Below are 55,798 nucleotides of genomic sequence, written 5' to 3'. Positions count from 1 at the left end.
CGCCGCGCGTGCGCCAGCCAGATATCGTCGCCGGTCACGTCATAGGCGGCTGAAGCCGCGTCGATCGCCGCCCAAACTTCAAGCGGCTGCTGGTCGAACGGCCGCGGTAGCGCGTAGGCCTGACCGAAGCAGTCGGACCCGATCGGGCGATAATGACCATGGGGCGCAATCTGAAGGTCGTTGATCCACCGAAGCGTCGCGACCCCGCACGCGGTGACGTCCGCGCGCTCCAGCCGCACTCCCGCGCGAAGCATCGCTTCGGGCAGGCGGCAATTATCGTAGGCGAGCACCGGTTCGAACCATTGCCAATCCGGCCGCGCTGCGGCTCCGTATAGCGCGTTCAGCCGGTCAGCGCCGCTGCGCAATAACCGGTTCGCCAGATCATGTTCGGGATGCCCGGCAAGCACGAAGTCGGCGCCGAGCATCGCGAATGCGATTGCACGCGGCGACCCGAAATCCAGCGCGGACGCCGCGGTGCGCTCGAACAGCTCAAGCGCCCACTGCCGCAGCCCCGGATCGCGGGCATCGCGCGCCGTTGCGCCGAGTGCCCAGAGGGTTCGCCCGCAGCTATCCTCGGACCCCACATCCTCGAGCCAGTTGCCTCCGAAGCCCATGAAGTTGCGAAATTCGCCCCGGTCCGGGTTCCACGCATGCTGCACAAAGGCCGCAAAGACCGTGGCAAGCTGGCCGCACCTGCCGAGCGCGTCTTCGCCGAGCCGATGCATCAGCATCAGAGCGCGTGCATTGTCATCAACGCAATAGCCATGCGCACGGTCGGGGATCATGTGAACGCTATGCTGGAGGATGCCGGTGTCGTCGCAAATCCGAAGGAACCCCTCGATGCCAATCCGGTCGGGAATGGGCGCGGCTTTCGGCACCACGCGGCTTTCGGCGATCAGGGCGCAGCTTCGCTCGGCAAATACAGGCCAGATCATGTCACGGCCGCGGTCATAGGCGCGCCCCTGCAGCGTGCGCAGCCAATCGGCATCGCCAAGCAAAAAGCGGACCTCGTTCGTGATCGCTTCGCTATCGTTGAAGGGTACCAGCACGCCATGATCATCAGCGAGCAGCTCGACCGCGTGGACATAAGGCGTCGAAATCACGGCCTTGCCCAGTGCCATCGCATAGGCGAGCGTGCCCGACGTCGATTGCTGCGCACCGGTATAGGGCGTTATATAGATATCGGCGGCCTCGAGCAGATCGAGCAGATCATCGGTTTCCATGAATGCATCAATCCAGCGGACATGCGCATCGACCCCGAGCGAGACGGCGAGCGCCTCGAGCCGGTCGCGATAAGCCTCGCCTTCATGCACCAGCAGGTTGGGATGCGTGGCACCCGCGATACAATAGAGGAAGTCGGGGTGATCTTCGACGATCGCAGGCAATGCCTCGATAACCGCCTCGATCCCTTTGCCCGGAGACAGGAGCCCGAAGGTCAGTGCGACCTGTTTGCCCGCAAACCCGAACCGCGGCTTGAACTGCGACGCGCGCCCAAATGGGCGGTCGGGAACGCCGTGCGCGATCAGTGCAATTTGATCTTCATCAGCCCGATAGACGCTGCGCAGCAGATCGCCCGAGCGTTCGGACATGACGAAGATCCGCGCCGCGCGTGCAATCAACCGATCCATAACGCGGCGCTGATCGGCATCCGGCTCGGCCAGCACCGTGTGCAGCGTTACCACCAGCGGCGCAGCAACGCGATCGACCAGTTCAAGGATCATGTCACCCGCGGATCCTCCGAACAGGCCAAACTCGTGCTGCAGCCAGACAATGTCAGCGCAACTCGCCTCGATCTGCCGGGCCGCGTCGATGAAGCTGCCAACATCCCCTTCGGTTATGATTCCGCGAACCACTGGATCGAACAGGATGGGGGCCGCAGCCGGCGCCATCGCATAGACATCGACAACAAGATCAGGCGCGGCTTCGGCAAGCGATGCACGGACGTCCGCGGTGAAAGTCGCGATGCCGCAGCGTCGGGGGATAAATCCGCCGACCAATGCCATCCGTCCTCCAGACCAGCGTCCGGGAAGAATCCTCTGGCCCGTCTCCAGACTGTCAGCGATAAAGCTGCGGTCAAGCGTTTCATACACAGGCATAGCCTTCCGGAGATGAAGCCCCGAAGGCCTCACCCGCAATTTTTCATAGTAATGGAGTTCGGCAGGGTCCTGCGGTTATCGGCAGAAACAACGGTTCAGCTCGGAACTTGTTCCACCCGAAACGCTCGACACTCCTGCTCGACAGGCAAGCCAAGGTCGGCGGTACGTCATCGCCGCGAGGTCGATTCCGCTTGCTGTCGGCAAGCCTGCCATCAAGATCGGAGCCAAACAGCTGTTTCATGGAAGCTTCGCTTGCTGATCGCCACGGGTCGCCACACGCAGCCGCCGCGCAGCAGCTTTGGCATCATCAAGGTTGGAATAGCGATAACCCCCGACTGCATATCGTTCGACATAGGTCCGAACGATGCCCTCCTCCTCCTCATCCTCGTCGGCCGGCGGGCGCAGGCCTCCGCCCTCGCCTTCCCATGCCGAGCGTGCCGAAGCGTCGTCGATCGCCGCCGCAAGTTGGCCGTTCTCCAGCCCCAACGCACCATAGAAGTCGCGCCCGACCGCGAGAAGGGTCGCGCGAATATCGAAAGGCCGCGGATCGGAGCCGCCCGCGGCGGGATTGTCATGATTTGCTCGCTCGAAGGCCTTCGCCATGAGCAATTCGGCGATAAGCACGTCACTCACGAGATCGTCCATCGCGTCAACCGGGTCCGCGGGCGGCGCGACGAGAGCGGCAATGGCTTCGGCGTTGCCGTCCAATCCACGTCGCTCGCGATATTCGTTGATCCGTTTGGCATAATAGCGCGGCAGGTCGAAATTGGGCACCGACTGCCCCTCGCGGCGCGCCCGACCAACCGCCATCAAAGCCATCTGGTGGTGGTGCAGCAGTTCATTGAGGTCCACAAATCGGCTCCTTCGGCGGGAGCACAATTGTCTCTCAGTCGCCAGCACGCGGTGGAAGCAGGCGATGCAGGAAAGATGGGGTCCCTGGCAAAGGATTGCAATGAGCAAAGCCAGAGGCGGAGACGGTCGAAGCGCAAATGCGCCGCGATCCGCCGCAGCTTCGCGTCTATCGCGCCCCAACAGGCGGAAACATATCCAGCCCCGGCAAGTCGATGCGCTCTTTCTTTTGTCGCAACCGCAAAAATGGCCCGATTGCATCGGCGACGTGCATCTGCCGGGCGGTCGGGCCCCTACCCGGGACGCCGGCCCGCATTGTAGCCCGGCACAAACTCGTAAGCGAAGCGTCCAAAGCCGACGCGCGATCGTCTGGCCCTTACAACCGGGATTTGAAGCCCCATATGGGCAACATCGCGGCTTGAATTCTGTAGGCAGCCGCGGCTGAGAGACAGCGCGCTCCCGCTTACGAAGGAGCCGCACGATGAAGTCCGACATGGATAAGGAAAAGTCGGCGGAATTGACCGAGCCGAGGGTACTCAAGCGAAGGTCGTACCGCGGCTTCCGGAAGAGCCAAGAGCCTTTCCCGCTCGATGATGCGCGCCGGCAAGGCAATATCAGCCAGCTCGCATTCCTGCTTATGGGCGGCCGCGATCCCGCGGTGGCGTTTCTCAACACCGAAAATACCAAGCTCGGCGGTCGTCCGCTGGTCATAGCAACCGCAAGTGCCGACGGTTACGCGCAAGTGGCGGCCGCCATTCGGGCGTCGGTGCGCGGAGCACCGTCATGAGCCGGGCGATGAACCTGTCGCTGCCCCAAGCCGACGTACGGCGCCTGTGCCTTGCACAGGGCGTGAGCATCAGCGCGATCGAACCGCTACTGTCGGGAGGCACCCGCCTCGTTTGCACCGCGAGTACGGGCGCCGAGGAAATGCGGTTGCGCCTTCGCGGCCATCTAATCGAAGGCGAGGTCAAACGGTTCCGCTTCTATCGCCCGCCTTCCTAGCGCCGAACGGCTATGTTCTTCGGTGATGGCGTCCCGCTCGCGGCAACTTGCTCCGCGCAGGCGGCGGCACGAATGTGCCGATCGCAAGGCGGCGTGATTCTAACTCGATATCCGAGCCGCGATAGCTTTCGCTCAGAGCGTCGCGACAATTGCTTGATGATCAACCGCACGCGGACTGTCAGGAGGCAGTACCGGGAGGTCGCCGCTCCGGAATCGTTGCATAGGGCATGGTCGATATTATCACCCCGCCCTAGCATTGAGCATGCCTCGTCCCCACATCAAGCCTATCGCATTCCATGCCTCGGGCGCAGGTGCGACTGAGAGATTTCCCATGCTCCCGCTCGCGGCTGGAGTCGGGTTCATGGCATATGCTTCGAATAGCCACACGCAAAGGCTTGGGTTGGCGCCGGCCATTGCGTATCAAACAGGTTCTTCCGCGCTGCCCAAGCCGGCCGGGGGATCTGCAGTCGAGAGTTGGGAAAATGAAGGCGGTCGCCTGTCGCGGTTTACGCTTTCCCGAAGACCTATTCCCTCGGCTCCCGAACCTTCGGTCACCGAATCGGATAGGCAGAAGGCCGAAATTGACTGGCTGACGCATAAACTCGCCGACGACTTTGCCCATGGACGCGTGGGAAAGCGATATAGCACCTATCAGCATCGCTCGCGCGTCATTCGCCAACTCACGGCTATATGGAAAGCTGGCCTGCCCTGCCTCTCCAGGCCAGCTTGACACGGCGCAAGGCCGGCTCAGACGCGCACCTTCTTCCCATAAACATGCACAGATTTCTTCTCGCGGGGACGATTGCCGCGATCGCGTTTGTCCCGCCCGCCGCGGACTCGCGAACGGCGGGGGCAAGCGGTTCGCAAAGGACCGCCCCGTGCGACAAAGCGATCGCTACCCTGGCCAGCGCGGCTGCAGATGCGGTGCGATCCGACCGGTCGGGGCGCACGAACATTGGCTGCCAGGAGACGGCATTTGAGACTGGTCAGCGACTTGCCGCCGAAGCGAACCGCGGAAATCACCGGCAGCGATGCCGCTGGTATAAGCAGATGCTTAAATCCGCGAGCATAAGCATCTGACCGATGGCCCAGCGGCGTCAGCCATGGCCTGCTCCTTCGAGCAACGAAGGAAAAGATCATGCCACAGGTGCAACAATTCGAACCCGAAGAATTTTACCCAGCCCCCGCTCGCTCGCGTCGCAGCTGGGATCCCGTCGTGAAAATCACCCATTGGTCGATTGTCACCGCAATCATCGCCAATGCGCTGGTTACCGAAGAAGGATCGGGAGCGCACATCTGGGTGGGCTATGCGCTGGCCGCGGTCTTCGCGCTGCGCCTGCTGTGGGGTTTGATAGGTCCGGCCGAAGCTCGCTTTTCGGCTTTCCCGCCGAGCTTGCGCCGGGCGCTGGGGCATCTGAACGATATAATGGTCGGCCGAAAGGAGATCCATCGCTCGCACAATCCGCTTGGCGCGTTGATGGTCTACGCTATCTGGTGCGTGCTCGGCCTCATCATCGCCAGCGGAATAGCGATGGCAGGCCCACCTTCGGGCGCGCTCCCCGGCCCTGCGGATCAGGCGGGCGAGGTCAGCCGCCATTTGGTCGCCGAACAGGGCGACGATGAGGAGGAAGACGAGGTGAAAGACGCAGAGAGCGGCGAAAGGGTTTGGGAAGAAGTGCATGAGACCAGCGTCAACCTGCTCTATATTCTGATTGCCCTGCATATCGCCGGAGTAGTCTTCGAGACGCGCCGCAGCGGCCGGGAAATCCTGTTGGCCATGCTGCCCGGACGCGCGTAAACCGTGATCATGCGGGAAAGACGAAGAGCGCTGGAACGACGGGCGGTCGCCATCACCTTCCTTGTGGCGCTGCAGACGCTCGCGACGATCTTCTTCGTCGCCGACGTCGCAGGCGACATCGCCGCGGATGGATGGAGCATGCACCTGCTCGTCGAATCCTGCGCGACCGCCGCCCTGCTCGCTGGCGTGGTCTTCGGCACCCTACAGCTGCGCTGGCTGGTCGTGCGTGCGAGGCTCGACGAAGCGGCGGTCGCGACCGCGCGCGGCGCGATGTCCGACCTCGTCCGCCAGCGGTTCTTCGACTGGCAGCTGACCGGCGCCGAGGCCGATGTCGCGCTTTTCGCACTGAAGGGCTTCGATGCCGCAGAGATCGCATGCCTCCGCGGCGCGGCGTCGGGGACGATCCGGGCGCAGCTTGCGAGCATCTATGCAAAGGCCGGTGTCCATTCACAGGTCGGCCTTTTGGCGCTGATGGTCGAAGAGCTTGTCGACGGCGACGCAATCAAGCCCAGTGGGGCCATACAGCAAGGGACCAGAAGATGAGACGCCACGCTGAACGCCATCTTGTCTCGCGCATCGGATGGCTGCGCGCCGCCGTGCTCGGAGCCAATGACGGCATCGTCTCGACCGCGAGCCTTATCATGGGCGTTGCCGCATCGGGAGCACCGCGCTCCGCAATCCTTGTATCGGGTATTGCAGGGCTCGTGGCCGGCGCGATGTCGATGGCAGCGGGCGAATATGTTTCGGTAAGCTCGCAGTCGGACACCGAACGATCGGACCTCGAACGCGAGAAGCTCGAACTGGCGGACAGCCCTGAGGTCGAACTTGAAGAACTGGTGGGCATCTACCAGGCACGCGGCGTCGATCCCGATGTCGCAAGGACCGTTGCCGTGCAGATGACGGCACGGGATGCACTCGGCACTCACGCCCGCGATGAGCTTCACATTACCGATATGACATCCGCGCGTCCGATCACCGCCGCATTCACCTCTGCCGGCACCTTCACGCTTGGCGCCCTCCTGCCCGTGCTCGCTGCAGCCATGCTTCCGCAGCAGCTGCTCGTCCCCGGAGAGGCGGTCGCTTCGCTCATCTTTCTTGCCTTACTCGGATGGGTGGGCGCTGCAGCCGGTGGATCACGGCCTCTGAGGCCGGTGGCGCGCGTCGTATTCTGGGGCGCATTGGCCATGGCGCTGACGGCAACTATCGGCCGGCTGGTCGGAACTGCCATCTAGCCGCGAGGACAAAGGCATTCGGACCTGTCAGGGTTCGCCTCGCAGCGCTGCGGATAGCCGGCACCACACTCCAATTTGTTCCGGCTCGCCCGGCTCGCCGGGGCCGAAATCCGGCGCAGTGCTCAATTCAACGGCCTCGACCGCGGCTGCCCCGTGCAATTTCCGTTGGCGTTGCCTGCGATCAGCGCCGCACGTTTGCTGCAGCGATATTCCCATGGATCACAGCAGCCACGCGACAAGGATTATCGATCAACCCTTCTTCGAGCGCCATTGCGACAAGGTGAGCACGATTGCGGGATCGAGTCTTCAGTTTGAGATGATTGATGTGCGATTCGACGGTACGCGAATTGATCGCGAGCGTGCGTGCGATCTCCTTGGCGGAAGCGCCTGACGCGACGAGCGTCAGCACCTCCAGTTCGCGCGGCGTCATTGGCTGCATGAGCATATCCAAGATGATTTACCTCCGGCGATCGCTCTTGCTGGGTCTTCAGCAAATTTGCGATCCTGGGCAGGCCCACGTGCGGGAATTGCGATTTCCCTTCATCGACGGCGACTCGAAGCGCGTCGATTAACCCTGTTATCCCTTGAATGGGCTTTATTCAACGCAAGAAGCCAGACCTGAGCCTGGCATCGCCAGATCCTAAAATCATGCTTTGACGGTATCTGGAAATTAAAACGCATTCAGCGGCCCGCTGATCCATCACATTCACATTCAGAAAAATTAATTATGCTTACGTAAAAATACAGATGTATTAGCCAAGCTTGATCATTAATGGCTTTAGTGACATACACTCCTATCGGACAATTATATCAATAATGTCATGCAGAATTTCAATAGCATATGAATTGCTACCTGTATTTTGCACATCATTCATCCCAAATTGTTATAATATTCGATTCCGAACCTAAATTAGTTCGGATTTTTGTTCGATTTTCGGGCACAGGAAGCCGGATATTCCCGGCAGTCAATAGGACAAGAGGAATTATTTATGCGTATTTCATGGCTCCTCACGACAGCGGCCATCGCCTTGACCGGCATTGCTGCGGCTCCGGCATCAGCTGAATCGCTCAGCGTCCAGGGCGTTGTAGCTCCATACTGCAACGTCAATCTCACCAATGTGTCGAGCGGAACCGCGTCGATCGCCTTCACGGACAATCAGAAGGTGGCGAATCTGCGGCTCTCGTGCAACGCAGCCTCGGGAACGAAGATGGTCACCGACCCGCTGAACGGCGACCTGCTCAGTTCCGCGGGCAATCGCATCAATTATGCGATGACGCTGAAATCGCCGACCAACGCCAACTTCACGATCGATGAAACCGATACGGCGCCAGGCAATGCTGAAGCCGTCGGCCTCTTCACGCGGCAGCAGGCGGGCTACGCACAGAGCGTTGCAAACGGACTCCCCCTCGAGCTCTGGCTCAACGTGAATGTCGAGAACGCCAATACCCAGCCCGACTTCTCGACCCCCAACGTGTTCCCGGCCGATGCTGCACCTGCCGGCACCTACACGGAAGTGTTCAGCTTCACCGCTTCGGCCATCTGAGCCATCCGGTACTGCATGGGGCCGCTCTCACGAGCGGTCCCATGTTCCGGTCATTTTGGGAGCGCGGCCATGCGGATCGTCCATTCCTTCCTGCTCCTGGCCTTCTGCCTTTCAGCGGGCGCGCCTGCATATGCGCAGGGATATCAAATCCAGCCCATGCTCGCGACAATTCAGCCATCCGGCCCGGATTCTCGACTGACTCTGTTGATCAAGAATACCGGCGAAGTCCCGATCACCCTTGAAATTCTCCCGTTCCGGGCGACGGTCGATGAAGCAGGAATGCCGAAGCGAAGTCCCGAAGATGATGATCTTCTGGTCTATCCTGCTCAAACCGCAATTCCCCCAAATCGCGAACAGACGGTGCAAATCCGATACATTGGTGATGCTGCATTCACCGATGCACGGATGTACGGCGTACGCGTCGCGCAGTTGCCGGTCGATTTTCGCACCGGCGCCGCGTCGGAACAGGCCAACGCGCAGGCCGACGTGAAGATGAGCTTCAACTTTCTCAGCCACATCATCGTTTCGCCGCCATCTGCAAAGGCCGACGTCTCTGTCGAGGTCCTCGGCCGCAACGTCGAAGGCGGCCTGGCGCTACGGCTGCACAATCCGGGCGCTGGTATCGCTGTTCTCAACGCCGCGCGCTGGACGTTCACGGACGCGGGAGGCAAGAGCGTCGAACTCGACACCGATCACATCCTCCTGGGTGACTTCTCCGCGCTAATGCCGCGTCAGGACCGTCTCGCGTCAGTGGCTGCAAAGGATGTGACGGGTCTTGTAGGCGCCATAACATCAAAAGTGGAAATACCGTGAGGCATGCGACACTGGCTGCGCCACGGTTCGGTCTGCCTGTGCGGATCGATGCTCAGCCCGATGGCCTGCCCGGCAAGCGCATCGACTCAAGCTTCACCGCCAATTTCCGCAGCGGCAGCGAACAGCGGCTCGGACATAGGCGACGGCGCGCCCGCTTCGGCCGCGACAAGCAATGTGAAAGTGCCGCTCGACGTGCCGCTGACGCTCAACGGCAAGTTTCTGGGCACGATTTCCGTCGCGGTTGATCCAGATGGGGATGGAGAAATTGACGCAAGACGCCTGCTCGAGCTTTTCGGACCGGTCATCACCGCAAAGATAAGGTCGGTGATCGAGGGGCGCATCGCCGGGCGGAGCATCGTGCCCATTGACGCACTCGCGGGCGATGGTCTCGATATCGCCTTCGACACGCTGAGCTTGAGCGTGATTGCGACTTTGCCCACCGATGCGACCAGCGCGACCGCGGTGCGAATAGTCGAGCGCGAGGGCGCTCCCGAGCCCGGGTCCTTCGATCGCCCTTCCGGCTTCGCCTTAGGCGCCAACATTTCCGCTACCCAGCGCTATATTCATGATCAAGGCCAAGGCTTCCAGCCTCTCAGCGTGGACGTCGACGGGATCATGAATATCGGGGGTTTCGACGGCGTGACCATTACAGGCGGAATCCGCTACGATGGCAATAATCGCGGCAATCGGTGGGAGCGCAGTGAAATCCGCGCGACGCGGGATTATTACGAGAGTGCGGTTCGGGCCACAGTTGGCGAATTCACCCCCGCCAGCACCTCGTTCCAGGGATCCGGCCGAATCCTCGGTTTCGGAATGGAGCGCGCGTTCTCCACCATCCGGCCCTTTCAGAATGTGCGCCCGATCGGTCGCCAGAACTTCGTGCTCGATCGCGAATCCAGTGTGGAAGTCTATGTCAACGATATCCGCGTCCAAACACTGAGGCTCGCTGCAGGCCGATACGATATCGGTGACTTTCCTTTCGCTGCCGGGCCGAACAGCGTGCGCCTCGTCGTTGATGACACGGGCGGGCGGCGCGAAATTCTCGATTTCAATATTTTCAGCGGCGCTGACCTTCTCAACCCCGGCGTCACCGATTTCGGGGGCGCGGTCGGCCTGCGCGAGGGCGAGCAGCGTCTTCACTACGTATCTCCGGCCGCGACTGGCTATATCTATCGCGGCATCTCGAACAATCTCACCCTCGGCCTGAATGCGCAGGCGACCAGCTTTTCGATTCAAGCAGGTGGATCGGCGCTGTGGGGGTCGCCACTGGGCTTTGTGCAGATCGAGGCTTCTACAAGCCGGAGCCTGGACGGCCATGGATTCGGCACTGCTCTTTCGGTCGACTATCGAGGCGAGTTTTCATTACTCCGCGACAGGGATTTGCGGCTGAACATGTCGTCGGTGATGCGCAGCGCCAATTTCCAGGATGCCTTCACAAGCGAAGCCCGCAATCTGCAGGCCTGGCAATCAGCCGCGCAGATCCAGTGGCGCGCGCCATATGAGATAAGCTTGGGCCTTGGTTATGGCTATACGCGGATGCGGGGTGACAGCCGCAACGTCCACCGGTTCGACGCGAACATAGGGCGCACCTTCGGACGTTTCAGCCTCAACGGGACGGCATCGCACAGCACCGACGATCGGGGCAGTGACTGGCGCCTTTCGGTCGGTGTGTCGGTTCGATTGGGGCCCGGGTGGTATGGCGACGCGAGATACGACAGCGGCACCCAGCGCAAGGAGATCGAAATCAGCCGCGCCTCCGAGGGCCGGCTCGACGAGCTTAGTGGAAATCTGCGCTTCACAGACGAACGCGACGGGACGGCTCTGGCCGGGCGACTGGCTTATATCAACAATCGTTTCGACCTCGTGCTGAATCACAATCGCCTCGAGTCACGCAACGCTGATGGACCAAGCTCGGCCATTTCCGACTGGAACATTCGCGGTTTTATTGGCTTTGCCGATGGCGCAATCGGACTTGGACGAACGGTAAACGACGGCTTCATAGTCGCGCCCGTCCACGAAACACTTTCGGGTAGCCAGGTGAGCATCCGGTCGGGCGAGCGCACCGTCGCCAGATCGGGCTTGTTCGGCCCCGCCCTGGTACCCGTCAACCGGGCCTACGGCAATAATCGCTATGAAGTCCGGGTTGAGCCGCTTCCGATAGGCTATGACATCGGCAGCGGAGTCATCAACATATTCCCCGGTTTTGGTTCGGGCTATCGCGCAGAAATCGGCAGCGACGCCTCGCGTATCGCGACGGGCTATCTTGTCACTCGGCAAGGCCCTCTCTCGCTCGTCGGCGGAACGGTCCAGTCGGTAGACGACGCCGCGCAGCAGCCGCGCCCCTTTTTCACCAACCGCAACGGTCGCTTCGTTGCAGACCGCCTTGCTCCCGGGCGTTACCGGCTCGTCGTAGGTGGCAAAGTCGTCGGGGAGTTTTTAATCTTGCGAGAAACGAAGGGATTAATCGATGTCGGCACGCTCACGCAGCCTTGACTTCGCCGCAACCGCAATTCTGTCACTCTCGGCGTTCGGCGCGAATTCCGCTGCCGCGTGCGATGCACGGATCGTCGAACGACCTACCGCGCTGAGGATGGATTATGATCCTTTCGCGAGCGCCGAGGCTTCGGGGCATATAGGTTTCGGGATCGAAAACCGCTCGGGCGAGGCCTGCTCGATGGATCTCGCGCTACTCGCGGGCGATCGCCGGACAATCGACGAAACGCAAATCGGCGCAAGCGGTGTTCGCGTCCGGTTCGTCGCAGGGATCGGCGACGCGCGTCTCGCAGCAACCAATGCCCCCGGCCTCTGGCGGGTGCGTCTCGATCCCGGCAAGGTACAGCAGGTCGCACTGGATGTGATCGTAATCCGTGACGCCATCGCAGAGGCTGGAGACCATTCGGTTACGCTCGGGCTGGAACTTCGCGAATCCGGGGAACTCGCCTCCGTTCATGGCCCCGATCCTGTCACGCTAGTGCTCGTATCGGCCCCGCGCGCCCAGATGAATATCGCCGGGGCTGCAGGCGCATTCGGAGAAGGCGCCGGCGTAAGCCGCGTCGATTTCGGCGAGATGACCGGGGGCGACCAGCGCCGCGTTTTTCTTCAGGTCCGCGCCAATATCATTGCGCGGCTTACGATCGATTCGATCAACCGCGGATTGCTCAAGCTCGCAAAGGATGACGCCGCTGAAAACGCAATCCGCTACACCGCAACCTTGAACGGCACCGCCATTGATCTGCGCCAGCATTTCGAAACGCGGCTGAATTTGCCTCGAACCATCGCCGGATCGTCGCTGCCCTTCGATTTGCGCCTTGGTGATGTTGGCGCACGTGTCGCCGGGACTTACACCGATTTGCTCACCATCGAATTCAGTCCCCTTTAGCGGTAAATTATGTCCCTCAAGCGAGGCGTAAACCTTGCAAAATCATGCTTTCCTCACCATATTCCTTCAATCGCGGATCCTATTTTGCATGGCTGCGACCGAGAGACGATCGTGCTCCCGCCCACGGGAAACGGACATGGATCTCAAACAGCCCCTTCATCATCACCCTATATCCCTTACGGCGATCGCACGCACGGGGCGTGAGAGCCGAAGCGTGCCCGCCTTTGGTCTTCCCGGCTGTCGCGTGAAATGGATTACCAAATTTCGCGACATTTGTGATTTCGCCGATCCATGCTCCAATCCAGCCTCCCACTGGGATCTCCTTCCCTTGGCCGAACGGCCTTCGGTTCGACCGGATTTGGAATCAGCGGACCGTGTTGGTGACTGATCATGGCCGACATTCGTTTTCACATGGCGCTGCAAGCAGAATTTCCGGACCCCCCATTGTCCCCGTTCAACGACATATTCGTCGGGTTGGCGGAAGTGGCGCAATATATCCGGATCATCGCGTCCGAGATCGGTCTGCCGACGGCATGCGAAAAGGCCACCCTGGAGGTGCTCCTCGACACGATATTGACGATCGAGCTCGATGGGACCGACCGCGCCATCAGTTGTGACGATATCTGGCTGTCGCGCGAAGCAGGCATGGTTCGTGGCACCAACGCGCAATTCACCGTCGGGGCCTCGCAATGCGCCAATATTCATGACGCGCGCGCTGCGCTTCTTCGTCAGCGCATTCTAGGCCGCGATATTCAAGCAAAAGCTGTCATGTCCAATCGAGAACGGATTATCTCGCGGGCGACGCTGGCCGCCGAAAGCCGTTATGGCGACATATCTGCACTGTTCGCAACGGGCGAGGAAGGCAAGGCCACCCGACTTGGCAACTCCGGCGCCGCGGCTATCTGGCACATCGTCGCTGATCGGCTGCATATGCTCCACGAAATCGCCAAGCCCATCCCCCCTCCCCATCCCATCGTAGAACCGCGCCCGTGAGGCCCTGCTCTTGATGGTCTCCTCCCCCCCGTGCGATCCAAGCGGCGCGAAGCGATACGACCCTCGCCGATCCCGACGCTGGAGGGTGGCGAGCGACAAGAGCACCGAGATATTGATTTGCGCCGTCCCCAACACCGGCAAGAGGCGCTTAGTTCATCCACGCACTTTCCAAGGAGGGGAATGGCCGGTTTCGGTCTGGCTACTCTCTAGCGGCGAACATAAAGAACCGGACGTTCGTAGCCGGTGGAGCGACAATGACAGCCAACGATCCCATTCCGGTCGCTTGGCCGAAGAGCCCATTGAAGGTCTGGAACTAGGCGCAATGGTGGTTTTCACCACCGGCCGGACTACGCTATCGTTTTGCGCCCCCGCTTGAACGGCACCCGCTCTCTGGTTCGAATGATCAGGTTACCTTACACTGTGGTCACGGGATCATGAGATGGGGGATCAATGTCAGCTAGGCTTGTCCAGATATATCTGCCGGAAGATCAGATCGCGCAGCTGGAAACGATCCTGCCGCGCCATACACGCCGATTCTGGCGCGAAACCCTTCCGGGCGCGCAGGAGAAATACACGTGCATCGTCCAGCAGCGTTATACCGAACGTCTGTTGATCGATCTGGAGGATGCGTTTGCCGCTGTGCCTTCCTTCACGACCCATGTTGCGAAGTTGGAAGCCGTGTTGCCTGCGATGGAAGAAGGCCCTGCGACCGAGCTGCCGCTGATGTCCGGCCTAGCGCCGCCCACATGGCTGGAACGCTTTTTCAGCCGCGACCGGCTGAGCACTGATGAACTCTACGATGACATCGCAGAAAGCTTGCACATCCGTCCTTCCTTCGTGCTGACGGTGACCTTGTCGGCGATCATCGCAGGCCTTGGAATGCGCGGCGGGCAGGTGGCCGTAATAATTGGCGCAATGATCATCGCGCCTTTGCTTGGGCCCACAATGGGATTGGCCCTGGCGGCGACGGTTGGCGATTGGAAGTTGGGCCGGCAAGCGTTTGCGACACTGGCACTGGGCTGCGTGTTGGCAATCGTGGCGGGCATAGTGATCGGCATGATCGTGACGATTGATCCGTTAACCCCTGAGTTGCGCAATCGGACGCTGGTCCAGTCGGCCGATATTGCGCTTGCGCTTGCATGCGGCGCGGCCGGGGTGCTGGCCTTCAGTCGCGGGGCATCACTGGCACTTGTGGGTGTGATGGTCGCCGTTGCGCTGGTTCCGCCGCTGACTGCGGCGGGCGTCTACACTGGAGCAGGATTGCCTGCTGCCGGGGCCAATGCGATGTTCCTGTTTACCGTCAATCTGGTGTGCGTGAATCTTGCAGGCATCGCGACCTTCCTGTTTCAGGGCCTGCCACCCAAAAGCTGGCGCATGACGACCGGCATCATGCTGGGATGGGTGCTGCTGCTGGGATTGCTGATCGCGATGATGGTAGGGCGCATCCTGCTCGGGTTTGGCGCGTGGGAAGGCGTTTTTGGCAATTTCAGCGCCAGCCGATGATAATCGTCTAGCTAACCGCTGCCTTCAGCGGCCGGTAGCTTCGGGATTGGCAGAAATACACCCCTTTCTGGCCATTGGGAGGCGCTAGCTGTCCCGCCAGTAGCCGATACCGCCGACTTTGGCCGATAGTCGACTGTCCGCTTTCGGTGCCAATCGGGGAATAGCTGCCCTCTCAGCGTCCGTTCCACCAACTGGCCGAGGCTGACGCGAGCGCCGCAATCGCAGCTATCCCGAATGCAAACGATGCCGCCAACCTCACCGAGCCTACCGAAAGCAAAATTGAAACAGCGAGTGCGCCTGTCACCTGCCCCGCTAGCCGCGCCGTCCCCTGCACGCCCCCAGCCGACGCGGCGCGGTCAATGGGCGCAGAAAGGAACATGGTGCGGTTATTCGGCGTCTGGAACAACCCAAATCCGATTCCGCAGAGTATGGCTCCGAGCGCATGCACCGGAATGTTTCGAGCCAGTGAAGCAAAGGTCAATACAGAGAGGCCGCCCGCAAGTACCAAAGCGCCAGCGGTGCAAAGACGAGCCGGCTGAATGCGCTCCAGCAGGCGCGAGGTGATCGGCGTCGCAAAGAGCACAGCGAGCGGCCAAGGCGTCATCACAAGAGCGGTATCCCGAGCCGATAATCCAAGCCGGTCATGCAAGGCGAACGGCAGCATCAACAGCGCCATGCCCATTGCGGTAAAACACAAGACCGACGCGAGTACGGACCGGGTAAAGCTGGGCGACCGAAAGAGCGGCAGTGGAAGAAATGGTGTTTCTCGACGAAAATCCCGCCGGATGAGGAGCCATAGTCCCAAGCCTCCGAACGCCGATAACAGCATAGCAACCAGCGCCGATTGGCGTGCAACGCCGACCGCAATGACGAAAGCCGGAACGATCACAGCGTAGGCGCACAGGCCGACGCTATCGAGTTTCTTTCCGTCGCTTCGCCGTGACGGAAGCGAATATGTCGCGACCAACGCCATGCCCGCCAACAGCACGCTCCCCGCAAAAGCAAATCGCCAGCTTCCAAGGCCGATCAGCAAAGCACCAATCGTTGGCCCTGCCGCCGAAAAGAGCGCGACCGTCATCGCGTTCCAACCGATCGCCCTTCCAAAGTCGTCCTCCGCAACCGTCTGGCGGAGCAAGGCGACGCCCAAGGCCATGATCGCCGCGGCCCCGACGCCCTGAACAGCTCTGAACGCGACAAGCAAGGGGAAGCTCGGCGCCATTGATGACGCAAAGGCGCAGAGGGTACCCGGAGCATGGCGGAACGGCTGGCGCGCCTTTGCCTCAGCCTCTCCTGCGAATGGATTTGGGACAATCAGGGTTCGGATGATCTCGCCGCACTGCGCCGTCTGGACGTTGCTAAAAGCGCACCGAATATCGGTCGCAATGGATAGAAGCGCATCGGGCATATCGGAGCACAGAACGACTGCATAAGGGATGTCGATCTTTTCACAGTAGCAAATGGCCGCAGCCTCGGAACGACTGCTTCTGATCATAGGCCGATGGGTACTGGAAGGACCGACTTCAGGCGTTCTCGGCGATCACATTCACCTCGTCTTGCAACAGTTCGATGTGTTCGTTGCCTTGCGCGAATGAGAAAGGAGAACCGCTAACACTATTCGTGAGTGCAGCCTCGTTAACCGTAACGAGTGGATGCTTCTTGCCATTGACATTCGCGATGATGTGCTTTCACCAAGGCCTCTAAGGCAACTTTCGGATTTTGTAATGACGACGCAATTTGCGATCAGAGCAGTCAACGTCGACTTGCCGATGTTGGGAACACAAAGATTATCTTTCTCCAATCCGACCGAACCTGCTTCGCATTCGACGATTCTAGTGGGTCGCAATGGCACAGGAAAATCAACAATCCTGCGCGACCTTGTCATGGCGCTACGCGCCTATTTCGCGACCAATACGCTGCAAAATCGCCAAGGTCTCGGACGGATTTCTAGCATCGAGATCGATAGCGAGGGACGACAGGTCGAATTGAATTTCGGCGCCGATGTGAAGCAGTTCAAAGACGAACGGGAGTCGCTACGCGGAGAAGGCTGGGCACCAAGCAAGCTCATCGCCCTGTCATTCACACCATTCGACAAGTTCCCGCCGATCGACGACACGCTGCCCAAACCCGGATCCCGCCCCCAAACGTCGCGCGCAGCGATCGACCCCTTCTATGTCTATCTCGGCTTCAAGAATGATTTCAGGACCTCGCCTCGCGCCCGCCTTCTCCGCACGATCGACCAACTCGCCTTCGCGGAGTCGACCGTGCAATCCGACGAGCGGGTCATCGACGCTTTCGACGCTATCGGTTATAGCCCGGTCATAGAGCTCGAATATGAATTCACGCCGGGATGGCGCAGCGGCAGAGACCAGTCAGACTTCGACGAACAGAGGTTGAAGGAACTCGAGAATATGCTCGAGGGTCATACCCGCCCGGATGGCAAGCGACGGCGCCGGATGACCTATTATATCGACTTCCGTTTCGGGCGCCGCGATGCCTCGATTCCTATCGACTTCGAAGAAATCCGCCGCCTCACAGACGCAAGGGTTTTGCGCCTCGCTTCGGTCAAGCTCCGCACGGCCGACGATAAAGAGGTCGAATTACTCGAACTCTCATCGGGTGAGCTCAATCTCTTCTCGGGTTTCCTTGGCCTCGCCGCTTTTCTGGAAGACGGGTGCCTCGTGCTGATCGACGAACCCGAGAACAGTCTCCACCCCGACTGGCAAATGCGATACACCGAGATGCTCGAGGCGGTGTTCAGCCGGCATCGCGGCTGTCACTATATCATTGCGACGCACTCGCCCCTGGTCGTCAGCGGCGTCGCCGGCCCACACGCGAAGATTTTGCGGCTCGATCAGGAACCGATCGAACTGCCGAGCCGGGCGTTGGCCAATGCATCGCCCGACGCCACGCTGCTGAACGCATTCACTGTAGTCACCTCGGGCAACAATTTCCTGAAGCAGATCGTGCTCGAGACCGTCACGCTGATCGATACGGGCAAACATCGCAGTGCTCGCGCCCGCGAACTCGCACTCGCGCATGCGAGCATCTATGACAAGATTCCCGCGGACGATCCGATCCGGGATCTCGTCGCAGGCGTCGTCCAGACCATCCTGCAGCCGTCATGAGCAGGTTTCTCGAGTGCGAGATCGCCGAGATGGCCGGCGTACGTGCGGACGTCGGCGAAGATGTATTCAATCGCTGGTTCGACAAGTCGGAGATCAAGGGGAGATTCAAGAAGGTCTGCATGGAAGAGCAAGGCTTGCGCTGCTGCTACTGCCGCAAGTTCGATAATACCACGAATAATCTGATATGGGATCTCGAGCATGTGCTCTGCGAGCTCTACTACCCGCAATTTTTTGCATCCGACGAGAATCTCGCGGTCGCGTGCAAGCGCTGTAACAATGCAAAGAGACATGAAGATGTGCTGCGCCCGCAACCCCGCCCCGATCCGGGCATCGAAGAGGTCCCGCAGCAGCCTGAACGCTATTCGATTCCCCATCCGCGCTTCGACGCCTGGTCGGATCATCTCGGCCATGTGAATTACCAAATATATAGTTCGGACACCGACAAGGGGATCGAGCTCATGCGCGTCTGCAAGCTCAATGGGCCCGCAGTCGACGAGGCTGGTCTCGATCATGAAAGCGTCGTCGCTGCCATCAAGACGCAGTTTTTCCAGATCGTCGGCAATGCGGTTAGCTCTCCGCCGCCTGACGAGGAAATTCTGGCACGCATGGCGTGGAGTGTTCAGAATCTAGAGGATGAGCGCGCCGCCATGACGCTCGCGGGCCTTGCGCCGAAACTGCGGGCACTCGGGCGAAAGGCCGTGCGGCGTAACGTTGAACAGTCGATCGCCGAGGCGAGGGCACTTGCAGACTCGGCCAGAAATCCGGGTGGAGAGAAGCCCTCGGAACGAAGAGCCCTGTCCTTGGTGAGCTCTGTCATCGGGTTCGGCCCTCCGCAACCCCGCCTTCCGGGCTCATCGCCGTGAAATACAGTCGAGCGAGGAAAATCACCTCCCCGACCAACGGGATTCCACGACTCCAAATCCAGAGTAGCGTCGGGTGTGGGCTGATTGTCGAGTATCGACTGCCCGAGCGTCAAGTCCAACCATTTGGAAAGCAGATATATACAGGAGAATGGCGAGGAGGTTCGTGGCCATACCAAGAATGGACCCGGCGACGGCAAGGCCCTCCCCCGTCATCCCGATCACTAGGTCGAGATTCCGTTCAGCCACTATGAGGGAGACCTTATGATTGGCCCCTTCGGAAAGCTCCCTTATGAATGATGGTCGGCGCCACCGAAATTATGTCCAATGACCAAGCTCAGCCCAAAGCAGCAGCGCGTCCTAGTGTCACTGATCGAAGGCGCAGGCACGACGCAGCGCTTCGGCCGCTGGACGCGAGCATCTGTGGACGCGCTCCAGCGCGCGAAGCTAGTCACGGTGACGATGCTCGAGCCGCCAGCCGACTGCTACGCGCTCGCGCGAGTCGACCTCACCGATGAAGGCCGCATCATGCGTCGACGACTGCAGGGGACGGTCGCGCCCATCCCCTTCGCCCACCTTCCGAGGCGCGCACGAGAAGATATGTGCTGGCACGACCCCCAATACCCGGTGGGGGAGTGGCGCTGCCCGCTTAAGCAACACCACGCCGATTTTCATCGATATGTGCCAATAGAGCATATCGTCGACTATGAACTTTAGACAGTCTCTGCGTCTGACAGCAGAGAGTCTGCTTTTCGGGAACTTTCAAACGGCAGTGGAACGGCCGACATCGGGCGCATTGCGGACTTTATTCGGCCCTGGGTGCGCACGCGCTTTTACCGGCATCTCGCCACTGGCCGCATTTCCAAGTTGCTTCATCCATACCCGTGGTGCGATTTAGTACGTAGCTGAACGCGACCGCCCCCGCTTCCCGATCGGTCATTGGAAATGCTCCGGCTACTTTGTCCGGCTGAGTCCAACCCAGCACTTGGCAGTGCGTGAACTCGTCGCATTGCTTGCGAGCTGCGGCCAAGATTGCGTCCGGGTTGGAATTGCCATCAAAAGTCATGGCAAAAACTGATTTTCTGCCGATGATCTTGAACTCGGGTTCGGAGTCCGAAAATTTCGCCGCGGCCCGTTTCTGAGGAGGCTTCTGTCCAGCAATTACCTGAACAACGCTGATGCCGAGCAGCCCAATCAAGACCCATTGCCACCATTTCAGATTCTTCATTGAGAGCGCGTCCTATGATTGGGACGGCCCATTCCAGCTTTCGGCGCCGCCCAGATTTTACTGAGGCGACGGCCGAAGCCGGATGTTGGAAACCCGCTGAGACAACGAGCGCATACGCCTTTACCGGCAAGCCGGCTGGACATGCGCGTATGCCACCCGGCCGAAAATTCGACCGGCTGTCTCAGAGAGGTTTCCACGCCCCGCTCCCGATCTCTCGGGAGCACGGTGACAATTGACGAGAAGGCGCAGACAAGCAAGCCTTTAGCCGAGCTGTCCCGACCTACTTTTTGCTCGCAAGGCTCCCTGCGATCAGGTTCGTTATATCGTTTGCGGCTTCGATTTGGGGCGCGCGGGCGAGGTGGGCGTACCTGGCAGTCGTCTGAACCTGCGTATGCCCCAACAGCTTGCCGATAATAGGTAAGCTCATCCCATTACTTACCGCCACGCTCGCGAAGGTATGCCGGATGTCATGGATGCGTGGATCTTTCAGTCCCGCGCGACTCCGAACTCGTTGCCAGAAGGGTTGCAGGTCTGTGAGATGCTGACCGGGCACGCGGCCTGTGATGACAAATCCATTGTCAGGAACACGTTCGAGCTTCTTCAGTACCTCTACCGCCGCGTTGCCGATGCTCACGATTTTTGCGCCGGTTTTGCTGTCGGGCAGATGAAGGGCAGATCGATCCAGATCTACGTAGCTCCATTTAAGGGTCATAATCTCTCGAAGGCGACAACCGGTGAACAGCAGAAGTCGAACTGCTGCGATTGCTGAAGGTAGCTCGATCCGTTCGGCTTCCATTTCATCAAGAACGCGAGCGATCGCACCGAGCTCGCCTTCTGAGAAGAAGCGTTCACGCTTTTTCTCCGGATATTTTTTTATGTGGCGGCGGGGATTCGTCCCATCGGGCCGGAGACCCCAAAGTTCGGCGAGATTGAACATCTTCGAGATAATCTCGATATTTCGATTGGCCTGATACGGCCTGTCTCGGCTGTCGTGATGAAACTTGGCAATGTCAGCGCGGGTTACGTCAAGGATGCGCTTCTGGCCGATAGCCGGCAAGTTGAAGAGCTTCAAATTCCGCCGATACTCCTTGGCGGTAGTCGCCTTGAGGTGGACGGCGATATGCTCGGCATCGAACCGCTCAGACCGTTCTTTCACCGTGATCGCCGTGCGACGCTCGCGAACCTCCGCGAGAGGGTCGATGTCCTGGCGTAGTTTCGCAAGGCCCTGCAGGGCGAGCCCGCGAGCCTGATCGACTGTGATCGCGCCAAACTGACCGATGCCCATGCGGCGTGAGGTTTTGCCGTAGCGGTACCGCAGAACGAATTTCTTGCGGCCGCTCGGAAGCACCCTGGCGCCAAAGCCCGGAAGCTCAGAGTCCCAAACAAAATAGTCGCTTTCTCGTACGTCCAATGCTTCTATAGTTCTCTTCGTCAACTTTGGCATTTGGTCCTCCTGTTACCAGTCGGGACGCGCGCCGCTCACCGTAAGCATATCGTAAGCAATAGGGAGCGTGATGGTGCGTACCCGTGCGGAGACACACAGTCGTTACACGCCCGATTAGTCAACGTAACGCGCTGAAAATAAGCACTAAAACGTGCTGGTGCGTGCTCCTGCGGAGAAGCCGGGAATGCGCCTCATAACCTGAAGGTCGTAGGTTCAAATCCTACTCCCGCAACCATAGAAAAGCCCTCGTTCCCAATGGGTTCGTGGGCTTTTTGCGTTCTGTGGATTGGGCGACCGGTTGTCGCAATGTCTGATATGGGAGGACGCGGACGTTGTCACTTCCCCAGCCGCTCACCCAGTATGAAAAGATGGCGCCACATAGTCGTTCTTTATCGTCCCGGACTTGATCTGGAATGATGATGGCGACCGGCCCCCGCCCATCAAATGCCGCCAATGGACCCGTCGTTCCGAAAGGCAAATCATTGTCGCGCCACGTCCTCGCGGCTAAAGAGCGCGCGTGACCGAGACATCTTCCCGCATCATCGCTTTCGCCGACCGCCGGCCGAAGCTCCTCGCCCTGGCACTCGGCGCCGTGTCGGCAACCGGTTTTGCGCCGCTGAATCTCTGGCCGTTGACGCTGCTTGCGCTCGCGGGATGGATGCTGCTTGTAGCGCGCAGCTCCAAGGGATGGCGCGCGTTCGGGACCGGCTGGGCTTTCGGGGTCGGACATTTCATGCTCGGCCTCAACTGGATCGCGACTGCCTTTACCTATCAGGCGGCAATGCCCGCATGGCTGGGGTGGATCGCGGTGGTGCTGCTGTCGCTGTATCTGGCGGTCTATCCGGCGCTGGCCGCGTGGGGGGCGTGGCTGGTGTCCATGCGCGCCGTGCCCGCGAAGTTGGAGGCCGCTGGCAGCTTGCCCGGCGCCGAAAGTCCAGGCCCGATTGCTACCCCCGCCTTCGCGGGGGCGACGCTCTCCTTCGTCCTCGCTTTCGCCGCGCTGTGGACGCTGACCGAATGGCTGCGGAGCTGGTTGTTCACGGGCTTTGCGTGGAATCCGCTGAGCGTTATCTTGTTGCCAGCTGCCCCGCTTCTGTCGCCGGTGCGGTTCATCGGGACTTATGGCGTGTCGGCCATCGTCATTTTGCTGGCCGGCTTTCTTTTACTGCAAGCAGTCCAGTGGCTGCCGCGTTGGTGGCGAGCCCTGATCCCGTCGTTTCGCGACGGCACCTTCCCGTCGGTCATATTGGGCGGGGCACTTTTCGCCCTGTTTGCGCTCACGATTCCGTTGACGCATATGGCGCAGTTTGATGACTTGGGAAGAACGCCAGCCAAAGCGGGGCAAGCAATCCCCATCACCGTCGTTCAGCCCAATGTCGGACAGCAGGACAAGTGGGAAGGCGACAAGGCCGACGCCAATTTCGCCAAGCTTGCGCGGCTGACGACGCCCCGGTCGGACGCGCCGCGGCTGATCCTGTGGCCCGAGGCGGCGATCCCCGACTATCTCGAGACCGGTTATCCCGCGGTCTATTACGACCGCTCGCCCGCCGAGGCGCGCGGACGGTTGACCGCGCTGATGAACCCCGGCGACCTGATGCTGCTCGGCGCGCTCAAGCTGGAGTTCGACCGTACGGGACAGGCGGTGGGCGCGCGCAACGCGGTGATGACGGTCCATGCCGATGGGACGCTCGGCCCGCGGTACGACAAGGCGCATCTGGTGCCCTATGGCGAATATCTGCCGATGCGGCCGCTGCTTTCGGCGATCGGCCTGTCGCGCCTCGCTCCCGGCGATCTCGATTTCTGGCCCGGCCCCGGACCTCATACGCTCGACCTTGGCGCCTTCGGCAAGGCGGGACTGCAAATCTGTTACGAGATCATCTTTTCGGGCGAGGTCGTCGACCGCGCCCACCGCCCCGATTTCATCTTCAATCCGTCGAACGATGCCTGGTTCGGTGCCTGGGGTCCGCCGCAGCATCTGGCGCAGGCGCGGCTGCGCGCGATCGAGGAAGGGCTGCCGGTGATCCGCGCGACGCCGACCGGGATCAGCGCGGTGATCGACGCCGACGGCCGGATCGTCGAAGCGCTGCCGATGCACGCCGCCGGCCGCATCGATGCCTTCATTCCAAAGGCGCACACACCGACCCTGTTCGCGCGCTACGGCAACATGCTGCCCGTCGGCTTTGCCCTGCTGCTGCTCGCACTCGCCATTGCCTTTCGGCGGCGCGGGCGCTAACAGCGGCGCGACATAAAGTTTCCTTTATATCCGATTCCGAAAAAGGCTCCCCATGCGCAACAGCTTCCTCTTCACCTCCGAAAGCGTGTCCGAAGGACATCCCGACAAGGTGGCCGATCAGATCAGCGATTCGATCGTCGACCTGTTCCTGTCGAAGGATCCCGAAGCGCGTGTCGCCTGCGAAACGCTGACGACGACGCAGCTCGTCGTGCTGGCGGGTGAAATCCGCTGCAAGGGCGTGTTCGAAGATGGTGAATGGGCGCCGGGCGCGCTCGACGAGATCGAAGCCACCGTCCGTAACACGGTCAAGGACATCGGCTATGAACAGGCCGGCTTCCACTGGAACCAGTTCCGCTTCGAAAATAATCTGCATGGCCAGTCGGCGCATATCGCGCAGGGCGTCGACGAAAGCGCCGACAAGGATGAAGGCGCGGGCGACCAGGGGATCATGTTCGGCTATGCGTCCGACGAAACCCCGGACCTGATGCCCGCGACGCTCGACTATGCGCACAAGATTCTCGAACGCATGGCGGCCGACCGCAAGGCGGGCATCGCCCCCTTCCTCGAACCCGATGCGAAGAGCCAGGTCACGCTGCGCTATGCCAACGAACGCCCGGTCGAGGCGACCGCGATCGTCGTTTCGACGCAGCATGCGCCGGGCTATTTCTTCCACGGCGGCGAGGGCGACGAGGCGAAATATCAGGAGCTGCGCAAATATGTGCTCGGCGTGATCGCCGACGTGCTGCCGGCAGAATTGCTGACCGCGAACACCGTCTATCACATCAACCCGACGGGACGTTTCGAGATCGGCGGCCCCGATGGCGACGCCGGCCTGACCGGCCGCAAGATCATCGTCGACACCTATGGCGGCGCGAGCCCGCACGGCGGCGGGGCGTTCAGCGGCAAGGACCCGACCAAGGTCGACCGCTCGGCGGCCTATGTCACGCGCTACCTCGCCAAGAATATCGTCGCCGCGGGCCTTGCCCGCCGCTGCACGATCCAGCTCAGCTACGCGATCGGCGTCGCCGAGCCGCTGTCGGTCTATGTCGATCTGCACGGCACCGCGGCGGAAGGCGTGACCGAGGCGGCGCTCGAGCAGCTGCTGCCGCAGCTCGTCCGCCTGACGCCGAAGGGCATCCGCACCCACCTTGGCCTCAACAAGCCGATCTATCGCCAGACCGCCGCCTATGGCCATTTCGGCCGCCAGGCGTCGGGCGATGCCTTCCCATGGGAGCGCACCGACCTGACCGACAAGCTGAAGGCGGCGTTCGGCGGCTGATGCCGCCGCGGTGCTTGCCGCCTCGGCCCGAGGCGGCTAACGCGCGCGGCATGACGGCTTATAAATCCGGCGATCCGACGACGCTCAACCGCCTTTACGGGCGCGCGAAGGGCAAGCCCCTGCGCGCGGGGCAACAGGATCTGATCGACACTCTGCTGCCGCAGATCGCGGTTCCGACCGACGGACCGGTCACCGCGCCCCTGCTGTTCGGCGACGCCGAAGGAGCCGGGCGCCCGCTGCATTTCGAGATCGGCTTCGGCGGCGGCGAGCATATGGCGGGGCGCGCCGACATGTTGCCCGACCATGGCTTCATCGGCGCCGAGCCCTTCCTCAACGGCGTCGCGCAGGCGCTGGTGCATGTGTCGGGCGACCATGGCCGGAGCCTGCCGCTCGCCAATGTCCGCATCCATCATGGCGACGCGCTCGAGGTGCTGCGCCGGATTCCCGACGGGGCGCTGAGCTTCGCCTATCTGCTCCACCCCGACCCGTGGCCCAAGGCGCGCCATGCCAAGCGGCGGATGATGAACGACGGCCCGCTCGACCTGATCGCCGCCAAGCTGAAACCCGGCGGCGAATTTCGCTTCGGCACCGACCATCCTGTCTATCTCGCCCACGCGCTGATGGTGATGCGGCGCCACCGCCACCGGTTCGAATGGCTGGCACAAAGCGCACAGGATTTTCTGGTCCGCCCCGGCGGCTGGCCCGAAACCCGCTACGAAGCCAAGGCGCGCGCGCAGGGGCACGAGGTCTGGTACTTCCGCTATCGGCGAATCTAGATCGTCCGGTCGATTGCCGGCGCCCCCATCACGTCAGCGCGCGATATAGTCCGAAACAGCTCGTCGCGGTCAGGACGATGCCAACGAGCACGAGCATCAGCTTGGGGGCGATGCGCTTGGCCATGAAGGCACCGATCGGGGCGGCGCAGACGCCGCCGATCAGCAGGCCGAGCGTCGCGCCCGCGACATCGTCGAGGCCGAGGTGCCAGATGAAGGTTGCCGACACCGCGAGCGTCAGGAAAAATTCGACGCTGTTGACCGTGCCGATCACCTTGCGCGGTTCGGCGCCCTGGACGAGCAGGTTGGAGGTCACCACCGGCCCCCAGCCACCCCCGCCCGCCGCATCGAGGAAGCCGCCGACGAGGCCGAGCGGCGCAATCACCGTCGGCTTGCGGATTTTCGGCGGATAGAGCAGCCCGCGGATCAGCAGCCACACGCCGACGGCGACGAGATAGGCCAGGACGATCGGTTTGACGATCGCACCGTCGATCGACGTCAGCAGATAGGCGCCGGACACCCCGCCGATCAGGCCCGGGATGAGCAGACGGAAGAAGAGGCCCCATTCGATATTGCGGTGAAACAGATGGCTGATCCCCGACACCGCGGTCGTGAACACCTCGACGACATGGATGCGCGCCGATGCCGTCGCGGGCGGCACGCCCATCACGGCGACGAGCAAGGTGTTGCAGATCACCCCGAACGCCATGCCGAGCGCGCCGTCGACGAGCTGCGCGGCGAAGCCGATCAGGATGAAGGGCAGCAGCGCCGCAAGATCGAAGGTTGACAGATCGAGCATGATTCTTCCCAACTTTTTTAGTTGAGAACTAGCTGCCGCGATTTGCACGGCTTGGCCAGCACAAATTTTCTGCGCGCGGCGAAGAATATTATTTGTGCGGCCGGTGGCCGATCAGGCGCCTATCTGGTCGGGCAGATATTCGCGGACATAGTCGATGAAGGCGCGCAGCTTGGGCATCACCTGCTTGCGGCTGGGGTAATAGAGGAACAGCCCGCTGGTCGCGTCGGCATAGTCGGTGAGCACCAGTTCGAGCTCGCCCGTTTCGACCATCTTCTTCGCCATCGGCTCGGCCATCATCCCGATCGCGACGCCGGTACGCATCGCGACCAGCGCAGCGATCCAGTCGTTGACAATAACCGGCCCGGTCACCCCGACCTCGAATTCGCGGTTCCCTTGCGCAAAGGTCCACGGCATCAGCGCCCCCGTTGCCAGGCGGAAGCGGATGCAGCGATGATCTTTCAGATCTTCCGGCCTTTCGGGACGCCCGAAGCGGTCGAGATAGGCGGGCGAGGCCGCAGCGACGAAGCGGAACGGGCCGGTGAGGCGGATCGCGATCACATCGGCATCGAGCGATTCGCCCATCCGGACGCCGGCGTCGAAGCCCCCGGCGCTCAAGTCGGCGAGCGCATCGTCGGCATAGATTTCCAGCTCGATCTCGGGATAGGCGTCGACGAAGCCCGCGATGATCGGTTCGAACATCGGCTGCACCGCGCCGCGCATCAGGTTGATGCGCAGCCGCCCCGCCGGACGGTTGCCCAGGTTGCGCGCCGCTTCATAGGCGTCGGCCAGCCCGGCAAAGGCCGGTGCGGCGCGTTCGAGGAACATTTCGCCCGCCTGCGTCAGCCCGACGCTGCGCGTCGTCCGCATGAACAAAGGCGCGCCGACGCGCGCTTCCAGCGTCTTGATCGTCTGGCTGATCGCCGAGGGAGATACCCCCAGATCGGCTGCCGCGGCGGAAAAGCTCCGCCTTTCCGCGACACGCAGGAAAGCTTCGATCCCGTCGAGCGCCCCATGGGGGATTGTTAAATCCTGCTTCAAGGCACTTGCAGATTATAGAGGATTATCTAAGTGCGCAAGCGCGCCTAAAAAGGTTGCACAACGAAACGAAAGGAAACCTCTCCCATGACCAATCAGCTCTCCTCTTTTCGCCGCTTTCCCACCGCTTTCGCGATCGTCGCCGGTTCGGCGCTCGCCTTCGGCGGCCTGATGGCTTCGACCTCGCCGGCCTATGCGCAGGGCAGCGCCGACTATCGCTGCACCGGCCTTGCCGATCAGGCGAACACCGCCGCCGACAGCGCGCAGGGTGGCAAGCAGGCCAGCGCGAAGCGCTTCGTCGCCACCGGCAAGAAGCTGTGCGAAGCGGGCAACGAACGCGCCGCCGCCAAGCAGTTCCGCGCCGCGCTCAAGGTTGCCGGCGTCGATGAAGCGACCGACAGCCAGGTTGCATCGCGCTAATCGAATAAGCCACGACACCATCTCCGGTCCGTCCTCTCTCCCTCTCCCCGGACGGACGCACAACTGGGGCGGCACCGAAACGGGCCGCCCCATTTTGTTTCAGCGATCGGCAAGCCCGATCCGGTCGCGCAGATACCATAAGGGCAGATGCGGCCGCGCGAGTGCCTTGTCGATCGCATAGGGCCACCAGCCGGGACCGAGCGGGACGTAGAGGCGCGTGCCGACCCCGCGCGTCCGCGCGGCGACGAGGGTGCGGCGCCCGGGCAGCCCGCGCAATTGTTCAAGCTCGCACGGGGTCCCCGCGGCAAGCAGCCGGTCGAGCGCCGCAGCAGCCAGCGCAGGCTTGTGCGTCGCCACCGCTACGGGTGCCGCGCGCCCGGCAAGGGCGTCGATGAGCCTCAGATAGGCGGCATCGCCATCCGCCGCATCGCAAAGCGGATCGGCCCATTCGCCCTTCACCACCCGGATACGCGCCGATGTGCCGGACAGGCGCGCGGCATCGGCGGCGCTGCGCCGCCAGCGCGCGGGCAAGGCGATGCCGCTGTCAGGAAAGTCGGGCAGCAGGGCGGCGAGCGCGGCGAGCGTCGCGTCGGCATCGGCGGGGGCGTGGGCATCGAGCAGCACCGGCAGCACCGCTGCCGCGCCCGCCTCGGCAATCCGGCGCAGCCGCTGCGGACAAAAGCCCAGCGGCGGCGCCTTGACCGACAAATAGCTTCCCGGCGGCAGCGGGGTGGCGGCGATCCGGCCGTAAGCAGCCACGATGGCGTCGGCGCCATCGGCATCGCCCTGAAAATAGCCGAGCGTCACCGCGATACCGCGCCGCGACAGACGCCGGGCGATCCGGGCGCCCGCCGCGGCGTCGGGAGCGGGCAGCCAGCCGCCCGCCTGCTGCGGCAGTGCATAGCGCCGCGCGCGCAGCCAGCGCCAGAGTGGCGTGTCGTTCATGCGCCGCGCCGGACGAGGCGTTGCCACACCCAGTGGGCGCCGTCGGCGGCGAGCGCCAGCGCCCCCGACACGCGTGCCGGATAGGTGCGCACGCGCACGCATGCGCGCTGTTCCTGCGTCCAGAAGCGGGTGATCCAGCCCTCGGCCTCGCCGAGCAGTTCGTAGCTGCGCAGGCCCTCGCCCGCCGCCCAGCGCAGCGTGTGAAGCATCAGCAGCGTCCCCGGCGAGCATTTGCCGAAGCGCTCGTCGTGGCCGATCTTGAACAGCCAGTATCGATCGTCGCTGACCTGAGCCAATTGCATCGCCACCGCTTCGCCGCCGATCCGCATGAAGGACAGCCGGAACCGGCCCTCGGCGGCGGCCTCGCGAAAAAAGCGGCGGAAGAATGTCTCACGGCGCCGGTCGACCGCGATCGCGCTGCCCGCCTCCAGCTTCCAGCTCTTCGCCTCGACCCCGATCGCTTCGTCGAACAGCGCGTCGAAATCCTGCAGGCCCGGCGCCAGCGTCTCGAACGTGACCGGCCCCAGCGCCTCGGCGCGCCGGGCCGCGCGCCGGAAATCGGACCGGCGGCCCGAATTGAAGTGGCTTTCGGGATCGCGCCAGCTTTCGTCGAGCACGATCAGCGGGCAGGGCATCGCCGGGCGCACCGACAGCAGGCCGCGCCTGTGCATCGCGCGGCGCAGCGCCGGAAGCAGCGGCGAGTCGGCGGAAATCCGGTCGAAGGAGAGCGGCTTGCGCAACCGCGCGAGCGCGTCCGCGATCGGGGCGGCATCATCGGGCCGCGCCGCAAGCAGGTCGCCCGGCTCGAACAGTTCGCGCGATCCCGCGATGCGCCAGCGGCCGATCGCGCCCGCGTCGCGGCACAGCGGCAGCAGCGCCGAAATCGTGCCGCCCGCGCGCAGGCCGAGCAGCTTGCGGCGCTGCCCTTCGATCAAAGGGGTCAGCGCGGCGGCGAAGGCGTGACTCTGCGTCGGCCAGCGGGCATGGGCTTCGAGCGCGCGCCATTCTTCGGCCAGCCAGTCGCTGCCGTCCCAGCGCGCAAGATCGATCGCGCGCGCCGAATGCGGCGGCGCCATTTGCGCGTGTCGGTCTGCGCGCTTGAAGACATGCGCATGCAGCAAATTCTGCCCCTCTCGCCTGCGCGAATAGCGCGGAAAGGCTAATAAATGTCTGCGCGGCGCGGATCATCGCTTGACGCCGGGCGGGGCTTGCGGGAGGCAGGCGCGATCAATGCGGCGGGAGGCGGCGATGACGGGCGACAAGACATCGGTGTTCGCGGACGACTGGTCGGGCGAAATGGGGCAGCGCTGGTTGCGCAATGTCGACCATTTCGAAGCGATGCTGGAACCGATTGGCACCGCGCTGCTCGATCGCGCCGCGATCGCGACGGGCGAGCGAAACGTCGATCTGGGGTGCGGCGGCGGCGCGACGAGCCGCGCGATCGCGGCGCGCGTCGGACCGCAGGGCGCGGTGCTCGGGCTCGACATCTCGCCCGACCTGATCGTCGCGGCGCGCGCGCGGGCCGGCGCCGATTTTCCCGCGCTGCGCTTTTTCTGCGGCGATGCGGCGAGCGCGGTGCTGCCGGCAGCACCCTATGACCGGCTCGTCTCGCGCTTCGGCAGTATGTTTTTCGCCGAGCCCGTCGCCGCCTTTCGTCACTTGCGGACGCAGCTCGTGCCCGGCGCGCGCTTCGACCTCGCCGTGTGGGGACCGCCGCGCGACAATGTCTGGATGATGGCGGTGATGGGGGTGATCCGCGCGCATGTCGAGGTGCCGCCCGCGACGCCGCGCGCGCCGGGGCCCTTCGCCTTCGAGGATATCGACTATCTGCGTGACCTGCTCGCCGATGCCGGCTTTGCCCGGGTCGACATCGACGACTGGCGCGGCGATCAGGCGATCGGCGGGCCGGGGCGCACCCCGGCGGAGGCCGCCGACTTCGCGCTCGGATCAATGTCGGCCGCGCGCGTGCTGGGCGAGGCGGGCGCCGATGTGATGGCGGCTGCGCGCGCCGATCTGGAGCGCGTCTATGCCGAGCATCATGATCCCGAAGCGGGTGTGCGCCTCGGCGCGCGCGCCTGGCTGGTAACCGCCGCCTGAGTCTTAGGGTCAGGACCCTAGCGCCGCGCGATCAGTGCCATCCCGTCGGCGAGTGCGGCGCGCGATATTTCGCCGCTGTGGCGGCGGACGATCCGGCCCTTGGCATCGACGAACAGGGTCGTCGGCAGCACCAGCCCGCCCGCGGCATCGCCCGTCCGCCCGCTATGGTCGAGAAAGACGTGCGTGCCCGGCACCTTGCGCTCGGCCAGATAGGCGGCGACGGTCGCGCTGTCCTGCCCCTGATTGACCAGCAGGATCGGCACGCGCGATGCCGCCGCGACCTCGGCGAGCATCGGCAGTTCGCGCTGGCACGGCGGGCACCATGTCGCCCACAGGTTGATGACCATCGGCTTCCCGCGCAGCGTATCGAGCGCGATCGCGCCCCCCTCCATGTCGGTGAGCATCAGCCCGCGCGCGAGCGGTCGCGGCGCGGGTTCGAGCGCCGGCGCCGCGACCGCATGAACCGCCGCCAGCCCGGCGAGCACGCCGAGTAACAGCGGCGTTGCGCGCGAGCGCCGGAGCCAGACGGCCACCGCCGCCCCTGCGGCCGCGATGCCGGCCCAGGGCAGGAAACCACCCTGCCAGACCGCAAGGATCGACCAGGGTTCGGGCGCATAGGCATCGGCGTGGCGCACCACATAGGCGGTGCGCGCCACGAGCAGACCCACGATGACGGCGATCCAGCTCGCTGTCGCCGCGCGCATATCGCCGCGCGCCGCGATCAGGCTGCCGCCCGCCAGAAACAGCCAGATCAGCGCGACCGCGAGCAGGCGGTCGGCGGCAAGCGCGAGCGGCCCGAGCGAAATCGTCATCGGCTTAGCCGCCGGGCAGCGCGGCATGGTCGCGGCGATTTGGTCACATCCAAGTCAATTTCCTTTTGGCTCCCGAAGCGCCCCCTCGCGCGATCTGATCGGCGAAACGGCAGCGAAAGAAAAGAGCTGGTATCGGGCGTGCGGCGGTTCGTTACATGTCGCCCGCGGGACCATCGCCGATACGCAGCGTGGCGACCGTGCCGCCCGACGGTGCGCGATCGAGCGCCACGTCGCCGCCATAGTCGCGCGCCACATCGCGCGCGATGGCAAGGCCAAGGCCCGATCCGGCGCCGGGGCCGGCCCCGCGCGCGCCGATGCCGAACATCGTCTCGCGCTGATCGGGCGGAACGCCCGGCCCGTCGTCGGTGATGGCAATGCGGCGCGCGGCGCCGTCGAAGCGATAGTCGATCGTGATGCCCGATCGCGCCCATTTTCCGGCATTGTCGAGCAGGTTCGACAATATCTCGCTCAGATCCTCGGCATCCATGGGAAGCGAAGGGGCGGCCGGGTCGAGCGCCGCTGCGGTCGCAGCGAAGCGCTTGCCCGGATGACAGCGTTCCATCGCGGCGATCAGCGGCGGCAGGATCGCGGCGAGCCGCACGCCGCCGACCATCCCCGCATGCGACCCGCCCGACCGGACGCGCGACAGATGATAGTCGATCTGGCGCTGCATCGTCTCGCTTTCGGACAGGAAGACGTCGGCCGCGGCGCTTTCGGTGCCGCGCTGTTGCAGCCGTTCGGCCTCGTCGGTGACGACGGCGAGCGGGGTGCGCAGCGAGTGCGCCAGCGCGCCCGCGGCGACACGCCCGCGTTCGACGATCTCGGCATTGCGCGCCAGATAGCTGTTCAACGGATCGACGAGCTGGCGGATCTCGTCGGGAAACACCCCCTCGATGTGATCGGCCTGCCCGCGGCGCAGGGCCGCGATCCGCGCGGCCAGCCGGTTGAACGGCCGGAAGCCGAGCGTGATGATCGCAAGGCCGCTTGCCAGAAGCGCGAGCGCGAGCAGGCTGAGCCACAGGCTGAGCTCGCGGGTGAAGCTCGCGATGACGGCGCGCAGCAGGCGCTCGTCGGTGGCGATGACGAAATGCAGCGGGGCGCCGCCCGGCACCGCACGCTCGAAGCCATAGGTGATCGTGGGGCCCGTCGGGCCGTTTTCGACGCGGTGCAGGATGTCCGGGCTGTGCGCGACATCCTCGTCGAGCGCGCCGCGCGTCATAGAGGGCGACTTCAGCGAGCGATGGCCGGGGCGCCCGATCTGCCAGTAAAATCCGGACAGAGGCACCGCATAGCGCGGATCGGACAGCGGCCGCGACAGGCGGGGGTTACCTGCCGCGTCGAGGACGGTCAGTTCGGCCAGCTCGCGGACATGAACCTCCAGCTCTTCATGATATTGCTGTTCGACATGGCTGCTGAACAGCCGCACCGACGAAAACCACAGCGCGCCGATGCCCAGCGCCACCCATATCAGGATGGCGGCCAGAAAGCGCGCGCGCAGGCTGGAAAAGAGTCGGGTCACAAATCGAGCCGATAGCCGAGGCCGCGCACGGTGCGAATAGCCTCGCGTCCGATCTTGCGGCGCAGCCGACTGATATGCGCCTCCACCGCGTTGCGGTCGCGCTCGGCCTCCAGCGCGTAAAGCTGATCGAGGATGTCGGCTTGCGACAAGATATGTTCGGGACGCCGCATGAAGAGGTGCAGCAGCGCGAACTCCTTGCGGCTGAGCGTCAGCGCTTCGCCGTGCAGCGTCGCGGTGGACGCGACTGGGTCGAGCGAAAGCGGACCGACCGTCAGCGCGTTGCTGCCGCGCCCACGTCCACGCCTCCACAGCGCATGCAGCCGCGCCAGCAACTCTTCGAACCGCACCGGCTTGACGATGAAATCATCGGCGCCGCTGTTCAGCCCCTCGACCTTTTCACGCCAGTTGCCCCGCGCGGTCAGGATCAGGATCGGCACCGTCCGCCCGGCGCCGCGCCAGTGGCGCAGCACATCAATCCCGTCGCCGTCGGGCAGCCCCAGATCGAGGATCACCGCGCCCAGCATGTCGATGTCGGGCCAGTCGCGGGCGTCGCCCGCCGACGCGGCGCTGTCGACGGCAATTCCCGCCGCCACCAGCCGCTCGGTCAGGCGGCGGCGCAGTTCGGGATCGTCTTCGACCAGCAATACGCGCATCGGCATCCTGTCCTTGTGGGGATGATCTCACCGTCTTCATTCCGGTGTGATGGTCCTAGCGCAATTGCCTGACGCGACACTGACAAAATGTCAGGCTGGCGTCAGACTCGCTTGGCAGAGGGCGGCCATGGACAGGAAAGCCCTTATCGCCGCATCGACAGCGCTCGCCCTCGCGGCGGGTGCCGGAGCCCTCTGGTGGTCGAAGGAGGCGCCCCCGCCTGCGCCCGACGGCGGCGAAGCGGCCATGGCGCCGGGCAAGCTGTCGGCCCGACAGATCGAGAAGCTCGGCATCGCGACCGCAGTCGCAGCGGCCGCCAGCAGTGCCGAGCTTGGCGCGGTCCCTGCGACCGTATCGCTGCCCCCCGATGCGCGGGTCGCGGTGACCGCGCCATTCGACGGGATTGCGGTGCGGCTGTTTGTCGTCGAGGGCGAGGCGGTTGTCGCCGGTCAACCGCTCGCCAGCATCCGCGCCGCCGAGCCTGTCCAATATGGCGCGGCGCTGGCGCGCGCGCAGGCGCAGCTGGAGGTTGCGCGCGCCGCGGCGGGCCGCACCGGTCAGCTGGCCAAGGAAGGCATTGTCGCGGGCGCCCGCGCCGACGAGGCGCGCGCCGCGCTGCGCGAGGCAGAAGTCAATGTCGCCGAAAACCGCCGCATTCTCGCGCAGGCCAATGCCGACGGCAGCGGTATGATGACGCTGCGCGCGCCGATCGGCGGCCGGATCGCCGCCGTCAATGTGCAGGCGGGCGGCCCGGTGGGCGGCCTCAGCGCGCCTTTCATCGTCGAAAATACGGCGCGGCTGATGCTCGATCTGCAAATCCCCGAACGGCTCGCGGGCGCGGTGCATCCGGGCACACCCGTCGAAGTTCGGATGCCCGGCACCGCGCCCGCCACCGGCCGCGTCATCGCCGTCGGCGGCTCGATCGACCCCGCGACGCGCGCGCTGACGGCAAAGGCACGCCTCGACGCCGCACCCGCACTAGTCAGCGGCAAGTCGGTCGTCGCGATCCTCGGCGGCGTTCAGCCCGTCGCCGGGGCGAGCATCCCCGCTGCCGCGCTGACACGGGTCGGCGACAGGGATGCGGTTTTCGTGAAGGGGACGGACGGCTTCGCGCTGCGCCCCGTCACCATCGCCAGCCGTGTCGGGGCCAGCGCGACGATAACCGCCGGACTGAAGCCCGGCGAACGCGTCGCAACCTCGGCAATCGCCGAACTCAAGGCCGTGCTGGGCGGCGAATAGGATGCTCGGCAAACTCGTCGAAAAGGCGCTCGCGCTGCGTCTCGCCGTCATCGGTGCCGCGCTGCTCTTGGGCGGGATCGGGGCCTGGTCCTTCGCCAATCTGCCGATCGATGCCTTTCCGGACATCAGCTCGACGCAGGTCAAGATCATCCTGAAGGCGCCGGGCATGACCCCCGAGGAGGTCGAGAGCCGCGTCATCACGCCGATCGAGATGGAGATGCTGGGCATCCCCGATCAGGCGAACCTGCGCTCGGTCGCCAAATATGCGATCGCCGACATCACGATCGATTTCAAGGACGGTACCGACATCTATTGGGCGCGCAGCCAGGTCGCGGAGCGGCTGTCGAATGTCGCGGGGGACCTGCCGGCGACGGTCGAGGGCGGGATGGCGCCGATCTCCACCCCGCTGTCCGACATGTATATGTTCACGCTCGAGGGGCCGCAGGATCTGACCGAAAAGCGGCGGGTGCTCGACTGGATCATCCGCCCGGCGCTGCGCACCGTTCCCGGCGTTGCCGATGTCAACGCGCTCGGCGGCTTTGCCGAAACCTTCGAGGTGCGCCCCGACAATGGCGCGCTGGCGGCGGCGGGGCTGAGCGTCGAGGATCTGCGCGCGGCGATCGAGGCGAGCAATCGCAACGACGGCGCGGGCCGGCTCAAGATCGGCGACGAAGCGCTGATCGTGCGCTCGGTCGGCGCGATCCGCACGCTCGACGATCTCGCCTCGGTCGTGGTGCGGTCGCAGGATGGCGGCATCGTGCGCGTCGGCGACGTCGCGGCGGTGCGCGCCGGGCATCTGACGCGCTATGGCGCGGTCACGAAGGACGGCAAGGGCGAGGCGGTCGAGGGACTGGTCATCGCGCTGCGCGGCGCCGACGCGTCGAAGGTCGTCGACGGGGTCAAGGCGCGGCTCGCGGAAATCCAGCCCAGCCTGCCGCGCGGGATGCGCGTCGATGTCTTCTACGACCGGTCCGACCTCATCGAACGCGCCGTCGGGACGGTCGAGAAGGCGCTGATCGAAGCGACGATCCTCGTCGTCATCCTGCTGCTGCTGTTTCTGGGCGATGTCCGCGCGTCGGTCATCGTCGCACTCGCGCTGCCGATGGCGGCGCTGCTGACCTTCATCTTCATGCGGGCGATCGGACTGACCGCCAATCTGATGAGCCTCGGCGGGCTTGCCATCGCGGTCGGCATATTGGTCGACGGCGCCGTGGTCGTCGTCGAAAATGTCGTCGAGCGCTTGTCCGATCCCAGGCATCGCCGGATGGGCAAGCTGCATGCGGTTTTCGTCGCGGCGTCCGAAGTCGCGATGCCGGTCGCCTCGGGGCTCCTTATCATCGCGCTCGTCTTCCTGCCGCTGCTCACGCTCGAGGGGCTGGAGGGCAAGCTGTTCGCGCCCGTCGCGCTGACCATCGTGCTCGCGCTGCTTTCGGCGCTGGTCCTGTCGCTGACGCTGGTGCCGGTGCTCGCCTATTTCATCCTGAAGCAGCAGGACGGCCACCGCGAACCGCGCCTGATGCGCTTCCTGGCGCCGCGTCACGCGCGGGCGCTCGACTGGGCCTTTGCCCACCGCCGGACCGTCGCCGGGATATCCGCGATCGGCCTGCTGCTCGCCGGGGTCGCCTATACCGTGACCGGCAAGACCTTTCTGCCAACGATGGACGAGGGGTCGACGATCGTTCAGCTCACCAAGCTGCCGAGCATCAATATCGAACATAGCGCCGCGGGCGACATGAAGGTGCAGCGCGCGATCCTCGAACAGGTGCCCGAAGTCACCAGCGTGATCGCGCGCGTCGGCAGCGACGAGCTCGGCCTCGATCCGATGAGCCCCAACGAGACCGACAGCTTTCTGAAGCTGAAGCCGCGGTCCGAATGGCGCCTTGCCGACAAGGACTGGCTCAACGACCGGATTCGCGCCGTGCTCGCCGATTTTCCGGGGATCGAGCCCAGCTTCACCCAGCCGATCGAGATGCGCGTTTCCGAAATGCTCACCGGTGCGCGCGGCGATCTGGCGATCAAATTATTCGGCCCCGACCTCAAGGAACTGGCCCGGCTCGCGGGCGCGATCCAGGGTCGGCTCGAAACGATCCGCGGGACGAGCGAGGCGATGACGGTTGCCAACGACAGCGTCGATTATCTGCAGATCAATATCGATCGCATGGCCGCAGGGCGGGCGGGAATGCCCGTCGACATGCTGCAGGATATGATGCGCGCCGATGTCGAGGGCGTCCGCGCCGGCACGATCGCCGAAGGCGCGCGCCGGATTCCCGTGGTTATCCGCGGCGAAGGCGGCGACGGCATGGACGCGCAAAGCTACACCGACCGTCTCTATCGAACCCCCGCCGGCACCCTTCTTCGCACCAGCGATGTCGCGGCGATCGCGCAGGTCGCGGGGCCGGTGAAGCTCGAACATGAAAATGGATCGCGCTTCGCGCTCGTGCAGGCCTTCGTCAGCGGCCGCGACCTTGTCGGCTATGTCGAGGAGGCAAAGGCGGACATCGGCAAGCATGTAAAGCTGCCGCCCGGCTATCGTATAGTGTGGGGCGGCCAGTTCGAAAATCAGCAACGGGCGGCCGCGCGCCTGATGATCGTGCTGCCGATCGCGGTGTTGATGATCTTCGTCGTTCTTTATCTGACGCTGCGCTCGCTGCGCGCGGCGGCGCTGATTCTCGTCAACATACCCTTTGCGGCGGTGGGCGGGATGATCGCGCTCGCGCTATCGGGCGAATATCTGTCGGTTCCCGCCTCGGTCGGCTTCATCGCGCTGCTCGGCATCGCGGTGCTCAACGGGCTCGTGATGGTCAGCTATTTCCGTCAGCTGCGCGAACGCGGCGTCCCGCTGCACCAGGCGGTGCGCGAGGGCGCCGCACGGCGCCTGCGCCCGGTGCTGATGACCGCGAGCATCGCCGCCTTCGGCCTCGTCCCGCTGCTCTTCGCGTCGGGTCCGGGTTCGGAAATCCAGCGCCCGCTTGCCATCGTCGTGATCGGCGGGCTGGTGACGGCGACGCTGCTCACACTCATCCTGCTGCCCATCCTGTACGAACGCTTCGGCGAAAGCGCTGCCGAGCGCGGCGCGGGCGATCAGGTTCATCCTGCCGGAGCCCCTGCATGACCCGCCTTCTGTTCCTTGCCGCCAGTCTGGCCCTGACGCCGCCTGCCGCCGCCGAGCCGGGGCTGTTGCCCGAAGCGGTGGTGCGCGAAGCGCTCGACGCCCACCCCTCGGTCATTGCGGCAAGGGCGCGTGTCGATGTCGCTGCGGCAGAGAAGCGCGCGCTCGAAGCCGGACCTTATGAGTTCAGCGTCACCGGCAGCTATGTCAGCCGCAGCATCGACCGCGAGGGGCGCTTCAACGAATATGACGCGATCCTGGCGCGTCCCGTGCGTCTGCCGGGCAAGGCGCGGCTCGACCGCAAGGCCGGCGCGCTGGGCGTCGAAGCCGCCACCAATCATTTCGAAGATGCCCGGCATCAGGCCGCGCTGTTGCTCAACGCCATGTGGTGGGACTGGGTCGGCGCCAGCGCCGAGGCGGTCGTCGATGCGCAGGGCGTCGAAAATTACGCGACGCTGGTCCGGATCGTGCGACGCCGGGTCGATCTGCGCGACGCGCCGCAGCTCGAGGCCGATCAGGCCGAAGCCGCGTTGGCGGAGGCGCGCCTGCTCGCGGCCCAATCGGCGGGGCGCGCCGATCTGGCACGGGCCCGGCTTGCTGCGCAATTTCCGGGCGTCGCCCTGCCCGTCGAGGCCCCGACGCTCGCCACCCCGGCCTTCGATCCTGCCGGGGCGTCGCAGATGCGCGATCAGGTTATCGAACGCAGCCACGAAATCGCGGCCGCCAATGCCGAGGCGCGGCGCCTTGGCGCGCTCGCCGAACGCGGGCGGCAGGACCGGATTCCCGATCCCACCGTCGGTCTCCGGCTGTTCAGCGAACGCAGCGGCGCCGAACGCGGCGCGGGTCTGACCGTGACGATCCCGATCGGCGGCAATCACCGCGGCGCCATGGCGGCGCGCGCCGCGTCCGAGGCGCAGGCCGCGGCGGCGCAGCTCAGCGCCGTCCGCTTCGATGTGCAGGAAATGGCCGACGGCGACCTCGCGCGCGCCGCTGCGGCCTATTCGGCGTGGCAGCGCGCCGATCAGGCGCGCGCGGCGCAGATGGCGGCGCTCGCCAAGCTTCGCCGCGGGCAGGATCTGGATGCGATCGATCTCGCCGACGTCCTGCTCGGAGAGCGCCAGACGCACGCGGCGTTCCGCGCCGAAACGATCGCCCGCACCGAAGCGCTGCGCGACATCACCCGGCTGCGCATCGACAGCCACAATCTGTGGATCAGCGAATAGGCCGGGCGTTCAATTGGCCGGTTTCGTCACGTCGATCTTTTCGATCCATTCGGGATAGAAGCTCGGTTCGCGCGCCGACCAGCCGGGCGCGGTAGCGGCGGCTTCGCTGATCGACTGGAGCAGCAGCTTGCGCTTGTCGGGGTGCAGGTGCGGCAGCGATGCCGCGGCGCAGAAGGCGCCGGGCAGCCACGGCCGCGCGTGCGCGCCGAGCAGGCGTTCGTAGAGAAAGCGATAGGCGGCGAAGGTCGGCAGGCGGTCCTGCCCCAGATCGAAGGCCGATACCGCGACGAGCGGCGCCATGAAGCCTTCGAGCGCGTCGAGTCCGCTGTCCTCGGGAATATGGGTGCGAATGTCGCCCAGCCGCTGATAGACGCGAGCCTGGACGCGGATTGCGGTTTCTTCGACCATGTCGCGCGACCAGCGCGCGATCGCATCGTCACGCTCGAGCCCGATATCGAGCGAGCGGCGAATATAGCGCTGCGTCCCCGCAGCGAAGCCCGCAAATTCCTTGATTTCGGCGAGGGACAAATCGCCGGATGCCGGTCCCGAACGCGTCGCCATGGTCATGCTCCCGCTTGCGCACCCCGGGGAGCCGTCCCCCCGGAGGCTTGCATCGAACAGTCTGCCACCAAAATGGTTAGTGGCCGGTTAACCATGACGTCGGCGTGCGTTCAGCTTCGCTTGTGGGGCGTTGCGCCGCGCGGCGACCGGGCCTAATCAGCGTGTCATCAGACCATAAGACACGCAGGGACAACCATGTCGCACGCACCGCAGCCGGTCATTTCCGCCACCGGCCTCTTCACCCCCGCCGAACGCATCACCAACGAAGAACTTGTCGCCAGTTTTAACCGGTATGTTGCGCTGCACAATAGGGAAAATGCCGCGGCGATCGCAGCGGGCGAGATAGGCGAACTCGCTGAATCGAGCGTCGAATTCATCGAAAAAGCGAGCGGCATCGGGTCGCGCTACGTCGTCGACAAGGCGGGTATTCTGGACCCCGAGCATATGGCGCCGCGGCTTGCCGAGCGGACCAATGACGAGTTGTCGATCCTCGCCGAAATCGGCGTGGCGGCGGCAAGGGACGCGCTGGCGCGCGCCGGCCGCGATGCCGCCGACGTCGATGCGGTGCTGTGCGCGGCGTCGAACATGCAGCGCGCCTATCCTGCGATGGCGATCGAGATTCAGCAGGCGTTGGGCATCGACGGCTTTGCCTTCGACATGAATGTCGCCTGCTCCTCGGCAACCTTCGGCATCCAGACCGCGGCCGACTATATTCGTGCGGGGCACGCAAGGAGCGTGCTCGTCGTGAATCCCGAAATCTGTTCGGGCCACCTCAACTGGCGCGACCGCGACAGCCATTTCATCTTCGGCGACGTCGCCACCGCGATTCTGGTCGAGGACAAGACGATCGCGCCGGCGGGGCATTGGGACATTTTGGGTACCCGGCTGAAGACCGTTTTCTCCAACAATATCCGCAACAATTTCGGCTTCCTGAACCGCGCCCACGGCGCCATCGACCAGTCGGGACCGAAGACCGACAAGCTGTTCGTCCAGGAAGGCCGCAAGGTGTTCAAGGAAGTCGTGCCGATGGTCGCCGCCATGATCATCGAGGAAATGGAGAAACTCGGCCTGCAAGGCGCCGACATGCGCCGCCTGTGGCTGCATCAGGCGAACACCAACATGAACCGCCTGATCGCGCACAAGGTGCTGGGGCATGAGGCGAGCGCCGACGAAAGCCCGACGGTGCTCGACACCTATGGCAACACGTCGAGCGCGGGATCGATCATCGCCTATCACCTGAACCACGAGGATATGCAGGCGGGCGATACCGGGCTGATCTGTTCGTTCGGCGCCGGCTATTCGGCAGGAACGGTGTTTGTCAGGAAGACGTGACCGCCAAAATCGTCGCCCCCGCGAAGGAGCCGCCTACGGCACGAAGGTCGTGAACAGATAGATTGCGAACAGCATCAGGTGGATCGTGCCCTGCAGCACGGTCGTTCGCCCATTCGCCAGCGTCTGCGACGCGACGATCAGCGACAGGAACAACAGCACCGTCGATTTGGCATCGAGGCCCAGGCTGATCGGCATGTCGGTGGCGATCGACAGGATCGCGACCGCCGGGATGGTCAGCCCGATCGTCGCCAGCGCCGATCCGAGCGCGAGGTTGAGGCTGGTTTGCAGCCGATCGGCCTTTGCCGCGCGTATCGCTGCCAGTCCTTCGGGGGCGAGGATCAGCGCCGCGATCAGGACGCCGAGCACCGCCGGCGGCGCGCCCGCTTCGGCGAGCAGCGCGCCGATCACCGGCGACAGCGCCTTCGCCAGCAGCACGACCCCGAACAGGCACGCGACGAGCAGGGCGAGCGACAGCCACATCCGCTGCGCCGATGGCGGGGCGGCGTGGGCGTCGGGTTCGTCCTGCGCTTCGCCATCGGGCAGGAAATAATGGCGGTGGCGAACGGTCTGGACGAGCGCGAAGGTCGCATAGAGGATCAGCGACACCACCGCGACGAAGCCGAGCTGGGTTGCCGAATAGCGCGGTCCCGGCGCGCTCGAGGTGAAATTGGGGAGCACCAGCGTCACCACCGTCAGCACGGTGAGCGTCGCCAGCGCAGCGCCCATTCCGGTGCGCTGGAACCGTTGTTCGTGATGGCGGATCGCGCCGCTGAGCAGACAAAGCCCCATCAGCAGGTTGATGATCACCATGACCGCCGCGAACACCGTGTCGCGCGCCAGCGTCGCCGCCTTTTCGGGCTCGGCCTGCATCAGCGTCAGGATCAGCCCCACCTCGATCACCGTCACCGCCAGCGCGAGGATCAGCGTCCCGAAGGGTTCGCCGACGCGGTGCGCGACGACTTCGGCATGGTGAACCGCGGCGATCACCGACCCGGCGAGGATCAGTCCGACCAGAAAGGGGTTGAGCGGCATCGCGAGACTGGCGAGCGCGGCGCCGAAGCCAAGGATCGGCAGCAGGTCGTTGATACGGTCGGCGAGGCGGAGTTTGGCTGTCATCGGCTTTCTATTGCAGCCGCTTTTTCCGATGACCAGCCCTGCGGGGAATTAATGCGAGGCCGAGACACAAATGCGGCGTTCCCCCGCGAAGGCGGGGGTCCAACTTCCGGCAGCGTCTTCTTGAATGGGCGGGAGATGGGTTCCCGCCTTCGCGGGAACACGCGGATTTTTCTAATGCGCCCGCACCGGCAGGCCCGCCGCGGCGAGCCGCGCATGCGCCTCGGCGATCGTCGCTTCGCCGAAATGGAAGATACTGGCCGCGAGCACCGCGCTCGCGCCGCCTTCGATCACGCCGGCGACCAGATGGTCGAGATTGCCGACGCCGCCCGACGCGATCACCGGCACCGATACCGCATCGGCGATCGCCCGGGTGAGCGCGAGGTCGTAGCCGTCCTTGGTCCCGTCACGATCCATGCTGGTGACGAGCAATTCGCCCGCGCCGAGTTCGGCAAGGCGCACCGCATGAGCAAGCGCATCGACCCCGGTCGGGGTGCGCCCGCCATGGGTGAAGATTTCCCACCGCCCCTCTGCAACGCGGCGCGCGTCGATGCTGCCGACCGCGCACTGGCTGCCGAAACGGTCGGCGATGTCGGCAACGAGTTCGGGGCGCGCCACGGCGGCGCTGTTCACCGCAACCTTGTCGGCGCCCGCGAGGAGCAGCGCGCGCGCATCGTCGGCGCTGCGCACGCCGCCGCCGACGGTCAGCGGCATGAAGCAGACTTCGGCGGTGCGTGCGACCATATCGAGCAGCGTGCCGCGCCCTTGGTGGCTCGCGGAAATGTCGAGGAAGCAAAGCTCGTCTGCGCCCGCGGCGTCATAGGCGCGCGCGGCTTCGACCGGATCGCCGGCGTCGCGCAGGTCGACGAAATTGACCCCCTTCACGACGCGGCCGTCGGCAACGTCGAGGCAGGGGATGACGCGGACGCGGACGGTCACGACACCCCCCCATAACTTTCTCCGCATCCCCGAGCGAAGACGATGGGCCCGTTCGAGCGCAGCGAGAACCGATCCGCCGCAGCCTCGACTTCGCTCGGCAATGCCCCTCGACTTCGCTCGGGGATGCGGATTGGGGAGAGAACTGTCACGCCTGCCCCGCCGCGATCGCTTCGGCCAGGTCGAGGCGGCCGTCATAGAGCGCGCGACCGGTTATCACGCCTTCGATGCCGTCGGCGACGTGCGGACGCAGCGCATGAATGTCGCCGATATCGGCGACGCCGCCGCTCGCGATCACCGGAATGGCGACGGCCTGCGCCAGCGCGACGGTTGCGGCGACGTTGCAGCCCTTGAGCAGCCCGTCGCGCCCGACGTCGGTGAACAGCAATGCGGAGACGCCGGCATCTTCGAACCGCCGCGCCAGATCCTCGACGCGCACGTCGGAGACATCCGCCCAGCCTTCGGTGGCCACCATGCCATCGCGCGCATCGACGCCGACGATTATCCGGCCCGGCAGGTCGCGCGCGGCCGATTTGACGAAATCGGGGTCTTTGAGCGCCGCGGTGCCGATGATGACGCGCTCCACCCCGAGCGCGAGCCAGCGATCGACGCCCGCGCGATCGCGGATACCGCCGCCGACCTGCACCTTGCCCGGAAAGGCCGCAACGATATTTTCGACCGCCGCGCCGTTGACGCTTTCACCGGCGAAGGCGCCGTCGAGATCGACGACGTGCAAATGGCTGGCGCCCGCGTCCGCGAACAGGCGTGCCTGCGCCGCCGGATCGTCGCCATAGACGGTCGCGCGCGCCATATCGCCCTCGGCGAGCCGCACCACCTGCCCGCCCTTGAGGTCGATCGCGGGGAAGAGGATCAGGGGCGCCATGCAAGGAATCTTTCGAGGGTCGCGAGGCCATAGGCCTGGCTCTTTTCGGGGTGAAACTGCACGCCGACGATATTGTCCTTCGCCACCGCGGCGGTGAAAGGGCCGCCATGACTGCTCGTCGCCGCGACATGCGCCGCGTCGGCGAAATGATAGCCGTGCAGATAATAGGCCTCGCCCGCAGCCAGCACCGGATGCGCGAAGCTCGGCACGACATCGTTCCAGCCCATGTGCGGGATGCGCAGTCCCGGCGCCGGCGTGAAGGCGCGCACCGTTCCGCCGATCCAGCCGAGCCCTTCGTGCCGCCCATGCTCCTCACCCGCGTCGGCGAGCAATTGCATCCCGACGCAGATGCCGAGGAAGGGCGCGCCCTCGCCGCGAACGCGCTGTTCCATCGCCTCGATCAGCCCGGGAATTGCCGCCAACCCGTTCATGCACGCGGCAAAGGCCCCCACACCCGGCAGCACGATGCGGTCGGCTTGTCCCACGACATCGGGATCGGCGGTGACGGCAACATCGTCCGCGCCCGCCGCGACGAGCGCATTATGCACCGAGCGAAGATTGCCCGCGCCATAGTCGATCAGGGCAATCGCGCTCAAATCCCCCTCCCGCCAGCGGGAGGGGCCAGGGGTGGGCGCGAGCGTAGCGAGCTTCGGGCGTTGCAGATGCCCACCCCGCGGCGACTAGCGAACAAGTTCGCAAGTCTCGCTGCCCCTCCCGCGTGCGGGAGGGGGGGTGTCATAGCACGCCTTTCGTGCTGGGAATCGCGTCGCCCTTGCGCGGGTCGATCTCGACCGCGGCACGCAGCGCGCGGGCAAGCGCCTTGTACATGCTTTCGGCGATATGGTGGTTGTTCTCGCCATAAAGGGTTTCGATGTGCAGTGTGATCCCTGCGGTCTGGGCAAAGCTGTGGAACCAGTGCGGAAACAGCTCGGTATCCATCTCGCCGAGCCGCGGCTGCGAGAAGGCCGATTTCCAGACGCAGTGCGGGCGCCCCGAAATATCGAGGATGCAGCGAGTCAGCGTTTCGTCCATCGGCGCATGGGCTTCGCCGTAGCGGGCGATGCCGCGCTTGTCGCCGAGCGCCTTCGCCACGGCTTCGCCGAGCGCGAGGGCCGAATCCTCGACCGTGTGATGCTGGTCGATGTGCAGATCGCCCTTCACGGTCATCGAAATGTCGATCAGCGAATGGCGCGACAATTGTTCGACCATATGGTCGAGGAACCCGATTCCGGTGGACACCGAATAGTCGCCCGTGCCGTCGAGGTTGACGGCGATCGCGATATCCGTTTCCTTGGTCGTGCGCTGGACGATGGCGGTTCGCATGGCATGCCCCTTAGAGCCTAATTTTCGCGTTGCAAGGCGACTCTGCCCGACAGACCCCCCTTGACCCGCGCCCGTCGTCCGTTCATCCCCCACCGCCATGAGTGATGACGTTCGCGACAGCCTGATTCCCTATGACGAAATCGTGCAGGATGCGCTGCGCGCCGTGGTCGGCCGCGTGCTCTCGCAAATCGAGGGGTCGGACCATCTGCCCGGCGAGCATCATTTCTACATCACCTTCAAGACGCAGGCGCCGGGTGTATCGATCCCCGCGCATCTGGTCGCCAAATTCCCCGACGAAATGACGATCGTCCTCCAGAACCGCTTCTGGGACCTGAAGGTCGAAGAGGATCTTTTCAGCGTCGGCCTGTCGTTCAACCAGACGCCCTCGACGCTGGTCATTCCCTATGCCGCGATCACCGCCTTCGTCGATCCGTCGGTCGATTTCGGCCTGCAGTTCCAGGTCAGCGAAGACGAGCTGGAGCAGCCCGAGCCGCATGACGAAGCCGATAACGACCGCCCCGACGTTGCGGTCGAGGACGGATCGAATGTCGTGACGGTGGATTTCGGCAAGAAACGATAGGATGGCGGGCCCCAACTGGCCCCCCAGCCGCTTCTGGCAATATTGGGCACTCGCCGGGATGCTGGTGTTGACCGCCGCCTTCTGGTGGGGTGTCGAGGGCTATGCCCGGTTCGAAAGCGGCGTCGGCGATGCGATCGCCGACGGGCTGCTGCGCTTCAGCCTACTGATCCTGACTCCGGCGCTGCTGATCGTCTGGGCAGCGGCAGCCTGGTACCGGCGACGGATCGGCGAAGGGGGCTATTGGCAGTTTCTGGGCCTGGTCGCGCTGATCTGGGCCGGCGCGGTGGCGGTGACGAGGATATTGATCGGATGAGTGACACGCGGATCGAAAGCGACAGCATCGGCGAGATCGCGGTCCCGGCGAACGCCTATTGGGGCGCGCAGACGCAGCGTTCGATTGAGAATTTCCCCTTCGGCACGCGCGAGCGGATGCCGATCGAGATCGTCCATGCGCTCGCGCTGGTCAAGCAGGCGGCGGCGCGGGTGAACCGTCGGCACGGCCTGTCCGCCAAAAAGGCCGACGCGATCGAGGCTGCGGCGCGCGAGGTTGCGGAGGGTCGCCACGACGACCAGTTCCCGCTCGTCATCTGGCAAACCGGCAGCGGCACCCAGTCGAACATGAACGTCAACGAGGTGATCGCCGGGCGCGCCAATGAGATGCTCTCGGGCCAGCGCGGCGGCAAATCGCCCGTGCATCCCAATGACGACGTCAACCGCAGCCAGTCGTCGAACGACAGCTTCCCGACCGCGATGCATGTCGCGGCGACACTGGCGATGACGCACCGGCTGATGCCCGCGCTCGACCGTTTGATGGACGCGCTGCTCGCGAAGGCGAAGGCGTGGGACGATATCGTCAAGATCGGCCGCACCCATTTGCAGGACGCCACTCCGCTGACGCTGGGGCAGGAGTTTTCGGGCTATTATGCGCAGCTCCGCCTGTGCCGGACGCGCACCGAACCGATGGTCGACCATGCCATCACCCGGCTTGCGCAAGGCGGGACCGCGGTCGGCACCGGGCTCAACGCCCCGGCGGGCTTTGCCGAGGATATCGCGGCCGAACTGGCGGCGATCACCGGCCTCGGCTTCAGGAGCGCACCCAACAAGTTCGAGGCGCTGGCGAGCCACGACGTGCTGGTCGATCTGTCGGGACGGCTCAACACGCTCGCGGTCGCGCTGACCAAGATCGCCAACGACATCCGCCTGCTGGGATCCGGGCCGCGCGCCGGCCTGGGCGAGATTGACCTGCCCGCGAATGAACCCGGTAGCTCGATCATGCCGGGCAAGGTCAATCCGACCCAGTGCGAGATGCTGACGATGGTGGCGGCGCAGGTGATCGGCAATCATCAGGCGGTGACCGTCGGCGGGATGCAGGGGCACCTCGAGCTCAATGTCTTCAAACCGTTGATCGGCGCCAATGTGATGCGCTCGATCGATCTGCTCGCGACGGGGATGGAGGGCTTTGCGGCGCGCTGCGTCGACGGAATCGAACCCAATCGCGAACGTATTGCCGAGCTTGTCGACCGATCGCTGATGCTGGTGACGGCGCTGGCGCCCGAAATCGGCTATGACAAGGCTGCGAAGATCGCCAAACATGCGCATGAGACGGGATCGACCTTGCGCGCCGCGGCGCTCGACCTCGGCTATGTCGATGCTGCAACCTTCGACCGCGTCGTCGACCCGCGGCATATGCTTGGCCCGGAACCCGAATCGCCCGCCGGGGATTGATAGGGGGAGGAAGGATATGAAGATGATGGGACGGATCATCGGCGGCGTGATCGGAAGCGCGATCGGCCGCAGGAAAGGCAATCATACGATGGCGGGCGCGGTGATCGGCGCCGGGACGCTGTTCGTCGCGCGGCGGATGTTCCCGCAGCGCTATGCGGCGCTCGCCGCGACCGCTGCGGCCGCCTATCTTACCAAGAAATGGGCCGACCGCGCCGAAGCGCGGCAGGCGGCGGAAGCCGCGCATCGCGCCGACAGCACGCTGGAGAAGGAAGGCGTCGTCGATCCCTATGCGGGGATCGTCCACACCGACGGCCAGGATTTGGGCGACGCCCTGCCGCCGGCGATTCCGGTGGACGAAAAGGCGCCCCGCCCCGCCATCCACTGAGCGGCAGGCACCGAGCGGCGGGCGCTATCCGCCCGCCTGCCACTCCTTCACCGCCTCGATCGGTGAGGCCAGCATTAGTATGTTGAGCGTCAGATTGTCGCGGATCGCCCACAGGGTGAAGAGTTCGAAGGCGAGCGCGAGCGCGACAGTCGCCCACCAGCGCATCCGGCTGGCCGCCAGAAAGCCCGCGATCATGAAGGCGGCGTCGCTGACCGAATTGAGCACCGAATCGCCCGCATAGCCATAGGCCATGGTAACCTCGCGGTAGCGGTCGATGATGACCGGCGAATTTTCCAGTATCTCCCATGCGCCTTCGATCCCGATCGCGACGGCGAGTGCGGTCCACAGCGGCGCGCGCGGCATCAGCCAGCGCGACAGGCCGTAAAAGATGAACCCGTGGATGATATGGCTGAAGCTGTACCAGTCGGAAATCTGCTGGCTGTTCTGGTTCGACTGGACGGTGCCGTGCCACAGGCTGATCGTGCCGCAGGGGCAGATCGGCGGGCGCCCCATCGCGATCAGGATCGCGGCCAGCAGGCCAAGCAGCCCCACCGCCACCAGCCAGCCCGTGCGCGACATTCCCCGCATCCCTGTATTCCTTCCCGCTTGACCGCCGCCCCCGCTCGGGCAATTAGCGCCCATGGCTGAAAGCGTCCACCTCAACCGCCGCGGCGTCCTGTTCGTCCTCTCCTCGCCCTCGGGTGCAGGCAAGACCACCATCTCCAAAAAGATGCTCGCGGGCGACCGCGACATCGCGCTGTCAATCTCCGCCACCACGCGGCCGATGCGTCCCGGCGAGCAGGATGGGGTCGATTATCATTTCGTCGACGTCGACACGTTCAAGCAAATGGCCGCCGACGGCGAATTCCTCGAATGGGCGCATGTCTTCGGCCATCGCTACGGCACCCCGCGCGACCGCGTCGAGGAGCTGCTTGCCGCGGGCAAGGACGTGCTGTTCGATATCGACTGGCAGGGCGCGCAGCAGCTCTATCAGGAAGCCGGCCCCGACGTGGTGCGGGTGTTCATCCTGCCGCCGACGATGGAGGAGCTCGAACGCCGGCTGCGCGCGCGCAACACCGACAGCGACGAAGTGATCGCGGCGCGGATGGCACGCGCGGCGAACGAAATCAGCCACTGGGACGGCTATGACTATGTGCTGATCAACGACGATGTCGAAGGCTGTTTCGAGGAAGTGAAGGCGATCCTGCGCGCCGAGCGACTGAAGCGCCGCCGCCAGATCGGGCTGATCGGCTTCGCCCGCGATTTGATCCGCTCGGTGCCCGAGGCGGATCCGACGCTGTAAAGTGCCGTCATTGCGACCCCGACGAAAGCCGGGAGATTACCACGTCGCCGTTGGTTCCTCGCAATGACGAAAACTCAACCTGCCCGCGCCAGCTTCGCTTCCAGTTCCCTTACCATTTCAGCGCGCAGCGGCTTGGCAGCGCCGTCGGTGCGGCACACCACGACCGTATCACAGGTCGCGATGCAGCGACCATTCTGGAACATCGCCTGCACGATCGTCCAGCTCGAGGTGCCGAGGCGACCGATGCCGGTCGCGATCTCGACGGGGTCGGGAAAATTGCCCTCACCCAGATAGTTGATCTCGACCGCGGCGACCATCGTGCGCTCGTTCGCCGGGCGCTCCTCCCAAGGACGGATTTCGCGGTTCAGCAGCACGCGGCCGCTTTCGAACAGTGCCGCAAAGGCCACATTGTTGAGGTGACCGTTGATGTCCATGTCCTGGAAACGCGTCTGCAGATCGAGGTGGACAGGGTAGCTGGCGGCATCGAGCCGCCAGCTTTCCGGTTTCGGCATATCAGCGCGGACCCATGCGGATGCCGCCGTCGAGGCGCACGTCCTCGCCGTTGAAATAGCCATTTTCGATCATGGTCAGCGCGAGCCCCGCATATTCGGCCGGGTTGCCGAGGCGCTTCGGATTGAGGACCGATGCCGCGAGCGCATCGCGGACATTCTGCGGCGCGGCGCCGAGCAGCGGGGTGTCGAAGATGCCCGGCAGGATCGTGTTGACGCGGATGCTTTCGGCCGCAAGGTCGCGCGCGATCGGCAGGGTCATGCCGACGACGCCGCCCTTCGACGCTGAATAGGCCGCCTGACCGATCTGACCGTCCTCGGCCGCGACGCTCGCGGTGTTGACGATCGCGCCGCGTTCGCCATCTTCCATCGGGTCGAGCGTCATCATGCCCGCCGCCGACTTGGCGATGCAGCGGAAGGTGCCGACAAGGTTGATCTGGATAATCCAGTTGAAGGCATCGAGCGGGAAATGCTTGATGCTGCCGTCTTCTTTCGACCGGCTTGCGGTCTTGATCGCGTTGCCGGTGCCGGCGCAGTTCACAAGGATACGCTCCTGACCGATTGCGGCGCGCGCCTTTTCGAAGGCGGCGTCGACCGACGCATCGTCGGTGACATTGCATTCGCAGAAGACCCCGCCGAGTTCGGCAGCAAGCGCTTCGCCCTTTTCGGCCTGCAGATCGAAGATCGCGACCTTGACGCCCTTCGCGGCAAGCGCGCGCGCGGTGGCGGCACCAAGGCCCGAAGCGCCGCCAGTGACGACGGCGGATACGGTGGAATCGAGTTTCATGTCATGTCCTTTCCCTGAAAAATGCGTGTTCCGGCGGACGCCGGAACCCAGAGCGTGAACAACTGACGCCCGCGTCAGGCCGCCCTGGGCTCCGGCGTCCGCCGGAGCACAAGATCGTTAAAGCCGCTCGACGATGGTGACGTTGGCCTGGCCGCCGCCTTCGCACATCGTCTGAAGACCATATTTGCCGCCGGTCGCGTCGAGCACGCCGAGCAGCGTCGCCATCAGCTTGGTGCCGCTGGCGCCAAGCGGGTGGCCGAGCGCGATCGCACCGCCATGCTGGTTGAGCCGCGCATGATCGGCGCCGAGATATTTGAGCCAGGCGAGCGGAACCGGCGCGAACGCCTCGTTCACTTCATAGGCGTCGATGTCCTCGATCCGCAGGCCGGCCTTCTTCAGCGCTTTTTCGGTCGCGAACAGCGGCTCTTCGAGCATGATGATCGGGTCGCCCGCGGTCACCGAAATATGGTGGATGCGCGCGCGCGGGGTCAGCCCATGATCCTTGAGCGCCTGTTCCGACACGATCAGCGCGGCCGACGCGCCGTCGCAGATCTGCGAGCTGGTCGCGGCGGTGATGGTGCCGCCTTCCTGCAGGATCTTCACCCCGGCAATGCTTTCGAGCGTCGCGTCGAAGCGAATCCCCTCGTCGACCGTGTGGCGCTGCGGCCCTTCGGGCGTCTCCACCTCGATCCCGACGATTTCATTGCCGAACAGCCCCGCCTCGGTCGCGACGCGGGCGCGGCGGTGGCTTTCGAGCGCGAAGGCGTCGAGGTCGTCCTTGGTGAAGCCGTGCTTCTTGACGATCATTTCGGCGCCCATGAACTGGCTGAACATGATGCCGGGATATTTCTCCTCGAGCCGCGGCGACTTATAATTGCCGAGCCCTTCCTTCATGAACAGCGTCGCGACGCTGCCCATCGGCACGCGCGTCATGCTCTCGATCCCGCTCGCAAGGACGATATCCTGCGTCCCCGACATCACCGCCTGCGCGGCGAACATCATCGCCTGCTGCGACGATCCGCACTGGCGGTCGATCGTGACTGCGGGAATCGAGTCGGGCAGCTTCGAGGCGAGCACGGCATTGCGGCCGAGGTCCATCGTCTGCTCGCCGCCCTGGCTGACGCAGCCGGTGATGACATCGTCGATTTTCGACGTGTCGAAGTCGTTGCGGTCGGCGATCGCGTCATAGACCGCGGCGCCGAGGTCGACAGGGTGAACACCGGCGAGCTTGCCGCCGCGGCGGCCACCGGCGGTGCGGACGGCATCTACGATATAGGCTGTGGCCATGGAGAGTTCCTTTCCGATTATCATCGCTCCCGCGAAGGCGGGGCGACGGGATTAAAGCTTGCGCCCGATCAGTTCCTTCATGATCTCGTTCGTGCCGCCGAAGATGCGCGTCACGCGCGCCGCGCGCCAGGCGCGGGCGATCGGATATTCGTTCATATAACCCGCGCCGCCGAACAGCTGGAGGCACTTGTCCATCACTTCCCACTGAAGATCGGTGTGCCACAGCTTGGCCGCAGCGCCCTCTTCGGGGGTGAGTTCCTTCTTCAGATGCCGCGCGAGCGCCCAGTCGAGGTGCGCCCAGCCGACCTGCAGCTTTGCCTTCAGATCGGCGAGGACGAAGCGGCTGTTCTGGAAATCGAGGATCGGCTTGCCGAACGCCTTGCGGTCGCGCGTATATTCGACCGTGTCGTCGAACGCGCGCTGCGCCGATGCCTGCGCCGATACGGCGATCGACAGGCGTTCCTGCGGCAGTTCGCTCATCAAATAGATGAACCCCTGCCCCTCTTCGCCGAGGCAGTTGGTGATCGGCACGCGGACGTCGTTGAAGAAAAGCTCCGACGTGTCGGCTTCGTCCTGCCCGATCTTGTCGAGGTTGCGGCCGCGCTGGAAGCCTTCGCGATCGGCTTCGACGAGCACGATCGACACGCCCTTCCACGCGGGCTGCACCTCTGTATCGGTCTTGACGCAGACCAGGACCAGGTCGGCGTTCTGGCCATTGGTGATATAGGTTTTCGACCCGTTGATGACATAATGATTGCCATCCTTCTTCGCGGTCGTGCGCATGCCCTGAAGATCGCTGCCGGTACCCGGCTCGGTCATCGCGATCGCGGTGACCACTTCGCCCGACACCATCTTGGGCAGCCAATGCTTCTTCTGCTCTTCGCTACCGTAACGGACGATATAGTTGGTGACGATATCCGACTGAAGCGAAAAGCCGGTGGTGACGCGGCCGTAATAGGCGCTTTCCTCGTCGACGATCGCATTATAGCCGAAGTCGAGGCCCAGCCCGCCATATTCTTCGGGAACGGTGGGGCACAGCAGGCCCAGCTCGCCCGCCTTGGGCCACAGATCCTTCGGCACGATGCCGTCCTCCGCCCATTTCGCCTGATTGGGCGCGACTTCCTTTTCAAGGAACTGGCGCACCGTCGCGCGGAACGCCTCATGATCGTCGGTGTAAGCGGTGCGCGACAGATTATCGAGCGACATCCTTCTTCCTTTCCCTGAGCGCGTCCGGACGATTTCGGGGAGCCGGTGCGCGCGAAACGGGGCCGCGCCGGGGCACGTCCTTCGCTTGCTAATGGACCTTACGTTTACGTCCACGTCAAGTAGAAATGCCGTTACGGCATAAAACGCAGGCGAAGCCGCCCACCGTCTCGTGGCCCCGGACTGGATATCGGACCCATGCGCCCCACGCGGCAAGAATCGACCCCGCATCAAGTCAGGGACGATGAACGGAATTTGCCCCGACTCGGCTGTTCCATCATCGGATCGAGCACCGAATAGGTTTGCGGGCGCTGGGCAGCGCCGCCGCGCCGCGCTAAGCCGCTGCGATGGTCGATCTCCTTCTCGATGCGCAGGCGCTGCTCGGCGAATCGCCGCGCTGGCACGCCGCCGAAGCACGCCTTTACTGGGTCGATATCGACGCGCATCGCATCCATCGCACCGATCCCGCGACCGGCGCGACCGAGACGATGCAGCTCGACCAGCCCGTCGGCTGCGTTGCGCCGCGCGCGGGCGGCGGACTGGTCATGGGCCTTAAGGACGGCTGCGCCCTGATCGACGCGTGGGGCGGGGTGCCACGCGCCTTCGGCCCCGCGGTGCTGGCAGGCATCGCCGAACAGCGCTTCAACGACGGCTGCGTCGATGCCGCAGGCCGCTTCTGGGTCGGCAGCGTGACGCGCGACAAGTCCAATCCGGGCGCAATGCTGTTCCGCCTCGACCCCGACGGGGCGCTGACCCCGATGCTCGGCGGGCTGCTGACGAGCAACGGCGCGGCCTTCAGCCCCGACGGCTGCACCTTTTATCACGCCGACACGCCAACGCATGCGCTGCACGCCTATGCGGTCGACCCCGCGACCGGCGCGCTCGGCGACGGCCGGCTGTTTCACCAGTTCGAGCAGGGCAAGGGTCGCCCCGACGGCGGAACGGTCGATGCCGAGGGCTGTTACTGGTCGGCGCTGTGGGACGGATGGCGCGTCGTGCGCCTGTCGCCCGCCGGCGAGATTCTCCAGACGGTCGAGATGCCCGTCCAGCGCCCCTCGATGGTCGCGCTGGGCGGCGCCGACCTGCGCACCGCCTTCGTCACCAGCGCGGGCAAGGACCTGTCCGACGATGCGCGCGCGGCCCAGCCGCACGCCGGCGGCCTCTTCACCTTCCGCGTCGATGTGCCGGGGATCGTCCAGCCGGGCTTTGGCGGGTGAGCCGCGCGCGATAGGGCGGGAAGCGACCGTTTGCGATGCGCATGACAGAGCGTCAGAATATCACCAGCCGCCCGAAAGGATTTTGACGTGCCGGAGCCTTTGGCAGAGACATTCACATTCGCCAGCGGCGAGAAGCGATATGTCATGTTTCTCCGCTTTGATGTTCGTAATTATCCAGGCTTTCTCAAATATTTGAAGGAAACCCTCGGTGTGGAAATGAGTAGCGTCAAGAATATGGTGTTCGCGAAGGCCTCCGAGTTTAAACTCGGCGGCATTGGTTACACAGCAGTGGCCGGCGATTCAGACGATTGTCACGTCGTTGCTCCCAATGAGGCCGCCAGGATCGCCCTGCTCGCGAAGATTTTTGGGCCCAACCATCAAAGCGAGCGTCATACGAAGGCTTATTAGCCAGACGAAACCGTCGGTCCTTGCCCCTCGATCGTTAAGTCCGCCCCACCCCATCCCGGTCATTCCCGCAACGACTCGAGCGTCCGCCGGGCTTGACCTCCTCGGCTTGCGCGCTGCCGCCTTATCGGGTTAAGGCACCTCCCGACATGGTTTCGTCCGAAACCAAAGCCCCCGGGAGATAACAGATGTCGCGTATCGCGCCCCGCCCTGTCCGTCATTTGTCGATGCTGCTTGCATCGACCGCGC

Annotated in this window: 56 protein-coding genes (2 of these 56 running past the window's edge); 32 read left to right on the top strand and 24 right to left on the bottom strand. The window is 64.2% G+C overall.

Annotated features, from left to right (window positions below):
- Window positions 1-2,003 carry the 5' portion of a glycosyltransferase family 4 protein gene (locus ATE59_RS10425; protein WP_058812363.1) on the bottom strand. It extends 181 nt beyond the left edge of the window, so 2,003 of the gene's 2,184 nt are visible here — the first part of the coding sequence; its start codon is at window positions 2,001-2,003; its stop codon lies beyond the left edge, outside the window.
- 330 nt (window positions 2,004-2,333) lie between these two features.
- Complete coding sequence (locus tag ATE59_RS10420) at window positions 2,334-3,056, bottom strand: hypothetical protein (RefSeq protein WP_156416766.1); 723 nt, start codon at window positions 3,054-3,056, stop codon at window positions 2,334-2,336.
- A 370-nt stretch (window positions 3,057-3,426) separates the two neighbouring features.
- Here ATE59_RS10420 and ATE59_RS10415 point away from each other — a divergent pair, with 370 nt between their 5' ends.
- From ATE59_RS10415 to ATE59_RS10390, 6 genes are all read left to right on the top strand, one after another.
- The gene (locus ATE59_RS10415) at window positions 3,427-3,732 is read left to right on the top strand and encodes a hypothetical protein (protein WP_058812361.1); all 306 of its coding nucleotides are present in this window, start codon (window positions 3,427-3,429) and stop codon (window positions 3,730-3,732) included.
- The gene (locus tag ATE59_RS10410; RefSeq protein ID WP_058812360.1) at window positions 3,729-3,947 is read left to right on the top strand and encodes a hypothetical protein; all 219 of its coding nucleotides are present in this window, start codon (window positions 3,729-3,731) and stop codon (window positions 3,945-3,947) included. Before ATE59_RS10415 ends, ATE59_RS10410 begins: the two co-directional genes overlap by 4 nt.
- Before the next feature lie 361 nt (window positions 3,948-4,308).
- A complete protein-coding gene (locus ATE59_RS17815; RefSeq protein ID WP_156416765.1) occupies window positions 4,309-4,677 on the top strand; it encodes a hypothetical protein in 369 nt (122 codons plus the stop codon).
- A gap of 408 nt (window positions 4,678-5,085) precedes the next feature.
- A complete protein-coding gene (locus ATE59_RS10400; RefSeq protein WP_058812358.1) occupies window positions 5,086-5,745 on the top strand; it encodes a cytochrome b/b6 domain-containing protein in 660 nt (219 codons plus the stop codon).
- A 9-nt stretch (window positions 5,746-5,754) separates the two neighbouring features.
- A complete protein-coding gene (locus tag ATE59_RS10395) occupies window positions 5,755-6,288 on the top strand; it encodes a helix-turn-helix transcriptional regulator (protein ID WP_156416764.1) in 534 nt (177 codons plus the stop codon).
- Entirely contained in the window at window positions 6,285-6,977 is a 693-nt protein-coding gene (locus ATE59_RS10390; protein ID WP_058812356.1) for a VIT1/CCC1 transporter family protein, read from the top strand. Before ATE59_RS10395 ends, ATE59_RS10390 begins: the two co-directional genes overlap by 4 nt.
- Window positions 6,978-7,158: 181 nt before the next feature.
- Here ATE59_RS10390 and ATE59_RS10385 read toward each other — a convergent pair whose 3' ends face one another.
- Window positions 7,159-7,422: a response regulator transcription factor gene (locus tag ATE59_RS10385; RefSeq protein ID WP_058812390.1), complete on the bottom strand. Its 264-nt coding sequence runs from the start codon at window positions 7,420-7,422 to the stop codon at window positions 7,159-7,161.
- A gap of 544 nt (window positions 7,423-7,966) precedes the next feature.
- On the opposite strand from ATE59_RS10385, the gene ATE59_RS10380 reads away from it, so the two are divergent.
- From ATE59_RS10380 to ATE59_RS10355, 6 genes are all read left to right on the top strand, one after another.
- Window positions 7,967-8,521: a hypothetical protein gene (locus ATE59_RS10380; RefSeq protein ID WP_156416763.1), complete on the top strand. Its 555-nt coding sequence runs from the start codon at window positions 7,967-7,969 to the stop codon at window positions 8,519-8,521.
- 69 nt (window positions 8,522-8,590) lie between these two features.
- Window positions 8,591-9,334, top strand: coding sequence for a molecular chaperone (locus ATE59_RS10375; RefSeq protein WP_058812354.1), 744 nt, complete (start codon window positions 8,591-8,593; stop codon window positions 9,332-9,334).
- A gap of 3 nt (window positions 9,335-9,337) precedes the next feature.
- Window positions 9,338-11,827 carry a hypothetical protein gene (locus ATE59_RS10370; protein ID WP_156416762.1) on the top strand — a complete coding sequence of 830 codons (2,490 nt, stop codon included), beginning with the start codon at window positions 9,338-9,340 and terminating at the stop codon, window positions 11,825-11,827.
- Window positions 11,828-12,146: 319 nt separating this feature from the next.
- On the top strand, window positions 12,147-12,713 hold the full coding sequence (locus ATE59_RS17810) for a hypothetical protein (RefSeq protein ID WP_156416761.1): 567 nt from the start codon (window positions 12,147-12,149) through the stop codon (window positions 12,711-12,713).
- Window positions 12,714-13,103: 390 nt separating this feature from the next.
- Window positions 13,104-13,706 (top strand): hypothetical protein, encoded by a 603-nt coding sequence (locus tag ATE59_RS10360; RefSeq protein WP_058812351.1) that lies wholly within the window; start codon window positions 13,104-13,106, stop codon window positions 13,704-13,706.
- Window positions 13,707-14,156: 450 nt separating this feature from the next.
- A complete protein-coding gene (locus ATE59_RS10355; RefSeq protein ID WP_058812350.1) occupies window positions 14,157-15,209 on the top strand; it encodes a TIGR00341 family protein in 1,053 nt (350 codons plus the stop codon).
- 172 nt (window positions 15,210-15,381) lie between these two features.
- On the opposite strand, the gene ATE59_RS10350 is transcribed toward ATE59_RS10355, so the two are convergent.
- Window positions 15,382-16,614, bottom strand: coding sequence for an MFS transporter (locus ATE59_RS10350; protein WP_197409160.1), 1,233 nt, complete (start codon window positions 16,612-16,614; stop codon window positions 15,382-15,384).
- A 316-nt stretch (window positions 16,615-16,930) separates the two neighbouring features.
- On the opposite strand from ATE59_RS10350, the gene ATE59_RS10345 reads away from it, so the two are divergent.
- From ATE59_RS10345 to ATE59_RS10335, 3 genes are all read left to right on the top strand, one after another.
- Window positions 16,931-18,334, top strand: coding sequence for an AAA family ATPase (locus ATE59_RS10345; protein WP_197409159.1), 1,404 nt, complete (start codon window positions 16,931-16,933; stop codon window positions 18,332-18,334).
- Complete coding sequence (locus ATE59_RS10340; protein WP_058812347.1) at window positions 18,331-19,197, top strand: HNH endonuclease; 867 nt, start codon at window positions 18,331-18,333, stop codon at window positions 19,195-19,197. The genes ATE59_RS10345 and ATE59_RS10340 overlap by 4 nt, the downstream gene beginning before the upstream one ends.
- 324 nt (window positions 19,198-19,521) lie before the next feature.
- The gene (locus tag ATE59_RS10335; RefSeq protein ID WP_058812346.1) at window positions 19,522-19,911 is read left to right on the top strand and encodes a hypothetical protein; all 390 of its coding nucleotides are present in this window, start codon (window positions 19,522-19,524) and stop codon (window positions 19,909-19,911) included.
- 88 nt (window positions 19,912-19,999) lie between these two features.
- Here the strand turns inward: ATE59_RS10335 and ATE59_RS10330 are convergent, their stop codons facing one another.
- Entirely contained in the window at window positions 20,000-20,422 is a 423-nt protein-coding gene (locus tag ATE59_RS10330; protein ID WP_058812345.1) for a hypothetical protein, read from the bottom strand.
- 280 nt (window positions 20,423-20,702) lie between these two features.
- On the bottom strand, window positions 20,703-21,866 hold the full coding sequence (locus ATE59_RS10325) for a tyrosine-type recombinase/integrase (RefSeq protein WP_058812344.1): 1,164 nt from the start codon (window positions 21,864-21,866) through the stop codon (window positions 20,703-20,705).
- A 517-nt stretch (window positions 21,867-22,383) separates the two neighbouring features.
- Between ATE59_RS10325 and lnt the strand changes: the two genes are divergently transcribed.
- From lnt to trmB, 3 genes are read left to right on the top strand one after another with little or no spacing between them, the layout of a single operon-like run.
- Window positions 22,384-24,099, top strand: coding sequence for an apolipoprotein N-acyltransferase (gene lnt, locus ATE59_RS10320; RefSeq protein WP_156416760.1), 1,716 nt, complete (start codon window positions 22,384-22,386; stop codon window positions 24,097-24,099).
- Between the two features lie 52 nt (window positions 24,100-24,151).
- Window positions 24,152-25,378 carry a methionine adenosyltransferase gene (gene metK, locus ATE59_RS10315; RefSeq protein WP_058812343.1) on the top strand — a complete coding sequence of 409 codons (1,227 nt, stop codon included), beginning with the start codon at window positions 24,152-24,154 and terminating at the stop codon, window positions 25,376-25,378.
- Between the two features lie 50 nt (window positions 25,379-25,428).
- A complete protein-coding gene (gene trmB / locus ATE59_RS10310) occupies window positions 25,429-26,154 on the top strand; it encodes a tRNA (guanine(46)-N(7))-methyltransferase TrmB (protein ID WP_058812342.1) in 726 nt (241 codons plus the stop codon).
- Between the two features lie 28 nt (window positions 26,155-26,182).
- Here the strand turns inward: trmB and ATE59_RS10305 are convergent, their stop codons facing one another.
- Complete coding sequence (locus ATE59_RS10305) at window positions 26,183-26,950, bottom strand: sulfite exporter TauE/SafE family protein (RefSeq protein WP_058812341.1); 768 nt, start codon at window positions 26,948-26,950, stop codon at window positions 26,183-26,185.
- A 111-nt stretch (window positions 26,951-27,061) separates the two neighbouring features.
- The gene (locus tag ATE59_RS10300; protein WP_003041844.1) at window positions 27,062-27,988 is read right to left on the bottom strand and encodes a LysR family transcriptional regulator; all 927 of its coding nucleotides are present in this window, start codon (window positions 27,986-27,988) and stop codon (window positions 27,062-27,064) included.
- Between the two features lie 84 nt (window positions 27,989-28,072).
- On the opposite strand from ATE59_RS10300, the gene ATE59_RS10295 reads away from it, so the two are divergent.
- Entirely contained in the window at window positions 28,073-28,405 is a 333-nt protein-coding gene (locus tag ATE59_RS10295) for a hypothetical protein (RefSeq protein WP_003041839.1), read from the top strand.
- Between the two features lie 99 nt (window positions 28,406-28,504).
- Here the strand turns inward: ATE59_RS10295 and ATE59_RS10290 are convergent, their stop codons facing one another.
- Complete coding sequence (locus ATE59_RS10290; protein ID WP_058812340.1) at window positions 28,505-29,350, bottom strand: hypothetical protein; 846 nt, start codon at window positions 29,348-29,350, stop codon at window positions 28,505-28,507.
- Entirely contained in the window at window positions 29,347-30,426 is a 1,080-nt protein-coding gene (locus tag ATE59_RS10285) for a GNAT family N-acetyltransferase (RefSeq protein ID WP_231737257.1), read from the bottom strand. The genes ATE59_RS10290 and ATE59_RS10285 overlap by 4 nt, the downstream gene beginning before the upstream one ends.
- Window positions 30,427-30,598: 172 nt before the next feature.
- Between ATE59_RS10285 and ATE59_RS10280 the strand changes: the two genes are divergently transcribed.
- Window positions 30,599-31,447 carry a class I SAM-dependent methyltransferase gene (locus tag ATE59_RS10280; RefSeq protein ID WP_058812388.1) on the top strand — a complete coding sequence of 283 codons (849 nt, stop codon included), beginning with the start codon at window positions 30,599-30,601 and terminating at the stop codon, window positions 31,445-31,447.
- Between the two features lie 17 nt (window positions 31,448-31,464).
- Here ATE59_RS10280 and ATE59_RS10275 read toward each other — a convergent pair whose 3' ends face one another.
- From ATE59_RS10275 to ATE59_RS10265, 3 genes are all read right to left on the bottom strand, one after another.
- The gene (locus ATE59_RS10275; protein WP_058812338.1) at window positions 31,465-32,259 is read right to left on the bottom strand and encodes a TlpA disulfide reductase family protein; all 795 of its coding nucleotides are present in this window, start codon (window positions 32,257-32,259) and stop codon (window positions 31,465-31,467) included.
- Window positions 32,260-32,410: 151 nt separating this feature from the next.
- On the bottom strand, window positions 32,411-33,778 hold the full coding sequence (locus tag ATE59_RS10270) for an ATP-binding protein (RefSeq protein WP_058812337.1): 1,368 nt from the start codon (window positions 33,776-33,778) through the stop codon (window positions 32,411-32,413).
- Window positions 33,775-34,431, bottom strand: a complete 657-nt coding sequence (locus tag ATE59_RS10265; protein ID WP_003041824.1) for a response regulator transcription factor — start codon at window positions 34,429-34,431, stop codon at window positions 33,775-33,777. The genes ATE59_RS10270 and ATE59_RS10265 overlap by 4 nt, the downstream gene beginning before the upstream one ends.
- Before the next feature lie 127 nt (window positions 34,432-34,558).
- On the opposite strand from ATE59_RS10265, the gene ATE59_RS10260 reads away from it, so the two are divergent.
- The 3 genes from ATE59_RS10260 to ATE59_RS10250 are packed head-to-tail and all read left to right on the top strand — an operon-like array spanning window position 34,559 to window position 40,000.
- Window positions 34,559-35,668: an efflux RND transporter periplasmic adaptor subunit gene (locus ATE59_RS10260; protein WP_058812336.1), complete on the top strand. Its 1,110-nt coding sequence runs from the start codon at window positions 34,559-34,561 to the stop codon at window positions 35,666-35,668.
- Window position 35,669: 1 nt separating this feature from the next.
- Window positions 35,670-38,780 (top strand): efflux RND transporter permease subunit, encoded by a 3,111-nt coding sequence (locus ATE59_RS10255; protein WP_058812335.1) that lies wholly within the window; start codon window positions 35,670-35,672, stop codon window positions 38,778-38,780.
- Window positions 38,777-40,000, top strand: a complete 1,224-nt coding sequence (locus ATE59_RS10250; protein ID WP_058812334.1) for a TolC family protein — start codon at window positions 38,777-38,779, stop codon at window positions 39,998-40,000. Before ATE59_RS10255 ends, ATE59_RS10250 begins: the two co-directional genes overlap by 4 nt.
- A gap of 9 nt (window positions 40,001-40,009) precedes the next feature.
- Here the strand turns inward: ATE59_RS10250 and ATE59_RS10245 are convergent, their stop codons facing one another.
- Complete coding sequence (locus tag ATE59_RS10245; RefSeq protein WP_003041814.1) at window positions 40,010-40,561, bottom strand: hypothetical protein; 552 nt, start codon at window positions 40,559-40,561, stop codon at window positions 40,010-40,012.
- 195 nt (window positions 40,562-40,756) lie between these two features.
- Between ATE59_RS10245 and ATE59_RS10240 the strand changes: the two genes are divergently transcribed.
- Window positions 40,757-41,893: a beta-ketoacyl-ACP synthase III gene (locus ATE59_RS10240; RefSeq protein ID WP_058812333.1), complete on the top strand. Its 1,137-nt coding sequence runs from the start codon at window positions 40,757-40,759 to the stop codon at window positions 41,891-41,893.
- A gap of 33 nt (window positions 41,894-41,926) precedes the next feature.
- Here the strand turns inward: ATE59_RS10240 and ATE59_RS10235 are convergent, their stop codons facing one another.
- The 5 genes from ATE59_RS10235 to hisB all read right to left on the bottom strand — a co-directional run bounded on the left by ATE59_RS10235 (window position 41,927) and on the right by hisB (window position 46,148).
- Window positions 41,927-43,009: a calcium:proton antiporter gene (locus ATE59_RS10235; protein ID WP_058812332.1), complete on the bottom strand. Its 1,083-nt coding sequence runs from the start codon at window positions 43,007-43,009 to the stop codon at window positions 41,927-41,929.
- A 171-nt stretch (window positions 43,010-43,180) separates the two neighbouring features.
- The gene (gene hisF, locus ATE59_RS10230; protein WP_058812331.1) at window positions 43,181-43,945 is read right to left on the bottom strand and encodes an imidazole glycerol phosphate synthase subunit HisF; all 765 of its coding nucleotides are present in this window, start codon (window positions 43,943-43,945) and stop codon (window positions 43,181-43,183) included.
- Between the two features lie 145 nt (window positions 43,946-44,090).
- Complete coding sequence (hisA, locus tag ATE59_RS10225; protein ID WP_058812330.1) at window positions 44,091-44,825, bottom strand: 1-(5-phosphoribosyl)-5-[(5-phosphoribosylamino)methylideneamino]imidazole-4-carboxamide isomerase; 735 nt, start codon at window positions 44,823-44,825, stop codon at window positions 44,091-44,093.
- Window positions 44,813-45,421 carry an imidazole glycerol phosphate synthase subunit HisH gene (gene hisH, locus ATE59_RS10220; protein WP_058812329.1) on the bottom strand — a complete coding sequence of 203 codons (609 nt, stop codon included), beginning with the start codon at window positions 45,419-45,421 and terminating at the stop codon, window positions 44,813-44,815. The genes hisA and hisH overlap by 13 nt, the downstream gene beginning before the upstream one ends.
- Window positions 45,422-45,560: 139 nt before the next feature.
- Entirely contained in the window at window positions 45,561-46,148 is a 588-nt protein-coding gene (gene hisB / locus ATE59_RS10215; protein ID WP_058812328.1) for an imidazoleglycerol-phosphate dehydratase HisB, read from the bottom strand.
- Between the two features lie 97 nt (window positions 46,149-46,245).
- Between hisB and ATE59_RS10210 the strand changes: the two genes are divergently transcribed.
- The 4 genes from ATE59_RS10210 to ATE59_RS10195 are packed head-to-tail and all read left to right on the top strand — an operon-like array spanning window position 46,246 to window position 48,838.
- On the top strand, window positions 46,246-46,728 hold the full coding sequence (locus ATE59_RS10210) for an SspB family protein (protein ID WP_058812327.1): 483 nt from the start codon (window positions 46,246-46,248) through the stop codon (window positions 46,726-46,728).
- Between the two features lies 1 nt (window position 46,729).
- Window positions 46,730-47,041, top strand: a complete 312-nt coding sequence (locus tag ATE59_RS10205; protein ID WP_058812326.1) for a hypothetical protein — start codon at window positions 46,730-46,732, stop codon at window positions 47,039-47,041.
- Window positions 47,038-48,453 carry a class II fumarate hydratase gene (fumC, locus tag ATE59_RS10200; protein ID WP_058812325.1) on the top strand — a complete coding sequence of 472 codons (1,416 nt, stop codon included), beginning with the start codon at window positions 47,038-47,040 and terminating at the stop codon, window positions 48,451-48,453. Before ATE59_RS10205 ends, fumC begins: the two co-directional genes overlap by 4 nt.
- Window positions 48,454-48,475: 22 nt before the next feature.
- Entirely contained in the window at window positions 48,476-48,838 is a 363-nt protein-coding gene (locus tag ATE59_RS10195; protein ID WP_231737252.1) for a hypothetical protein, read from the top strand.
- A 24-nt stretch (window positions 48,839-48,862) separates the two neighbouring features.
- On the opposite strand, the gene ATE59_RS10190 is transcribed toward ATE59_RS10195, so the two are convergent.
- Window positions 48,863-49,417: a DUF2585 domain-containing protein gene (locus tag ATE59_RS10190; RefSeq protein WP_003041785.1), complete on the bottom strand. Its 555-nt coding sequence runs from the start codon at window positions 49,415-49,417 to the stop codon at window positions 48,863-48,865.
- A 61-nt stretch (window positions 49,418-49,478) separates the two neighbouring features.
- On the opposite strand from ATE59_RS10190, the gene gmk reads away from it, so the two are divergent.
- Complete coding sequence (gene gmk, locus ATE59_RS10185) at window positions 49,479-50,141, top strand: guanylate kinase (protein ID WP_003041782.1); 663 nt, start codon at window positions 49,479-49,481, stop codon at window positions 50,139-50,141.
- A 74-nt stretch (window positions 50,142-50,215) separates the two neighbouring features.
- Here gmk and ATE59_RS10180 read toward each other — a convergent pair whose 3' ends face one another.
- The 4 genes from ATE59_RS10180 to ATE59_RS10165 all read right to left on the bottom strand — a co-directional run bounded on the left by ATE59_RS10180 (window position 50,216) and on the right by ATE59_RS10165 (window position 53,930).
- The gene (locus ATE59_RS10180) at window positions 50,216-50,653 is read right to left on the bottom strand and encodes an acyl-CoA thioesterase (protein WP_003041779.1); all 438 of its coding nucleotides are present in this window, start codon (window positions 50,651-50,653) and stop codon (window positions 50,216-50,218) included.
- Window position 50,654: 1 nt separating this feature from the next.
- Complete coding sequence (locus ATE59_RS10175; RefSeq protein WP_058812323.1) at window positions 50,655-51,437, bottom strand: SDR family NAD(P)-dependent oxidoreductase; 783 nt, start codon at window positions 51,435-51,437, stop codon at window positions 50,655-50,657.
- A gap of 117 nt (window positions 51,438-51,554) precedes the next feature.
- A complete protein-coding gene (locus tag ATE59_RS10170) occupies window positions 51,555-52,724 on the bottom strand; it encodes an acetyl-CoA C-acetyltransferase (protein ID WP_003041773.1) in 1,170 nt (389 codons plus the stop codon).
- A 51-nt stretch (window positions 52,725-52,775) separates the two neighbouring features.
- Window positions 52,776-53,930, bottom strand: a complete 1,155-nt coding sequence (locus ATE59_RS10165; protein ID WP_058812322.1) for an acyl-CoA dehydrogenase family protein — start codon at window positions 53,928-53,930, stop codon at window positions 52,776-52,778.
- Window positions 53,931-54,274: 344 nt separating this feature from the next.
- On the opposite strand from ATE59_RS10165, the gene ATE59_RS10160 reads away from it, so the two are divergent.
- The 3 genes from ATE59_RS10160 to ATE59_RS10150 form a co-directional block, all read left to right on the top strand.
- Window positions 54,275-55,144 carry an SMP-30/gluconolactonase/LRE family protein gene (locus ATE59_RS10160; RefSeq protein ID WP_058812321.1) on the top strand — a complete coding sequence of 290 codons (870 nt, stop codon included), beginning with the start codon at window positions 54,275-54,277 and terminating at the stop codon, window positions 55,142-55,144.
- A gap of 87 nt (window positions 55,145-55,231) precedes the next feature.
- Window positions 55,232-55,552 (top strand): hypothetical protein, encoded by a 321-nt coding sequence (locus ATE59_RS10155; RefSeq protein ID WP_156416759.1) that lies wholly within the window; start codon window positions 55,232-55,234, stop codon window positions 55,550-55,552.
- A gap of 185 nt (window positions 55,553-55,737) precedes the next feature.
- Window positions 55,738-55,798, top strand: partial view of a M3 family metallopeptidase gene (locus ATE59_RS10150; RefSeq protein WP_058812319.1) — the start only. It continues 2,129 nt past the right edge of the window; the window shows 61 of its 2,190 coding nt (coding positions 1-61); its start codon is at window positions 55,738-55,740; its stop codon lies off the right edge, out of view.

The organism is Sphingopyxis sp. A083, assembly GCF_001468495.1.
Classification (GTDB): Bacteria; Pseudomonadota; Alphaproteobacteria; order Sphingomonadales; family Sphingomonadaceae; genus Sphingopyxis; species Sphingopyxis terrae.
This window is presented reverse-complemented; position numbering and strand designations above follow the sequence as displayed.

What these genes read in the sequence shown, in the direction of transcription:
- ATE59_RS10305 (WP_058812341.1), bottom strand. Translation starts at nt 26,950, where the DNA reads ATGCTCGATCTGTCAACCTTCGATCTTGCGGCGCTGCTGCCCTTCATC.
- ATE59_RS10340 (WP_058812347.1), top strand. Translation starts at nt 18,331, where the DNA reads ATGAGCAGGTTTCTCGAGTGCGAGATCGCCGAGATGGCCGGCGTACGT.
- ATE59_RS10285 (WP_231737257.1), bottom strand. Translation starts at nt 30,426, where the DNA reads ATGGCGCCGCCGCATTCGGCGCGCGCGATCGATCTTGCGCGCTGGGAC.
- ATE59_RS10355 (WP_058812350.1), top strand. Translation starts at nt 14,157, where the DNA reads ATGTCAGCTAGGCTTGTCCAGATATATCTGCCGGAAGATCAGATCGCG.
- ATE59_RS10330 (WP_058812345.1), bottom strand. Translation starts at nt 20,422, where the DNA reads ATGAAGAATCTGAAATGGTGGCAATGGGTCTTGATTGGGCTGCTCGGC.
- ATE59_RS10415 (WP_058812361.1), top strand. Translation starts at nt 3,427, where the DNA reads ATGAAGTCCGACATGGATAAGGAAAAGTCGGCGGAATTGACCGAGCCG.
- ATE59_RS10275 (WP_058812338.1), bottom strand. Translation starts at nt 32,259, where the DNA reads ATGACGATTTCGCTCGGGCCGCTCGCGCTTGCCGCCGACCGCCTGCTC.
- ATE59_RS10235 (WP_058812332.1), bottom strand. Translation starts at nt 43,009, where the DNA reads ATGACAGCCAAACTCCGCCTCGCCGACCGTATCAACGACCTGCTGCCG.
- ATE59_RS10335 (WP_058812346.1), top strand. Translation starts at nt 19,522, where the DNA reads ATGACCAAGCTCAGCCCAAAGCAGCAGCGCGTCCTAGTGTCACTGATC.
- ATE59_RS10380 (WP_156416763.1), top strand. Translation starts at nt 7,967, where the DNA reads ATGCGTATTTCATGGCTCCTCACGACAGCGGCCATCGCCTTGACCGGC.
- ATE59_RS10280 (WP_058812388.1), top strand. Translation starts at nt 30,599, where the DNA reads ATGACGGGCGACAAGACATCGGTGTTCGCGGACGACTGGTCGGGCGAA.
- ATE59_RS10370 (WP_156416762.1), top strand. Translation starts at nt 9,338, where the DNA reads ATGCGACACTGGCTGCGCCACGGTTCGGTCTGCCTGTGCGGATCGATG.
- ATE59_RS10160 (WP_058812321.1), top strand. Translation starts at nt 54,275, where the DNA reads ATGGTCGATCTCCTTCTCGATGCGCAGGCGCTGCTCGGCGAATCGCCG.
- ATE59_RS10245 (WP_003041814.1), bottom strand. Translation starts at nt 40,561, where the DNA reads ATGGCGACGCGTTCGGGACCGGCATCCGGCGATTTGTCCCTCGCCGAA.
- metK (WP_058812343.1), top strand. Translation starts at nt 24,152, where the DNA reads ATGCGCAACAGCTTCCTCTTCACCTCCGAAAGCGTGTCCGAAGGACAT.
- ATE59_RS10385 (WP_058812390.1), bottom strand. Translation starts at nt 7,422, where the DNA reads ATGCTCATGCAGCCAATGACGCCGCGCGAACTGGAGGTGCTGACGCTC.
- ATE59_RS10195 (WP_231737252.1), top strand. Translation starts at nt 48,476, where the DNA reads ATGATGGGACGGATCATCGGCGGCGTGATCGGAAGCGCGATCGGCCGC.
- ATE59_RS10175 (WP_058812323.1), bottom strand. Translation starts at nt 51,437, where the DNA reads ATGAAACTCGATTCCACCGTATCCGCCGTCGTCACTGGCGGCGCTTCG.
- trmB (WP_058812342.1), top strand. Translation starts at nt 25,429, where the DNA reads ATGACGGCTTATAAATCCGGCGATCCGACGACGCTCAACCGCCTTTAC.
- fumC (WP_058812325.1), top strand. Translation starts at nt 47,038, where the DNA reads ATGAGTGACACGCGGATCGAAAGCGACAGCATCGGCGAGATCGCGGTC.
- ATE59_RS10390 (WP_058812356.1), top strand. Translation starts at nt 6,285, where the DNA reads ATGAGACGCCACGCTGAACGCCATCTTGTCTCGCGCATCGGATGGCTG.
- ATE59_RS10250 (WP_058812334.1), top strand. Translation starts at nt 38,777, where the DNA reads ATGACCCGCCTTCTGTTCCTTGCCGCCAGTCTGGCCCTGACGCCGCCT.
- ATE59_RS10410 (WP_058812360.1), top strand. Translation starts at nt 3,729, where the DNA reads ATGAGCCGGGCGATGAACCTGTCGCTGCCCCAAGCCGACGTACGGCGC.
- ATE59_RS10345 (WP_197409159.1), top strand. Translation starts at nt 16,931, where the DNA reads ATGACGACGCAATTTGCGATCAGAGCAGTCAACGTCGACTTGCCGATG.
- ATE59_RS10395 (WP_156416764.1), top strand. Translation starts at nt 5,755, where the DNA reads ATGCGGGAAAGACGAAGAGCGCTGGAACGACGGGCGGTCGCCATCACC.
- ATE59_RS10180 (WP_003041779.1), bottom strand. Translation starts at nt 50,653, where the DNA reads ATGCCGAAACCGGAAAGCTGGCGGCTCGATGCCGCCAGCTACCCTGTC.
- ATE59_RS10375 (WP_058812354.1), top strand. Translation starts at nt 8,591, where the DNA reads ATGCGGATCGTCCATTCCTTCCTGCTCCTGGCCTTCTGCCTTTCAGCG.
- ATE59_RS10170 (WP_003041773.1), bottom strand. Translation starts at nt 52,724, where the DNA reads ATGGCCACAGCCTATATCGTAGATGCCGTCCGCACCGCCGGTGGCCGC.
- hisB (WP_058812328.1), bottom strand. Translation starts at nt 46,148, where the DNA reads ATGCGAACCGCCATCGTCCAGCGCACGACCAAGGAAACGGATATCGCG.
- ATE59_RS10190 (WP_003041785.1), bottom strand. Translation starts at nt 49,417, where the DNA reads ATGTCGCGCACGGGCTGGCTGGTGGCGGTGGGGCTGCTTGGCCTGCTG.
- ATE59_RS10210 (WP_058812327.1), top strand. Translation starts at nt 46,246, where the DNA reads ATGAGTGATGACGTTCGCGACAGCCTGATTCCCTATGACGAAATCGTG.
- ATE59_RS10290 (WP_058812340.1), bottom strand. Translation starts at nt 29,350, where the DNA reads ATGAACGACACGCCACTCTGGCGCTGGCTGCGCGCGCGGCGCTATGCA.
- ATE59_RS10400 (WP_058812358.1), top strand. Translation starts at nt 5,086, where the DNA reads ATGCCACAGGTGCAACAATTCGAACCCGAAGAATTTTACCCAGCCCCC.
- ATE59_RS10265 (WP_003041824.1), bottom strand. Translation starts at nt 34,431, where the DNA reads ATGCGCGTATTGCTGGTCGAAGACGATCCCGAACTGCGCCGCCGCCTG.
- hisA (WP_058812330.1), bottom strand. Translation starts at nt 44,825, where the DNA reads ATGGCGCCCCTGATCCTCTTCCCCGCGATCGACCTCAAGGGCGGGCAG.
- gmk (WP_003041782.1), top strand. Translation starts at nt 49,479, where the DNA reads ATGGCTGAAAGCGTCCACCTCAACCGCCGCGGCGTCCTGTTCGTCCTC.
- ATE59_RS10240 (WP_058812333.1), top strand. Translation starts at nt 40,757, where the DNA reads ATGTCGCACGCACCGCAGCCGGTCATTTCCGCCACCGGCCTCTTCACC.
- ATE59_RS10205 (WP_058812326.1), top strand. Translation starts at nt 46,730, where the DNA reads ATGGCGGGCCCCAACTGGCCCCCCAGCCGCTTCTGGCAATATTGGGCA.
- ATE59_RS10325 (WP_058812344.1), bottom strand. Translation starts at nt 21,866, where the DNA reads ATGCCAAAGTTGACGAAGAGAACTATAGAAGCATTGGACGTACGAGAA.
- ATE59_RS17815 (WP_156416765.1), top strand. Translation starts at nt 4,309, where the DNA reads ATGGCATATGCTTCGAATAGCCACACGCAAAGGCTTGGGTTGGCGCCG.
- ATE59_RS10255 (WP_058812335.1), top strand. Translation starts at nt 35,670, where the DNA reads ATGCTCGGCAAACTCGTCGAAAAGGCGCTCGCGCTGCGTCTCGCCGTC.
- ATE59_RS10295 (WP_003041839.1), top strand. Translation starts at nt 28,073, where the DNA reads ATGACCAATCAGCTCTCCTCTTTTCGCCGCTTTCCCACCGCTTTCGCG.
- ATE59_RS10260 (WP_058812336.1), top strand. Translation starts at nt 34,559, where the DNA reads ATGGACAGGAAAGCCCTTATCGCCGCATCGACAGCGCTCGCCCTCGCG.
- ATE59_RS10350 (WP_197409160.1), bottom strand. Translation starts at nt 16,614, where the DNA reads ATGCCCGATGCGCTTCTATCCATTGCGACCGATATTCGGTGCGCTTTT.
- ATE59_RS10360 (WP_058812351.1), top strand. Translation starts at nt 13,104, where the DNA reads ATGGCCGACATTCGTTTTCACATGGCGCTGCAAGCAGAATTTCCGGAC.
- ATE59_RS10165 (WP_058812322.1), bottom strand. Translation starts at nt 53,930, where the DNA reads ATGTCGCTCGATAATCTGTCGCGCACCGCTTACACCGACGATCATGAG.